This is a genomic window from Streptomyces sp. NPDC001480, assembly GCF_042894725.1.
Classification (GTDB): domain Bacteria; phylum Actinomycetota; class Actinomycetes; order Streptomycetales; family Streptomycetaceae; genus Streptomyces.
Map to the genome: position 1 here is coordinate 114,814 of NZ_JBIAVX010000012.1, position 57,671 is coordinate 172,484.

A 57,671-nucleotide genomic window follows, 5' to 3' on the forward strand; every position below is an offset into this window, starting at 1 on the left:
ACCGTGGCCCTGCGCGCCGCCGACCCTCCCGGCGACCTGGCCGCCTATGACGGGGACCGTCTGGTGACCCTGTGCGTCCACACGGCCCGACCGGTCGTGGTGCGGCATGTGGCCGAGCAGGACCTGCCGCGCATCGCACGCGACGCCGAGGCCGCCACGCTCCTGGCCCGGGCCGGCGTCCACTCCTATCTCGCCGTGCCACTGGTCGCCCACGGCGAGGTGCTCGGCGCCCTCGACCTCAAACGCACCCGCAACCCGCTCCCGTTCGACGACGACGACGTCGTCCTGGCCAGCGAACTCGCCAGTCGTGCCGCCATCGCCATCGACAACGCCCGCTGGTTCCAGAGCGTGCGCAACACCGCCCTGACCCTCCAGCGCAGTCTGCTGCCCGATCACCCACCGCACCACACCGGGCTGGAGGTCGCCTCCCGCTACCAGCCCGCCCAGGCCACCAGCGAGGTCGGCGGTGACTGGTACGACGTGATCCCGCTGGACGACGACAAGACCGCGCTGGTCGTGGGCGACGTGATGGGCAACGGCATCGACGCGGCCGCCACGATGGGCCGGCTGCGCACGGCCACCTGCGCCTACGCCGACCTCGACCTGCCCCCGGAGGCGGTGCTCCAGCACCTCGACAAGATCACCTGCGATCTGGAGCACTACATCGTCACGTGCCTCTACGCCGTGTACGACCCCCGCACGCGCGAGTGCCACCTCGCCAACGCCGGACACATGCCCGCCGCGCTGGCCAGCCCGGGCCGGGCGCCCAGGCTGCTCGACCTGCCCGCCGGGGCGCCGCTCGGCGTCGGCGGGATCGCCTTCGAGACCACGACGATCCGCCTCGACCCCGGCGACCTGCTCGTCCTCTACACCGACGGTCTCGTCGAGACCCGGCACCACCCCATCGACGACCGCCTGAACATGCTCCTCAGCTTCCTCCAGGAGCCCCACCGGCCCCTGGAGGAGACCTGTGACCTGCTGCTGTACGGCCTGCGCCACCCGGACGACCACGACGACGTCGCCCTCCTGGTGGCTCGGACGCGTTAGCCGGCCCGCACCTGTTCCTCCAGCCGTTCCAGGCTGCGGTCGAGGGCTTCGCAGGCCGCGCGCTCGCCCGGGTCGTGGCCTCCCTCGAAGAACGACAGATGGACGGTCACCTCACTGGCCCCGCTGCCGATACCGGCGACCTGGAGCCAGCCGGCGTAGCCGCCCTGCGCGCGGGTGCCCCACTCGATGCGCATCTGGTCGCGTTCGGCGCGCAACAGTGCCGAGGTGTCCTCGTCGGAGCGGTCCTCGTGCACGGTGACGGCCGGCGGTTCCTCGGGGCGTACGTGCAGGGCATCCGGCAGCCAGGCGTCGAGCCGGCCGACGTCGGCGGCCCGGTCGAAGACCTGGTCGGGCTGTGCGGGCATCGTGCGTGAACGTTCGTACTCGGCCATGGCGGCACCGTTCCTCCGCTCGGGTACGTGCCCCGGACGCGTGCCCCTTCTGCGGCGACCGAAAAGTCACTGTGGCGGCGCCGTCCGCAGGGCGCGCAGCACCGACCAGACGACCGAGATGAACGGGACGGCCACGACGGCGCCGATCACACCCGCGACGATGCCGCCCGCGATGACCGACACGGCGACGACGAGGGGGTGGAGACGGACCGCCCAGCTCAGCACCAGGGGGTGCAGCACATGTCCTTCGAGCTGACCGATGACGACGATGAGTGCCAGGACGGCGAGGGCGGTGAGGGGGCCGCGCCCGGCCAGGGCGACCACCGTGGCCACGCCGAGCGCGACCGGTGAGCCCACCAGCGGCACGAACGCGGCGAAGAACTCCAGCAGGGTCAGCGGCAGCGCGAGCGGTACCCGCAGGACGAGCAGGACGACACCGACGAGCACGGCGTTGGTGGCCGCCACGATGATGATGCCCCGGGTGTACCCGGCGAACGTCCGCCAGGCCGCGCGCCCCGCCCGGTCCCATCCCGGGCGGGCACCGCTGGGCAGCAGCTGGTCGCGCGCCCACGCCCACAGGTTCTCGCCGGAATGGATGAAGAAGAGCGAGGAGAACAGCGCGAGCACCCCTCCGGCGGCCAGTTCGACGACTTGGCCGAGACCGCTGACGGCACGGCTGAGCAGTCTCGAACGGTGTGCGTTGAGGTAGTCCACCAGCTGGCCCTGGAGGGCGGAGAGCCTGCCGGGGCTGATCCGGAACGGCGGACGCCGCAGCCACAGCTCGAGCCGGTGGATGCCGCCCTGCAACTCACCCGCCAGCTTCGCCGACTCGCCCGCCACCGCGTTGCCGACCAGGGCCAGCAGACCGAGCAGGAGCAGCAGACTGCCGACGAGGGCGACGGCGACGCTCAGGGGCCGGGGGAGCACGCGGCTCAGCAGATCGGCGACGGGGCGCAGGACCGAGGTGACGATGAGTGCGACGAACAGGGCCACGGCGATGAGCTGGAAGCGGCCGAGGACGGTGAAGACACCGTAGACGACGATGCCGACCACGATGAGGCGCCAGGCGTAGGCCGCGGCCACGCGCAGGGACGGCACGGTCCGCTCGGCCGCCCCGAGGGCCGCCGGGCCGCAGCGGCGCCGCGGCGGGAGCCGTACCAAGTGCGCCGGCCGGCTGCCCAGCACCACCCGGCCCGCCCGGCGCCCGCGGCCGTGCCCGGCCGCTCCACCGCCCGTATCGGCCACGGCCTCTCCTGCCTCCCCTGAGTTTCTGACCTTCCGTCACTTCTAGAGCACCGTAAGGGCCCGCCGGGCGGAGCGGGCGAAACAACGCGCGCGGACCGGCGGTCCGTCGGCCTGGGCTTCGCACGTGACCGCCAACGTGATCCTCGCCGAGATACTCGACCGTGACGCCGTCGGGACGGAGGGGGAGCAGCTGCTCGCCGGCACTCCCGCCCTGCCCGGCTACACCAGCGAGGCGTGTCGCGCCGAGCGGCTGCCGGAGGCCGCAGGGGCGATCCACTGCGACGCCCTGCGGCTGCTGGACATCGTCGAGCGGACCGGGGTCACGTCCCTGGTGCTCCATGCCGGGCGGGGCTGGGCCCGCGTACCGGCTCCGCTGCTGCACCGGACCCTCCAGCGGCGCGGCCGGCAGGCGGACGCGGCGGCGTTCCGGGACGCGCTGGCCCGCCGGGTGCGGGAGTTCCCCGCGGTCCGCACGGGGGCCCGGTGGGCCGGCACGGGCGCCGAACACCTGATGCTGCGCATCGCCGTCGACGAGCAGCTTCCGTCGGCCTCCGCGCAGCGGCTGATGGAGACACTGCTCGCCGATCGCGACAGCGCACTGAGCGCCGGCCGGTTCCACAGCTCACTTCCGGCCTCGCGGTGAACCGCTGTGAACCGGCCGGGCGCCACGTCGGGTGTGAGGAGGCGCGCGGGGTGGGAATCCGTGTGCGGGACGTCCGGGTCCCGGTACGGCGGAGGGAGTTGGGGAGATGGCCACCACGGCGGGTAGGGCCCGATCGGCTTCGAGCGCGCCGGACGGTCTGCGGCTGCCCGGGATCGTCCTCGGAGTGGGCCTCGGCGGCTTCCTCGACGGCATCGTGCTGCACCAGCTCCTCCAGTGGCACCACATGCTCACCAGCACCGACCACGATCACATCGGAGTGAGGTACTACGACCCCCACACGGTGTCGGGGCTGGAGATGAACACCGTGTGGGACGGCATCTTCCACACGGTGTGCTGGGTCGCGGTCATCGCCGGCCTGGGCATCCTGCACGCGAGGGTCACCCGCGACCGGCGGGCCGTGTGGGCGTCGCGGGCGCTGTGGGGCTGGATCCTGGCCGGCTGGGGACTGTTCAACCTCGTCGAGGGGCTCCTCGACCACCAGATCCTCGGCATCCACCATGTGCACGGCGGCCCGTACCAGGCCTGGTGGGACGCCGGATTCCTCCTCCTGGGCGGACTGCTGGTGGCCGGCGGTCTGCTGCTGCGGCGCGGCGGCCGTGCCTGATGGACGGCATGGAGCACATGCGTCACGGCGGCACCGGCGGCGGACTGCCGGGCACGGTGCCGGCCGTGCTGGTCCTGCTCGCCGCCGCCGTCGGTTACCTGCTCGCCGTGCGCCGTGTCCGTCGCCACAACCCGGCACGGGGCTGGCCCCACCCGCGCTCGGGATCGTTCCTCGCGGGACTGGTCCTGACGGCGGTCGCGTTGCTGCCGCCGCTGGGCCCGGCCGCGCACACCGACTTCCGCGCGCACATGGCCCAGCACATGCTCGTCGGGATGTACGCGCCGCCGATGCTGGTGCTGGGCGCACCGGTGACCCTGCTGCTGCGCGTGCTGCCGCCGGTGCGGGCCCGGCGCCTGACGGCGGTGCTGCACAGCCGTCCGGCGCGGGTGGCGGCGCACCCCGCCGTGGCCCTGCTGCTGAGCACCGGCACCCTGGGGCTGCTGTACTTCACCCCGCTGTACGACACCGCGATGGGCCGCCCGGCCTGGCACTGGCTGATGGTGGGGCACTTCCTGGCCGCCGGCTGCCTGTTCGCCCACGCCGTCGCCGGCCCCGACCCGGCGCCCGCCCGGCCCGGGGTACGGACCCGGCTGGTGTACCTGGGCGTCGCGGTGGCCGTGCACGCCCTGATCGCGCAGGCGATGTACGGTGGGTTCCTCATCGACATCCACGCTCCCGTCGACCAGGTCCGGCAGGCCGCCGAGATCATGTACTACGGCGGCGACATCGCCGAACTCCTGCTCGCGGCCGCGCTGGTGGCCACCTGGCGGCCCGAGCGCCGCACCGGGGCCCCGGCTTCGTGCGGCCGTCTCGTCGGTGAGTCTCCCTCAGGCTGACGGAAATTCTCCGTTCGGGTCGAAGAGCTGCCGCAATGGATAACGTGCCCCGTTCTGGGAACGCGAACATCTCCGTCCGGATATGCCGGTCAGGAACCCGTCCGGACTACGCCGGTCAGGAACACAGCACGCCCGTCCTTGGGGGAGCACATGCCAGTACGCCCATGGTCCGCGGGGCCGGAAACGACCCTCCGGGGCACGGTGCTGGCCGGCCGCTACCACTTGGGCGCCCTGCTCGGGCGGGGCGGTGCCGCCGATGTCCACGAGGCTCTCGATCTCCAGCTGAGGCGGCCGGTCGCGGTGAAGGTGTTCCGTGCGGGCACCGGCGCGCAGACGGAGGAACGATTCGCCGCGGAGGCCCTGCTGCTGGCCCGGCTGGAGCATCCCGGACTCGTCACCGTCCACGACTACGGTCGGGACGAGGGCCGGCCGTTCCTGGTCATGCAGCTCTTCAAGGGCTCGACGCTGCGCACCCGCATCGCCGCCGGCATGCTGCCCCGCGGCCATGTGTGCGCCCTCGGCGCCGCCCTGGCGGAGGCCCTCGCGCACGTGCACGCCGCCGGGGTGGTGCATCGCGACGTCAAGCCGTCCAACATCCTCCTGGACGAGACGGGCGCGCCCCACCTGACCGACTTCGGCATCTCGCGGCTGATCGACGCCACCTCGCACACCGCCGACGGGGCGCTGGTGGGCACTGCGGCGTACCTGGCTCCCGAGCAGGTCACGGGCCGCGAGGTGGGGCCCGCCGCGGACGTCTACGCCCTCGGCCTGACCCTGCTGGAGTGCCTCAAGGGACGACTGGAGTACGACGGTGCCCCGCTGGAAGCGGCGATCGCCCGACTGCACCGTGCCCCGGTGATTCCGGCCTTCCTCGACGGTGAGCTGTCCCGCCTGTTGCGGGCCATGACCGCCCAGGAGGCGTGCGACCGCCCCGATGCGGCCGGGTGCGCCGAGGCGCTGACCGCGCTGAGCGGGGCGAGGCCCGTCCTGCCGGCCGGGGCGTACGGCACCGGCGGGGCGGACGCCCCGGAGTATTCCGCCGATCCCGAACCGCTGCGGACCGTGGCGGCCCCGCGCCGGGTCCCGGCCGTCCGGCGGCACGGCAGGCGGAACCTGGCCACCGCCGGGGCCGCACTGACCACGCTGCTCGGCGTCACCCTGACGGGATCGATCGTGGGCCTGAACGGTTCCGGCGGCAGCACCGCTTCGGGCGCCGACAGACACGGACCGACGGCTCGGGCGACCGAACCGTCCGGCACCCCCTCGGCACCGGCGCACGGCACGGCACACACCGCCCCGCGCACACCCGCCGTGCGTTCCGCGCAGGATCCCGGCACCGCCTCGGGTCCCTCCTCCGCACGACAGGGGTCGGACGAGGCCTACGGCGGGGGGACGGCGACGGCGGCCGGGCCGCAGTCCCCGTCCAGGAAGTACAAGGCGCTGTCGGACCCCAAGAAGCCCAAGCCGCCCGGACAGCCGAAACCGCCCAAGCAGCCGGCCGCCCCCAAGCACGGGAAGAAGCACTGACGGGGCACTCGGCCGAGGGTGCTTTCGCCGGAGCGATTTCGGGAACCCGTCGCCTGTCCCGACCGCCCGAGAGACCGGAGGCCGCGGTGACGGATGAGCACAACGCCCAGCAGGACCCCACCACGCAGCACCCGCGCCCCGACTTCCCGGCGCAGGACCAGCCGCACCCGGGCTGGACCGGACCGATGGACCCGCCGCCCGACCACGGGGAGGAGTCCTACCGTGGCTCCGGGCGACTGGAGGGCCGCAGGACCGTCATCACGGGCGGGGACTCCGGTATCGGGCGGGCCGTGGCCCTGGCCTTCGCCCGCGAGGGTGCGGATGTGCTCTTCACCCACCTCGCGCAGGAGGAGGACGAGGCCCGCGAGACGTCACGGCTCGTGGAGGAGGCGGGACGCAAGGCGGTCGCCGTGTCCTGCGACATCCGCGAGGAGGACAACTGCCGGGCGCTGGTCGACCGGGCCGTCGCGGAGTTCGGGCGCATCGACGTCCTGGTGAACAACGCCGCGTACCAGATGTCCCAGCCGGACGGCTTGGAGGCGATTCCGACCGAGCAGTTCGACCGGGTCATGCGGACGAACCTCTACGGGATGTTCTGGCTGACGAAGTTCGCTCTGCCGCACGTTCCGGAGGGCGGCAGCGTCATCAACACCACGTCCGTGCAGGCCTACAAGCCCAGTCCGCACCTGCTGGACTACGCGATGACGAAGGGCGCGATCGTCACCTTCACCCAGGGGCTGGCCCAGACGCTCGCCGGCCGTGGCATCCGCGTCAACGCGGTCGCACCCGGCCCGGTGTGGACTCCGCTGATTCCCGCGACCCTGCCCGACACCACGGAGTTCGGCAAGCAGAGCCCGCTGGGCCGCCCGGCGCAGCCTGCCGAGATCGCCCCGGCGTACGTGTACCTCGCCTCGCAGCAGGCCAGTTTCATCACCGCGGAGGTCCTCAACGCGACGGGCGGCACGCCACTGCCGTGACTCGTGACGGGCAGCCCTGACACGGCGTCAGGGTCGTCTCGGGGTAGGGCCGGGGGTGTCACCGATGGTGGCCGGTCAGCGGTGGACGGCAGGATGATCGACATGCCGAACTCCACTGCTGACCGCCCCGTCCTCTCGTTCGCACGCCGTAGCGGTGTCTTAGCGGCAGGCGTCGCCGCACTCGTGGGCATCACGGCCGCGTCCACACCGGGTACCGCCCACGCCGAGCCGACCGCCACCACCGTTTCGGCCGCCGACTTCAGCGACTGCCCGCCCCTGCCCTCCGGAGTGGATCCGACCCGCTGGCGATGTGAAGTACACAACGCGTCACCGAAGTTGACGATGGGCAAGCTCACCGTGGACCTCGCGCCGATCACCATGACGCACGCCGAGGGCCCCCTGCCGGACGGCACCGACGGGCAGGTGTGGGGGGCGATGCACACCACCCCGACCGCCGTGTCCAAGGGGTTGGCGATACAGCCGGAATACGGCGGCCGGTCCGACTTCTACACCGGGCGGTTCAGTCTGCGCTTCCGGCTCCTGAGCCCCCTGTTGCGGCACGGCTGCACCATCGGGGCGGACGCCCCCGTCGACTTCCGGATGAAGCGGTCGGGTCCTTCGGAGTGGCTCTCCCAGGACCCTCCGGTGATCAGGTTCTCCGCGTACGACGACACCTTCACGGCCCCTGCCGCCGAACACTGCGGACCCCTGACCGCGTCCCTCAACCGGGGGTTCGGCCTGCCGGCGGCGAGCGGGAACCTCATGACCTACGACGCCGTCTACACGTTCAAGACCTACGACCAGCTTCCGGAGCGCTGAGACCGGTCAGGCCTGGATGCCGGTCGGCTGCAACCGCGGCCGTTCCCCGCTTTCGCAGCGGGGCGGCAGCAGGGATCCCAGTGACGGCGAGGGTTCGAGCCCCAATTCCTCGCGCAAGATACGACGGCATTGTTCATATTGGCGCATCGCCGCACCCCTATTTCCGGCGGCCAAATGCGCCTTCACCAGTACGCGATGCGCGCTTTCCCGCAAGGGTTCGGTACGTACCGCGGTGAGTCCGGCGGCGACCGCTTCACCATGTCGTCGCGCCGCCGTCAGTCGTTCGGTCATCGCTTCCAGGGCATAAAGCCGCAGCTGATGGTATTGCTCCTGTTCAATCAGCATCCAGTCGTGTTCCGGCCATTCCGGAAGCAGGTCAGCCGACAAGTCCGCCAACGTCTCCATCGTGAGGATGTCCTCGCAGGAGCGGGATTTGTCGAGCAGGCGGTGTGCGCGTGCAACCGCTTCGTGCAGGTCCACGGCGATGTGTTTGGCGATGGCCAGATCGCGTACCGATACCTCGATGATGGGGTGGCCCATGCGGGTCGCCCTCCAGAGGGACGATCGCAGGTTTGCATTGGCACGTGAGGCCGTGACGTCCGGCCAGAGAATTCCGGCCACGTAGGTGCGTGAGCGCGGCATGTCCTGCAAGGCCAGAAAAGCGAGGAGTCGCTGCGTACTGGAGCAAACCGGAACGCGTGTATGGTCAACCGATAGTGCGAAGCCCTTGAGCAGCCTCAAGGTGATGCGGTGTGTTTGTCCGTTCATCGACGCCCCCGGTACCGATGTCGGCTTTCATGATCTTCGATGCGTCTCTAGGGATTCTCGAAGTCCATGTTACGAGCAAAACATGATCGCAGGTCGTTTCTTAGCGTGACAGGCGTCGGAAAGGAATCACCACGGCGTCGCGGAAACGTCACCCGTCCTGCTCAAGCAGCTCTTCGAGCCAGAGACGCACCGCGTCGAGGACGGCGGTGGTCTTGCTCGCCGCGGCGGGGGGCTCCTGCTGCCCGCCGACCGCCTGGATGATGCGCGCGCGGAAGCCGTCGGAACCGCCGCCTTCCACCCACACCCGCAGTATCAGGACGCCGGACCGCGTCGAGGGGGTCTCCATGAGAGACCAAGTGTTCCCCACCGATGTCACCCCGGCGTCGCCGGTCCGTGTCCGCCGACGTCGTCGCCGGCCGCGAGGACACCTCGGTGACGCCGGTGCGACGGGTTCGTCGCGGCCGGATCACATCAGGCTCTGCATTGTTTCGGCGTACGTCTTCAGCGCGGGCCGGGACGAGGGGGCTTGGAGTGGGTGACTTCGGTGTGATCGCCGACGTCTCGTCGGGCATCGTCAGCGCTCTCACCCAGGCCCTGCGCGGGCTCAGCCAGGTGGAACCGCCGATCGCCGAACTGAACGACCTCTCGGAGACGGTGCAGACGCCGCCGCCCAAACTCACCGTGTTCCTCTACGAGATCGCCGAGGACCCCACCTCGCGCAACCGGCCCCCGGTGCGCTCCCAGCCGCCCGGCCCACCGACCGTGCGCAAGGCGCCGATGGCCCTGCTGCTGCGGTATCTGATCACTCCCTGGGGCGGCGACCAGGCCACCCAGCACCGCATGCTCGGACGCGCCCTCCAGACCTTCTACGACGACGCGATCCTCGACGGCGCACAGCTGACCGGCAGTCTCGCCGGCAGCACCGACTCGCTGCACCTGACGCTGACACCGCTGACCCTGGACCAGAAGTCCTGGGTCTGGTACGCGATCCAGAAGCCCTACCGGCTGTCACTGAACTACGAGATCCGCGTCGTCAACCTGGACTCGGCCGTCGAGACAGCGGTGCGGCCCGTGCAGAGCCGGACCATCGAGGGGACGGCGACGCCATGAACGCCTTCCTGCCGCCGGCCCGGTCGACCCTGCACAGCCCCGTCTGGCTGGTGCCGTTCGACGACCACGCCCGGCAAGTGCGCGCGGCGGGCGTGGCGGTCCGCCTCGAACGGTTCGACGCCGCGGACGGCTGGCTGGCCCTGGACGACAGGGCGGTACGCACACCCAGCGGTGCCCTCGCCTTCCCGGGGCTCGGCAGGCGGAGCGAGCCGTGGACCGTCCCGCCGGAGCGCCACCGCGCCCTGTTCGCGGCCCCCGGCTTCCTGCCGCTGTACCCGGACGACGACCAGCCGTTCACCGCCGACCTCGTCGGCGTCGAGTTCCTCGTGCACGCCTACGACGACACCCACCCGCCGGCCGTGGAGACGGCACCGAGGCTGGTCCGGATGCTGCCGGCGGTCTCCTATCCCTACGCGCCGGGAGTGCTCACCGTCCACGGCGTCGTGGTCGACGCGGCCAGCCGGGCGCCCGTCGTGAACGCGCTGGTCGAGGCCGCCGGGCACACCGGCGACGACCTGACGCCGTGGCGGGAGAGGACCCTGGCCGACGCCACGGGCGCCTTCCGGCTCGCCCTGCGGTGGGAGGGGGAGAAGGCCGCGGACAACCCCGCCGAGGAGACCTTCCGCCTGTCGGCCGCCGAACGGCCGGGCCGGGCGGGGGAGCTGACCGTGCGCCTGCCCCAGGACGCCTCGCGCCGACACGTCATCGAGATCCGTGAGCAGTGAAGGAGCCATCCATGGCCGAGTATCTGAGCCCCGGGGTCTACGTCGAGGAGATCGACGCGGGGCCACGGCCGATCGCGGGGGTGAGCACGAGCACGGCCGGCATGGTCGGGGTCACCGCTCGCGGCCCGTCCGCCGGCAAGCCCAAACTGGTCACGAACTTCCTGGAGTTCCAGACCGTCTTCGGTGGCTTCCTGCCCGAGCCCGAGGCGGGGGTCCGTGACGCCTGGGCCGAGAACCCCGCCGAAGGAGGCCGCTGGTGGCTGTTCCCGCTGGCCGTCAAGGGCTTCTTCGACAACGGCGGACAGCGGCTGTACGTGAAACGGGTCGTCGCCGCGGACGCCGAACCCGCCGTGGGCACCCTGGTGCGGGGCCTGGTGAGCCCCGTCGCCACCGACGCGGCGCACGGTGCCACCAGCCTCCAGCTCGGCCATCTCATCGGCTTCACCGGTGTCGGCCAGCAGATCGACATCTACCGGGGCGACGACCAGCAGCTCATCCACACCGCGGCGGTCTCCGGCTACGACATGACCAACCGCCGGCTCACCCTGGACACGGGGCTGACCGCCGAGGTCAGGACGGCCCGCGGGGACTACGTCCAGATCGGGCAGCGCGGAACCGACAAGACACTGCGGCTCTCCGCGGTCAGTCCCGGCGCGTGGGGCGCGGCCGTCCAGGTGCGGATCCAGCCGATGGTCGGCGCCGCGCTGCCGGTACTGCCCGATCCGCAGGAGGGCCCGCTGTTCATCACACGCCTCGTCGCGGACGCGCCCCAGGACAGCGGGACGGTCGAGGTGGCCGCGGTGAGCGGGCTCGACCCCGACGAACTGCCCGCCGAGGTCTGGGCGCAGATCGGCCCCAGCCGGTTCAAGGTCCAGGCGAGCCAGCCGGCCGACGGCAAGGTGACACTGACCCTCCCGGCGGGCACGACGCACGCGGCCTGGGACACCGGACTCACCGTGCGCCGCGTGCGCCGGGGCAACACCACGGCACTTCCGACCCTGCGTGTCGGCGGCGCGAGCCGGCTGTACGAGGGCGCGGTCACCCAGCTCGACGACGGCACCACCATGACCGTACTGACCGTGGTGTCGGTCGCCGAGGACACGGTGACCTTCGACCGGAACGTGCCGGGAACGTTCTTCGAGGGCGACCGGATCCATCTGGTCGAGGCCGAGGTCGCCACCCGGTTCACCGACCCGGGCGGCGCGTCGGTCACCGAGACGTTCCCCGGTCTCCGGCTCACCGGCGACAGCCCCGCGAACGTGACGACCGCTCTGGAGAGCCGGTCGCAGCTCGTCCGGGCCACGGCACTGGCCGGCCTGTCCACCGACCCCGCGCTGTTCCCGGTGCCCGCGACCGGTTCCTGGCTGACGCTGGCTGACGGCGAGGACAAGTACGACAGCCTGAGCGTCGCCGACTTCGTCGGCACGGACGGCGGCAGCGGCCGGCGCACCGGCATCGTCGCCCTGGAGGACATCGACGAGGTGGCCGTCTGCGCGGTGCCCGGCATGTGGTCCGGCACGGTCGAGTCGGCCCTGGTCGCCCACTGCGAGACGCTCAAGGACCGGTTCGCGATCCTGGACCCCCGCGACGGACTCGGCATGGAGGGCATCCAGGCGTTCCGCGAGCCGTTCGACACCAAGTACGCCGCGCTGTACCACCCCTGGCTGGTCACCCGGGACCCGTCCACCGACCGTGACGTCGAGGTACCGCCGTCCGGCCACATGGCCGGGATCTACGCCCGGGTCGACGTGGAACGAGGCGTGCACAAGGCACCCGCCAACGTCGTCATCAGGGGCATCAGGCAGAGCGACGGCATCGCGCAGGACATCACCAAGCGCCACCAGGACCTGCTGAACCCCAAGGGCATCAACGCGCTCCGGTTCTTCCCCGGGCTCGGCCACCGGGTGTGGGGGGCACGCACCCTGTCCTCGGACAGCTCCTGGAAGTACGTCAACGTCCGGCGGCTCTTCCTCTACCTGGAGGAGTCGATCGACGAGGGCACCCAGTGGGTGGTGTTCGAGCCCAACGACGAGGCGCTGTGGGCCGTGGTCCGCCAGACGGTCACCGACTTCCTCACCACGGTCTGGCGCAGCGGCGCGCTCGCCGGGACCACCGCCGCCGAGGCGTTCTTCGTCGCCTGCGACCGCACCACGATGACCGAGGACGACCTGGCGAACGGCAGGCTCGTCTGCGTCATCGGCGTCGCGCCGGTCTTCCCCGCCGAATTCGTGATCTTCCGGATCCAGCAGAAGACCAGCGAGACCCAACTCGCCTGATCCGCACGACCGATCCACCGGACCGAGCACCCGACCGAGCACCCGACCGAGGAGGCACCACCATGCCACCCTTGCCGACGAGGGACGATCCCTACGCGTCGTACAACTTCAGGATCACCGTGAACGACGTCAGCAACGACGGTCTCGCGGTGAGCGGCTCCTTCACCGAGGTGAGCGGCCTGGAGCTGGAGATCCCGCCGATCGAGTACCGCAACGGCAGCGAGGACATCACCGTCCGCAAGATCCCGGGGCTGAAGAAGTTCACCAACCTCACCTTCAAACGCGGCATCACCGGCCACGTCGACTTCTGGAACTGGGTGGTCCTGGCGCTCCAGGGCACGGTGAAGCGCACCTCCGGCCTGATCGTGCTCGAGGACGAGAACCACCACGACGCCATGCGCTGGAGCTTCAGCAGGGGCTGGCCGACCAAGTACACCGGCCCCACGCTCAGCGCGACCAAGAACGAGATCGCCATGGAGACGCTCGTCCTGGCGGTCGAGAAGCTGGAGATCCAGACCTGACATGGCCGGCGAAGCGCTTCCCGGCGTATCCCTGACGTTCGCCCCGCGCGGCTCGGACGCCGAGCCGCTGCGCACGGACGTGGCGGCGTTCCTCGGCCGGCTCCGTCGCGGCCCGGTCGGCTCCCCGGTACGGGCGGAGAACTGGAGCGACGTCGTGGGCGCGTTCGGACCGCCGGACGGCGCGTCGGCCACCCCGTACGCACTGCGCGGCTTCTTCGAGAACGGCGGCCGTACCGCCTGGGTGCTCCGGGTCTCCGGCCCGGCCGGCACCGCCGGGGCGCAGTGGACGGCCGGAGACCTCGGCGGACTCACGGCCACCCGCTACCAGGTGGTCGCCACCAGCCCGGGCGCCTGGGGCAACGGCGTACGCGTCGCCATCCGCTTCCAGGCCAGCACGGTGGCCGGGCCGCCCACGGTGAGCGTGCGGATCACGGTGCCGGGCGAGACCCCCGAGTCCTTCCCGGGCCTGCCGCTCGCCGAGGTGGCCGACCGGCTCACCGCGTCCCGCTACATCCGGCTGCTCCCCGACGGACCCGAGCCGGCCCCCGCGCGGAGCGGCCCGATCTCGATGTCCTGGGAACTGGCGCTCACGGGCGGCACCGACGCCCCGCCCACCCGGCAGGAGTACGCGGACGCCGTGACCGCGCAGGCCGAACTCCCGGAACCGGCCCTGGTGGCGCTGCCCGACCTCGGCACGGACCTGGCCGGGACCGCGCACACGGACGCCGTCCTGGAACTGCTGAGGACCGTGTCCCCGCTGCTCGACCGGCTCGTCGTCCTGGACGTACCGCCCGGGCTGTCCTCCGTGGACGACACGGTGGACTGGGTCCAGTCACTGACCGCGACCGGCGACAGCGAACTGCTGAGCTGCGCGGCCGTCTACCACCCCGGGCTGCGCACCCCCGACGGCCCCGGGCTGCGCACCGTCCCGGCGTCCGGTCACGTCCTGGGCGTGATCGCGCGGCTCGACGGCGAGCGCGGAGCACACCACACGCCCGCGGGCGCCGTGATCCTGGAGGCCGTCGACCTCGCGGCCGACCTGCCGGAGCCGCAGCAGGTCCGGCTGTTCGACGCGGGCGTCGACCTGATCCGGTGCACCCGGGGCCGGGGGCTGATGGTGTGGGGCGGACGCACCCTGTCCGCCGATCCCCGCACCCGGTACGTGGCCCACCGCCGGCTGCTGCATCTGCTGGTGCGCGCGATCCGGCGGGTGGCGAGCCCGCTGGTGTTCGACGTCAACTCGCCCGAGCTGCGGCTGACCCTCGTCCGCGCGGTCACCTCGGTGCTCCTCGCCGCCTTCCGCACCGGCGCCCTGGCCGGGGCGCGGCCCGAGCAGGCCTTCCAGGTGGTGTGCGACGACACCAACAACCCGCCGGAACAGGACCCGGGGCAACTGGTCTGCGAGATCGAGGTCGCCCCCGCCGTCCCCATGGAGTTCGTCCGGCTGCGCCTCGTGCTCGGCCAGGACCGCGGCCTGGAGGTGATCGAGGCATGATGCAGGACCCACTGCCCAAATACCGCTTCCTGGTGACGCTCGACCCCGCAGACGCCTATCTGCCGCCCACCCAGGCGCTGTTGCTGCCCCTGGTCGCCTCCGGTGCGTTCCAGGAGGTCACCGGCCTCGGCGCGCAGCTGGAGGTGACGAGCTACCCGGAGGGCGGCCGCAACGACTCCGTCCACCAGCTGCCGCTGCGGCACTCGTGGAACCGGATCACCCTCAAGCGCGGGGTGGTCCGCGACACCGGTCTGTGGGCCTGGTACCAGGCCGGGCTCGCCGACTCGCTGGGCGCCCGCCGCGACGGCGCGGTGATCGTACTCGCCCCGGACGGCACACCCGGCGCGGCCTGGGCGTTCCACGGCGGGCTCGCCGCCAAGTGGAGCGGCCCCGACCTGCACGCCGAACAGAACGCGATCGCGATCGAGTCGCTGGAGATCGCGCACGAGGGACTGACCAGAGTCGTCCAGGACACCGCCGCGGACGCCCCGTCGCGGCCGAGCCAAGGGAGGTGACCGGCGTGCCGAAGGTGACCATTCACCACCTCGAAGTCCGGTTCCAGGTGGAGGGCGACGACGGCGCCGTGTTCACCCGGCTGTTCAACAAGCACATCCAGGCCTGGGCGAAGCTGTACGAGGACCAGTGCGCCCGCACGCAGCACACCCGGGCCGAACGCAGCTTCGGCGACGGGGAGGAGCAGCCGTGAGCGTGACGCCCGTCTCCTTCGCCCGCCAGGGCGCCGCCCTGGCCCGCCTCGAGATCGTCCGGCCGGTCATCGCCGACGAACGGAAACGCCGCATCCCGCTGCGGTTCAACCCCACCGACTACAAGCTGAGCAAGTCCAACACCTACGCCGAGATCACCATCCCCGGCCTGGAGACACCGCCCCTGCAGTTCGTACGCGGCGGCACGGAGACGCTCACCGTGCAGGCGCTGGTCGACACCTCCGACACCCTGGAGAACGTACGCACCGCGTACGTCGCCGCCCTGCGGGGCCTGCTCAGGCCCGACAGCCGGGAACACGCGCCGCCCGTCGTCCGGTTCGTGTGGGACGAGGAGGTCTTCACCGGCGTCGTGGAGAAACTCGACGTCAACTACCAGCTGTTCCGGCCGGACGGTGTACCGCTGCGGGCCCTGCTGGACCTCTCCCTGAAGGAGTTCCGCCCGGCCGCCGTCCAGGTCGCCGAGACGCCGCGCTCCTCGCCCACGGTGGAGAAGAGCTACGTGGTGCGCCGCGGCGACACCCTCAGCTCCATCTCCGCCGCGGTGTACCGGCGGCCCGACGCCTGGCGGGAACTGGCGCGGGCCAACGGGATCAGCGATCCACGCGACCTCAGGCCGGGCCGGGTGCTGACCGTGCCCCGGCTGCCGTGAGGAGCGCGCGATGAGCTCTCCCACACCGGAGGTCGCCTCCCCCGACCGGTACGCGCCCGAGTTCGAAGTACGCATCGAGGGACTGGAGATGGACCCCTCCACCAAGAACGACATCCTCGACATCAAGGTGAACCGGGACCTCGACGAGATGTCCGGCTTCGACCTCACCCTGAACAACTGGGACGACGCCAACCTCAGGTTCAAGCACAGCGACTCGCCGAAGTTCCGGCTCGGCGGCCGGGTCGCCGTCCGGCTCGGCTACGCCGACAAACTGCTCACCGTCGCCACCGGCACCATCTCCACGCTCAGCCCCAGGTTCACCGACGGGGCGTCACCCACCGTCCAGGTCAGCGGCGTCGACGGGCTGCTCAGACTCAAGGACCGCAAACCCACCGAGAACGAGACCAAGGTCTACCGCGACCTGCCCGACTGGCGGATCGCCGAGCAGATCGCCCAGCGCAACCACCTGCGGATCGAGGTCACCAGGGAGGGCCCGACCCACGACCTCGTGGTGCAGAAGAACCAGGACGACGCGAGCTTCCTGCTGGAACGCGCCAAGCGGCTCGACTTCGACTGCTACATCCTGCCGGACCCCACCACCGGCGAGGACACGCTCCACTTCATCAAACCCACCGACGGCCGCGACGGCCGCCCGATCCGGGTGTACCGGCTGGCGTACGCGCCGGGCCTGTCCACCGGCCCCACCGCCCAGCCGGCGGGACTGATCCCCAACCTGCTGGAGTTCACCCCGACTTTGACGGTCTCCCAGCAGGTCAGCAAGCTCACCGTGCGCGGCTGGGACCCCCGCACCAAACAGGCCATCGCCTTCACCGCGACCGCCGAGAACCTCCCCGCCGGACAGAACTCGGCCGACGGGCAGAGCGGGCCGCAGGTCGCCGAGTCCACGCTCCAGGGCCGCCAGGAGGTCATGGTCGACGCGCCGGTCACCAGCGACCAGGAGGCCCGCGACCTGGCGATCAGCCTGCTGCGGGAGCGCGCCTACGAGTTCATCACCGCGACCGGCAAGGTGGCGGGCCTGCCCGAACTACGGCCCGGCGACAACCTGGAGATCTACGGCCTCGGCCGCCGCTTCTCCGGCACGTACTTCGTCAAACGCGTCGAGCACACGCTCAACACCAGCGGATTCTTCACCCAGTTCACCGGACGGCGGATCCACCAGGGGGACCAGTGACCACCAGGACCACGCCACGGGCCCGCAGCACCGACAAGCGGTACTACGGCGTCGTCGAAGCGCTCGTCGTGGAGAACGAGGGCGACGACGAGGGCCGGGTCAAGCTCCGGTTCCCGTGGTTCGACGGCACCACGGTCACCGAATGGTGCCGGGTCGGCCAGCTCTACGCGGGAAACGGCTACGGCGCCGTGTTCGTCCCCGAGAAGGGCGACGAGGTGCTCGTCGCCTTCGTCCACGGCGACATGCGGTTCCCCATCGTCCTGGGCGGCCTCTACAACGGCCAGGACAAGCCGCCGGCCGCCCGCGCCGACGGCCGCGACCAGAAACTCATCCGGACCAGACACGGCCACCAGGTACTCCTGGACGACACCGCATCCCAGGCCGCCGTACGGATCACCTCGGCGGCCGGCCATGTGGTGGAGCTGGACGACCAGGGCAAGGCGGTCCGGATCACCGCCGCCGAGGGCGGCAGCGTCACCGTGTCCGCGCAGGGCGAGATCACCATCAAAGCGCCGAAGGTGACCGTCGACTCCGCCTCCGTCGAACTCGGCTCCGGAGCCACCGAACCCCTGGTCCTCGGCAACGCGCTGCTCCAGGCGTTCAACACGCACACGCATCCGTCGGCCGCCGGGCCCACTGGCCCGCCCACCCCGCCGCTCACCCCGGCCGTGCTGGCCAAGAAGGCGAGGACGGCATGAGCGAGGACTTCCTCGGCACCGGCTGGCGGTTCCCCGTCCTGCCCGACGAGAGCGGCCGGCTCGGCTACGCCGTGGGCGAGGAGAGCATCGAGCACTGTCTGCGGGCGCTGCTCCTCACCGGCCGCGGCGAACGCGTCATGCAGCCCGACCTCGGCACCCGGGCACCGGATCTGGTGTTCGCGCCCGGCAGCGTGCAGAACCTGCGCGACCTGGAGAACTCGATCGCCGAAGCCGTCCGCGCCTACGAGCCCCGGGTGGAACTCGACGAGGTCCGGGCGGAGGCGGACCCCGCCGACGCCTCACGGGTCACCGTCTCGGTCGTCTACCGCGTCCGGCGCAGCAACACCAAGGCGAACCTGGTGTTCCCGTTCTACGCGGGCCTCGCCGGCCCGGCGGGGAGCACCTCATGACCGTGCCCGCCCCCCGGCTGGACGACCTCACCTGGGCCGACATGATGGCGGCCGTCCGCCGCCGGATCCCCGCCGAGTCGGACGGCACCTGGACCCTGCACGCGCCCGTCGACCCGGGCGTCACCCTCCTGGAACTCCTCGCCTACCTGTTGGAACAACGGCTGTACTGGCTCGACCAGGTGCCCGACGCGCTGGTCGTCGCCGTACTGCGCCTGCTCGGCCTCGATCCGCCGCGCCCCGCCCGGCCCGCGGCCACCGTGCTGCGGCTGTCCGCGCGGCAGCAGGACACGGCGGTCCCGGTCGTTCCCGCCGGGACGGCACTGACCCGGGACCCGACGGGGAACGTCGTGTTCACCCTCGACGACGACGTCACCGTCCTCCCGCTCGCCGCGGACCAGGACGTCACCGTGTGGACCGACCGGGACCGCACGGCGGACCTGAGGGCGCGCCGGGGCGTCCCGCTGCTGGCCGCCGACGGCGGGCCCGCCCAGGCCCGGTTCACCCTGCCCCTCACCGGGGACGGGCCCGTGCCCGGCCCGGTCTGTCTCCTCGTCGAACTGGACACACCGGCCGCGTCCGTGGCGTCCTGGCTGCCCGGCGCGGTCGCCGACGTACCGCCCCCGGCGGAGCTGACCTGGTCCTGGTTCCGGCCCGGCTCCGACACCACCGGCGCGTTCGAGAAGGTGGAAGACGGCACGGCCGGGCTGCGGCGGTCCGGGATCGTCCGGCTGCACCCGCCCGCCGGCTGGTCCACCCGCGACACCGGCGTGCTGGTGTCGACCCCCGCCGCGACCTACGCGGCACCGCCCCGCCTGCTCCAGCTCGCCGTCAACGTCGGTGCCGCCCGCCACCGCAGGGCGTACACGGTGCGCGGCGCCGACCTGGCGGACCAGCTCGACGCCTGGCTCAAACTCCCCGGCCAGCACCTCGACCTGCCGGGCGCCGCCGGGCGCCTGCTGGAGGCGGCCGTGCGGCTGGCCGGCCAGGAGTGGCAGCCGGTGCCGGACTTCACCTTCGGCGCGCCGGCCGACCGCGTCTACGTCCTCGACCGGACCGAGGGCGCGGTCGTCTTCGGCGACGGGCTCACCGGGCGCATCCCCCGGCCGGACCCGGACGTCACGGTCGACTACGTGGTCGGCGGCGGCCGCGACGGCAACGGCGGACCGACCGCGAACTGGTTCACCGCCCCGGACTCCCCGGCGGGGCCGGTCGCGTTCACCGCCGCCAACCTCGTGCGCGCCGAGGGCGGCGAGGACCCCGAGACCGTCACCGCGGCGCGGCAGCGCGCGGCCGCGGCCCTGGGAGAGGTGACCCGGGCGGTCACCGCCGACGACTTCGTCACCCTCGCCCGGACGACACCCGGCGTCGCCGTGGCGCGCGCCTACGCGTCCCTCGGCGAGCACCCCGGATTCGCGTGCGCGCCGGTGCCCGGCGCGGTCTGCGTCCACATCGTCCCCGCGGCGCCGCGCACCGACCTCGCCCGGGAGGACTTCGTCCCCGCTCCCCGGCCCGATCCGGGCATGCTCGGCGCGGTCGCCGCCCGCCTCGACCAGGCGCGGCTGCTCACCGCCGAGGTCTTCGTGCGAGGGCCCCGCTACCGCGATGTCGCCCTCCGGGTCGACCTGTCGGGCGGCCCCGCCGACCGCGCCCGGGTGTCCGCCGTGGTCACCGCCGCGCTGCGCCGCTTCCTCGACCCGCTCGTCGGCGGCGACACGGGCGAAGGCCGGCCGTTCGGGGAGGCACTGCGCCCCTCGGCCCTGCTGCGGGCGGCCCAGACGGCGCTCGGTGACCTCGCGGACGTCGCCGACGTCGCGATCGGCCTGGACGGGGCCGACCCGGACGAGGACTGCCACGACGTGCCACTGCGCGCGGGTGAACTGGCCGTGCTGCGCTCGGTGCGCACCCGGATCGTGACGGCCGTGGAACCGGGGGAGGGGCTGGCATGACCGGCGAAGTGTGGTGGGAGAAGGACGCGGGGGAGGACGCGCGGGACGCGGGCGAACTCCTGCCGGGGCCCGGGCCGACCGGTGTCCAGCCGGAGCTGGTCGAGGCGACCGCGGAGGCCGTCCGCTCCGACGTACGCGGCAGGATCACCGGATACACCCCGGACTGGACCGACCCCGACCGCCAGGACGCCGGCGTCGCCCTCGTACGCCTCTTCGGCACACAGGCCGAACCCGTGCTCACCCGGGTCAACCGGCTCCCGGAGAAGCTGCTGGCCGAGCACCTGGCGACGGCGGGTGTGGCCCGCCGGCCCGCCGGCGCGGCCGCCGCGCTGCTGGAGTTCACCGTGAACCCGCCGGACGGCGCGTCCGTGCTGGTCCCGGCCGGCTTCCAGAGCGCGGCGTCCACCCCGGGCGGCCAGGTGGTCTACGAGACGGACGACGACCTGTACGCCACCCCTGCGACCCTCGCCGCGCTCGCCGTGCAACAGGGCGGAACCCTTCAGGACCTGCCGCTCGGGCCGGCCGGACCGGGCCGCCCGTTCGCCCCGTTCGGCCGGGACCCGCAGCCCGGCGACGGCCTGTGGATCGGTCTCGCCGGAACCGCCGCACCCTACCCGCGGCTCACCCTGGGCCTCGTGGTCGCCGCCGCGACCCCCGCGCCCGCGGCCTCCGGCGGCCTCACCCCGCTGCCGCTGCCCGCCGCGCCACTGCTGCGCTGGGACGTCCTCGACGGCACCCGGCTCGTGCCCGCCGAGCTGATGCGCGACTCCACGGCCGGGCTGAGCGCCGGCGGGACCACAGAGCTCAGGGTCCCGCGCTCCTGGGAGCGCGGCAGCCCGCCCGGCTCCCGGCCGAGGCCCCTGCTGCGCTGGCTGCGCCTGCGGATCGCACAAGGCGCCTTCGCCGGGGCGGCCCCGGTGCTGTCGGGGCTGCGGCTCAACACGGTCGCCGCGACGGCCGCCCGGACGGTCCGGGACGAGCCGCTGCAACCGGTGCAGACCCCGGGCACCGACGGACGACGGCACATGACGCTGAGTCAGGTGCCCATCCTCGCCGGATCCCTCGTCATCGAGGTCGACGACGACACGGGCGGCGACGTGTTCGGCACCACCGCCCGGTCCTCCTCGCGCTGGCGGGAGGTGGAGAGCCTGGCCGGGTACGGCGCCGACGACCGGGTGTTCACCGTGGACCACGCCACCGGTGAGGTCACCTTCGGCGACGGTGTGAACGGCGCGGCCGTACCGCCCGGCTTCCGCAACGTCCGGGCCGTGCGCTACCGGGTCGGCGGTGGCAGCGCCGGAGCCGTGGAGGCCGACGCCGTCCGCGGGGTGGTGACCGCGCTGCCGTTCGTCACCGGCGTCAACAACCCCTTCCCGGCCACCGGAGGAACGGACGCCGAGCCGGACGCCGACGCGATGCGCCGGGGCGTGGGGCAGCTGCGGGCCCGGGGCCGGGCCGTGGCACCCGCCGACTACGGCCTCCTCGCCACCGAAGCGCCGGGCGCCTCGGTGGCCCGCGCCCAGGGCGTGGCGGGCCTGCACCCGGAGTTCCCCGGCGTGCCCGTCCCCGGTGTGGTGGGGGTGCTCGTCGTACCGCCGGGCGACGACAGCGGAGAGCCGCCGGTCCCCACCGACGCGACGCTGCGGGCCGTCACCGGCTTCCTGACCCGCGAGGTCGCGCCCGCCGGGGTCACGGTGGTGGCCGCCCCGGCCACGTACCGCAGGGTCGCCGTGGAGGCGTGGGTGACCCTCGACGAGGGCCAGGACAGGGCCACCGTTCTGACGCGGGCGGGCGACGCGGTCCGCGCCTACCTGGATCCGGTGCACGGCGGGGAGGACGGCGCGGGCTGGCCGTTCGGCGGTGCGCTCAGGCACACGGCGCTGGTCCGGCGGCTCCTCGCGGCCGACGGTGTCCTCGCCGTCTCACGGCTCTCCCTCGTCGTGGACGGAGTGCGCCGGCCGCCGTGCACCGACCACGCGATCCCGCCGCACACCCTCGTCTGGCCGGAGCGCCCGCTGCTGATCCCGGTAGGAGACCGGTCATGACGTGCACCCCGCACCCCGCCACCTTCCGCCTCCTCGACGCCTACGTCGGCTGGGAGGAGCCCGCCGGAGCCGAGCCCGGGGCTGACGGTGTCGTCGGGTTCGACGACCCGGCCGGTATCCGGCTGGCCCACAGTGGCCCCGCGCCGCAGGGACCCACCAGGCGGCAGCTGCTGCCGTGGTTCCCCGATGCCCGCCTCGCCCCGGGGTGCGGTCCGTGCGCCTGGTACCTGCTCGTCCCGGACGCCCCCGAGCTGCTGCGCCGCGACGCCTGCGCCGGGGCCTGGACGTCCGTGTGGCCGTCCCGGTGCGGCCCCGGCGAGCCGTACGAGCCCCTCTCCGTGGCCGCGCGGGGACACCGGCTGGCCGTGGTGGACCACGACCGGGTCCTGGTGTGGCGCCGCGAGGGCGCACAGCTCGCCGGGGTGATCAGGGCCGAGCGGCCCCGGTGGGCCGCGCTCGCACCCGGCGACGAGGTGCTCGTGGCCTGCCAGGGGACCACGGACCTGCGCCGGTTCGACTCCACGGGCGCCCCCCGCGGGGTGCTGCGCACCGGAGTGCGGGGCGAGATCGTCGGGCTGCGCACCGGCGGGGACCGGACGGTCTGGCTGCTCACCGACGACGACGGCCGGCTGAGCATCCACCGGGGCGCCGCCCGGAGCGGCAGGCCCGCCCGCTTCCACGAAGTCACCCCGGACGAACTCGCCGCGGCGCTGCCGCCGTCCGCGCTCGTCTCGGCCGACGAGGACGGGTTCTGCCTGCGCGAGGACGGCCCGGACGGCGCCGTGACCACCTGTCACACCTGGCGGGGCGAGCCGCGGCAGACCCCGCCCGCCGCGACCGCCCCGTACGTCACCGGCGGGACCCTGCTCACCGGGCTGATCGACAGCGGCATCTCCCGCTGCCGCTGGCACCGCGTACGCGTGGACGCCGACGTGCCCGCAGGCACGGCGGTCGCGGTGGACATCGTGGTGACCGAGGACGGCCGGTACGAAGAGAGCGACTGGCAGACGGCACCCCCCGGGGTCACGGACTTCCTCGTCGACCAGCCCCCCGGCCGCCGGCTGCGGCTGCGGCTGCGGCTCTCCGGCGACGGCGGCGCGACACCCGTCGTACGCCGGATCCGCCTCGACTTCCCCCGGGTCACCAGCGCCGAACTCCTGCCGCCCGCCTACCGCACGGACCCCGCGGCCGACGACTTCACCGAGCGCTTCCTGTCGCTGTTCGACGCCTCGCTCGACGACCTCGACCGGGTCATCGAGCGCTATCCGGCGCTGCTCGACCCGGCCGGTGTCCCGGACCGGGTGCTGCCGTGGCTGGCCGGACTGCTCGGCCTGTCCTTCGAGGCCGGCTGGGACGTCGCGACCCGGCGCGCGCTGCTGGCGGCCGCCCCGGCGCTGTACCGGCACAGGGGCACACCGTGGGCCCTGCGGGAGGCGGTACGCATCGTGTTCGGGGTGAGCCCGGTCATCGAGGAGTCGGCGTCGGACCGGCGCTGGGCGTGGCTGCGCGAGTCCGCCGGCCGCGGGAGCGGTCAGGGCCTGGGCGCGGTACGGCTGTTCAGCCGGTCGGCGAGCCGGTTCCGCCTCGGCGGCTCGGCGCTGGGCTCCGCCCCGCTGCGGGCGTTCGGGGCACCGGACGGTGACCCGCTCACCGCGCACGCGCACCGGTTCCGGGTGCTGCTGCCCGCGGGAGCCGCGGACGAGACGGCACTGCGACGGCTGGTGGAACGGCAGGCACCGGCCCACACGGTGGGGTCGGTGCGGACCGGGGGCGCGGGCTTCGTGGTCGGTACGCGGTCCACGGTCGGCGTGGACACCGCGTTCGTACCACTGCCGCCGCCCGTGCTGGGCGGCGAACGTCCCCTGCGGCTGGGCCGCGACGGGGTGCTCAGGGCAGGACCGAGAGGGTCGCGCCGAGGGGTGGGCGTGGGAGTCGTCTGCGCCGTCGGTGTGCATACGCGAGCTGTGTGAGAGGACAGGCGATGACGGAGACAGAGACGGAGAGGTGCGCGGAGTTCGACGCGCCGCCCCTGCGCAGGTTGCGGTACTTCCACGGCCAGATGCTGGGCGCCCGGGACTTCCAGCGCGAACAGGAGTACCACCGCGAGAAGCTGAGGCTGCGCATGCGCTGCCTGCTCGGCTACGGCGTGGTGTGCGGCCTGTTCGTGGAACCGGGGCCGCGAGAGGACGACGACTGCCCGCCGGCCGGAGAGGAGGCCACGGACGGGGAGACCGAGCGCGCCCGGCACCGGGCCAGGGTGCGGATCACGCCCGGGCTCGCGGTGGACGCCGACGGCAACGAGGTCGTGGTCCGCGGCGGCGGTGTCGTCGACCTGTGGAAGGCGCTTGCCCCGGACGAACGCGACACCGGCACGGTCTGGGTCGGCGTCCAGTACGCCGAGCGGGCCGTGGAGGCCACCCGCGCCGTGTACGACGACGCCTGCGCCGACACCTCCGACTGCGAGTACGGCTGGACGGAGGAGTGCTGGTCGGTCCGCGTCACCGGGTGCGAACCGCCGGCGGACGAGCGCTGCGACACCTGCTGCTCCCCGTGCGGGCACAAGGTGCTGTGGCTGGCCCGGATCGACTGCGTCGACTTCCGCGAACCGGTGCGTGAGGACCGGATCCACATGAACGTCCGCCGCCCGTTCGGCCGGCACCTGCCCACGGTCATCACCGGCGTCAACTGGATCCACGGCCACACCTACACCGTCGACGAGGCCAAGGCCCTGCTCGGCACCCAGCACGAGGACGGCGGGCTGGTGGTGCGGTTCTCCGCCGGTGTGCGGACCGACTCGCTCCAGCCCGGCGTGGTCGAGATCCAGGTGATCGAGGGAGGCAGCGGCCGCAACGCCTCCACCTGGTACATGGGCGGCGCCTTCGCCCGGCCCGACGACGACCCGTGCGAGTTCACCGAGGAGTTCCGCTACCGGCAGACGACCCGGGAGACGCTTCAGGACGGCGACCGGGTACTGATCACCGTCCGTACGGCGTTCGTCCTGGACCGCTGCTGCCGCCCGGTCGACGGTACCCACGTCGGCGGACGCGTACCGCTGATCCCCTCCCACACCGACGCGGCCGACACGGCCGAGACGGCCCCCACGCGTGGCGGCTGCGACCTCCCGCCGTCCGGCATCGGCCCGTGGACGTCCGGCAGCGGCGGGGGCGGGGACGTCTTCGAGAGCTGGTTCTTCGTGAAGGAGCGCTGATCATGCGAACAGACTGCGGATGCGGCTGCGGTGGCGACGCCACCCGCACCTCCGCCTTCGTGCGTCCTCGCTTCTTCGCAGGCCAACTGCTGACCGAGGACGACCTCAGCCTGCTGGTCGAATACCTGACGGCCAAGAACAGACTCCACAACCGTTCCCTGTCCGGGCCGGGAGTGGTCTGCGGACTCGGCGTCAGCTGCGACCCCTGCGGCGGCGGCACCGTGGTGGTGCACCCCGGGCACGCGTTCGACTGCGCGGGCAACGACATCGTGGTGTCCTGCACCGAACGGGTCGACGTACGGGCCCTGGTGCGGGAGCGACGCGTCGCCGCCCTCGGCGTCGACTGCCAGGAGCCCTGCGACGACGACGGCACACGCCGCTACGGCCTCTTCGTCAGCTACCGCGAACTCCCCGTCGAGCCGGTCGCGCCGTACGCCACGGAGGAACCCTGCCCCGCCACGGGCTGCGTCCCCTCCCGGGTGCAGGAGGGCTACCGGTTCCTCGTCAAGTGCGGCGACTTCGAGGACCACCGTCACAACCCCGGCACCCAACTGCTCGCCGTCCTGGGCGACCTGAGCCGGGCCGACCAGGCCCGCGGCCGCGACCAGCGGCTCGGCCACTACCGCGACGCCCTGTTCGCCGCGTCCCTCGGCACCGGCCGCACCTTCCGCTTCGACGCCGCCGACGCCGAGCGGTACGCGGGCCAACTCGCCTGGCTGGAACAGAACTCCGGCGGCGAAGGGCCGCCGCCCCCGCCCACGGCCCGCGAGATGACCGAGCAGGTCCGCGCGCTGGCGAGCGCCGTCGCCCGGTTCGACACCTACGACCCGGCCGGGCAGGAGCAGCTCGCGAGGGAGTACCCGGACCTCGCGTCCGTGCAGGTGGCCCGCCGCGTACTGGGCTCGGCCTGCGACCGGCTGAACGACACCGACATGGAAGCGGCCTGGCCGGACCCGCTGCACCGCACCATCGCCCGCGCGGTGGTCACCGAGACCGCGGCACGGGTCGTACCCGAAGGAGGCGACCCGGACGCGCCGCTGGAAGTACGCCTGATCGCCCAGGGCACACCGCTCAGCCACGCCCTTCAGGCCGAGTTCCGCGCGGACCTCACCCTGATCCGGGAGTGGCTCCTCGGCCGCCTGGAGCAGAGCACCGGCCTCGCCGACTGCGCGCTGCGCACGGAGGTCGCCGCCGTCGACGTACCGCCGCTGCTGCCGCCCCCGCCCGCCGAGAGCACGGACCGGACGACCATCGCCGAGCTCCAGCAGCTCGCGGAGGCGGCCGCGGCCCTGGCCACGGCGGTGCGCGGGTTCGTCACCGACGCGGCGTGCGCCACGCTGAACCCGCCGTGCGCGGACTGCGCCGACACCGACGTCCTGCTCGCGTACGTGGAGCTGGACGGCTGTGACGTCGTGCGCATCTGCTCCGCCACCAGGGAACAGGTGCTGCCGGGCGGATCGGCCTACGGCGAGTGGCTGCCCAAGCTCTACCGGCTGCGGGAACTGGCCGAGCGGATCTGCTGCCGGCCCCTGCCGCGGTACCGGAGGCCGGAGATTCCGTCCGAGGGACCCGTCGCGCGCCCGTACGCCGACGGGCTGCTCGACGACTGGCCGCGCACCGGCGACCTGGAGGAGATGCTGTCCCTGCTGCTCACCCCGGCACCGGGGGAGACACCGCCCAAGGCCCTGCACGAGCAGGTCTACACGACCCCCAGCGAAGTGACCGACAGCATGCAGGAGCTGGCCATGCTCAGGAACCGGGTGGCGGACCTGACGGCCGCGTTGGAGGGGCTGCGCGCACAACTGGGCGGTGCGCAGGAACAGGTGAGCCGGATGGCCGACCAGCTGCCGGAGCGGCTCGGACCGCGCCTCGAACAGCTGGAGGGGGGACCGCGGGCCGAAGGCCCCGAGCCCACCGAGCCCGCTGACCCGGCCGCCCCCGCGAAGCCCCCGGCGAAGCGGACCCGCCCCTCCCGTTCCCGGAAGCCCGGTGAGACGCCATGACGGGCCCGATGCGTCCCGCCTTCCACGAGGGCCAGGTACTGGCCGCCGCGGACCTGTCGGCCACGGTGGAGTACGCGCGCGGTGTCTCCGCGCGGCACGCGCGGCACCTGCACGACTGGGGCGTCGCCGAAGGGCTCGGCCTCGTCACCGAGGCCCGTACCGACCCGCTGACCAACGCCCGTTACGTCGAGGTGAGCGTGTCGGCGGGGTACGCCGTCGACGGGACCGGCCGCGAGGTGGTCCTCACCGAACCCGTCGTGCTGCGCGAGAGCGACTTCGAGGAGGTCAACGGCGCGGACCAGGCGACGCCCGAGCCCTATCCGGTGTTCCTCGCCGCGGCCGACCGCGAACCGGCCGCCTCCCCGCGGCCGGACTCCTGCGCGGGCAGCGCCGCCAGGACCCGGGTGGAGGAGTCGTACCAGATCGTCTTCGGGCGGCTCGGCGACGAACGCGTGTACGCGGACCTCCGACCGCCCGCGATCGGCGCGGCACCGGCCGACCCGCCCGTCCTCCGGCCCGTCCTGCTGGGATACGTCCGATGGACCGACGGGCACTTCACCGGTGTCGAGACCACGGCACGCGGGGTCCCGGTACGGTTCTCCGGAGTGCGCGCGGACACCGTGTCCGCCCAGTCCGGCTCGCTGACCCTGCGCACGGCCCCGGCGACCCAGGAGGGCAAGCCGGCGATCGTGCTGTCCGGCGGCGACAAGCCCAGCCTGGTCTTCGGCCTCTACCGGGTCGGCGGTGCCATCGACCCGCTGATGACCGTGGAAGCCAACGGAAACCTGCGGATCACGGGCAGCTTCAACGGCCTCCTGCCCGTCGGCAGCACCCTCGTGACCTCCGGGACGGCCACCGACGGCATGCTGCTGCCGCTGCCGTCCGGCATCACCGCGGAACAGGTCGCGGACGGCCGGGTGGTGGCACACGTCCACCTGACCCCGCGCACACCACCCGTGGTGGGGGAGACGGCCCTGTACAGCCCGGTGGAGGCGACGGTGGACGAGGACCTGCGGGTGAGGTGCCGGGCCCGGCTGTACGACCCCGTGGCGGCACCGGGCGAGGTCGTCGAACGGCCCGGAGCGGTGGACTTCCTCGTCGTGGCGACGGTCGCGGCAACGAACGGCGGTGGCTGACCATGGCTCTTTCCGTGGTGTACGCGCCGGCCACCGGCCATGTCCTGGGCGCGCTGGCCCTGACCGGCGGGACCGCACCGGCCGATCCGGCGGCGCTCGTCGGACGCGCCCTGCCGTTCCGGGTCTCCCTCGGCGCGCACGGCACGGCGACCCTTCCGTTCGACGCCCGGAACCTCGCCGTGGCCGCCGTGGACGACGAACCCGGCGTGCTGGCCGAGCCGTTGGCCTACGGCGTCGACCGCGGATCCGACGGCAAACCCAAGCCGACGCTGCTGCGCCTGCCGCCGTTGGCCGACACCTGCCTGGTCCTGGCGAAGGACGGCCTCACGGTCACCGTCCGCCACGCCCCCACCGCCACGGTCACAGTGGTCGCGCTGGTCGCCGACGACCAGGACACCCATGTGCTCGCCGGTGAGATCCCCGCCCAGCAGATCCAGGCGACGCTGCCGGTCACCCTCGCCGCGACGGCCTCTTACGGCGTGCTGGTGCTGGTGGCCGGCTGGGCGGGCCGCCTGGAGAGGAAGGACCTGCCGTGACCGCGCCCGCCGCCGGATCCACCGGGGAGATCACGGTGCACCGGTGCACCGTGACGGTGGTCCGGCGCGGCGGCTGGAGCTGGGGGCCCGATCCCCGCGGCCTGGTCCGCCGGGCCGTCGACGCCGTCCCGCGGGCACTGGAGGACCACTTCGCCGAGCAACTGGCGGGCGAGGGCCCGGACATGGAGATCACCGAGCCGGTGATCGTCGTCGTCCGGCCGGGCGGTCCCGGCCGGACCGGCGGGTCCGCGCCCGACCCGGTGTCCTTCGACGTCCATGTCGTACCGGCGTCCGTGGTGGAGGTCCCGGCCGACGCGCCGGACGCCGGGTCCGCGTCGTTCGAGGAGTCCTTCGCGACGGCACCGACGCCGTGGTCCGCGCCCGGCACCGGCGCGCTCTTGCGCGAACTGGCCGAGCGGGGCGAACTGGACGCCCTCCTCGGACTGCTCCCGGACGACTCGCTCCGCGTCTTCCTGCGCGCGCTGCTCGACACCGACGACCCGTCGGCAGGGCAGCTGCTCGCCGAACTCACCCGGCGCACGGCCCTGGAGGCCGGACCGGACGAAGCGCCGCCCGGGCCGCCGCGCGGTGACCCGCCGCACGGGGACCCGCCCCGGCTCCTGCCGGAGTACGCCGCGCCCGCGGCCCGCGAGGACGCCGTACCGCCTCCGGCGACGGACGGCTCAGCGGAACCCCGTACGAACAGGCGCGAGGCACAGGTGTGCTCGGCGCTGCCCTTCCTGCTCGCCGGGCCGCTGGCCCGGATCGGCTACCTGGACGCGATCGGGCCCGCCCTGGCAGGCGTCGAACTCGCCGACGAAGCACCGCTGTTCGCGGCGGCGCTGGCGTACAAGGTGCTGGGCCCGACCGTACGCGGCTGGCGTCGCGGCAGACAGGACGGCGAGGCCGCGGCGGCCTTCGCCGGTCTCGAACCGCCCTTTCCCGAGGACCGGCTCACCGCCTTCGCCGACCGCGTGCGCCCCGCGCTCCCGCTCCTCGACGGCGTCCTGGCGCTCGCGGTGTGCCGGGGCCACGACCCCGCCGAACCGCTTCTGCTCACCGGTGCGGACGACGGGCTGCTCCTCGTCGACGCCCAGGGCATGTTTCCCGTCGCCTGGGCCGGGGACACCGCCCGGCTGCTGCCGCACTGGCGGGCCTGCGGAAGACCGCCCGTACTGATCTGCGACGGGCCGCTCCCACCCGGCACCCTGGGCGAACTCACCGCCGCGGACGTTCCGTTCATGACCGCCGTACGACCCCTGCGCGACGACCCCGTGACCCGGCTGCCCTGGCGCACCCCGCTGTGGACGGCGGGGGAGGGCTGCCCCGGCCCACGGCTCGCCGCCGCCCTGCCCGGCCACGCGGCACGCCTCGCGGACCTGGTCACCGCCCTGGCCGAAGAACGCCGGGCGGTGCCGCTCGCCTCCCACGGCGACCTGGAGCGCACCGTGACCCTCGCCGCGACCCTGGGCCTGTCCACGATCGCCTGGACGCTCTGGCGCGAGCGCGAGACACCGGACCCGCTGCTCGCCCTGAGCCGGTTCGCCGACCTGGAGGCCACGGTCCGCTTCGAGCCCGACGCCGTACGGGTGCGCGTCCCGCTGGGGCGCCGCCACAGCGACCTGCTGCGCGGCGGACTGCTCACCGACGTCCACGACGTGGTCTGGCTGCGGGGCCGGACCCTGACCTTCTCCGGCGGGTGAGTGGCATGGGCGAACCTGCCCTGGAGCACCTGCGGTTGCGGCTGGCCGGCCTGCACGCCGCGCTGCGCGCCGCCGTCGAACGGCAGGCGCGGATCGCCGCCCGGCTGACCCGGCCGGACCTCACACCGTACTGCGTGACCGACGAACAGGTCGGCGTCCTCCTCGACGAGGTGCACGGCTTCACCGAGGCCATGACACAGCCGTGCGCCCCCGCATGCCCCGAGCCCGAAGCCGAACGGCTCCTCCGGCGCCGTGCCTACGCCGACGGGGGCACCCTGCCGCTGGACGCGCTCGCCGCCCGGTTCACCCTGACCCGCGCCGAACAGGACGCCCTGCTCCTCGTCGCCGCGCCCGAACTGGACCGCGGATACGAGCGGATCTACGCCTACATCGTCGACAACCTGAACCGACGGCTGCCGAGCGTGGAACTACTGGTCACGGTATGCGCGGGCACGGAAGAAGCCGCGCCGGCCGCCGCGAGCCGGCTCGCCCTGCGCCGCGCCCTCGCACCGGCCGGCCCGCTGCGCCGGTACGGTCTGCTGCGCCCGCACGGCGAGGCCCCGGTCGACCTCGCCCAGGAACTCGTCCTGGGCCCGGGCGTCCTGGAGTTCCTGCTCGGCTGGGGCCAAGACGTCGGCCTGCTCGGCCATGACCCCGGCGAGGTCGCCGACCCGGAACCACGAGTGCCCGCCCCGCACCTGTCCTCCGACCGCCTCACCCGGCTCGGCGGCGCACTGGGCACCGGCGACATCGACCTCGCCGGACTGTGGGGCTGCCCGCCGGACGCCCAGCTCGACGCCGTACAGGCCCTGGCCCGCGCCGCCGGGGCACCGCTACGGCGGCTGACCACCGACCCCGCCGCCGACCTGCGGACGGCCGCCGCACTGGGCGCGGTGCTGTGGATCCCCACCGACGACCTGCGCGGCCAGCCGCACGGCCGGCAAGCCGAGGCGGTGTCCGCGGCCCTGCTGCGCTCCCGTGCACCGGTGTGCCTGACCGGCCTCAAGCCCTGGCGCCCGGCGGGCCTGCTTGCCGCCCGCGTGTACGCCGAACTCACCGTCCCTGTACCGGGGTTGGGGGATCGCCGGGCGATGTGGTCCGCCGCGCTCCCCGGTCTCGACGGCCCCCTGCTGGAGGACCTGGCCGTCCGGTACCGGATGAGCGGCGGCGAACTGCGCGCCGTGGCGTCCGTCGCCGGCGCCGGGGCCCGCCTGGCCGGCAACGGCCGCCCGGAACCGGTCTCCGACCACATCGAACCCGCCATCGCCACGGTCACCAGAGGCCGCAGCGGCAGCTCCGTCAGCTCCATCCTGCCCCGGCGCACCGTCGAGGACCTGGTCCTGCCCGAGGTGCAGCTGGGCCAGATCCTGGAGATCGCCTCCGCCTTCCGCGCGTGGCCGCGGATCGCCGAGACCTGGGGCTTCACCAGGCGCTCCGCACACGGCGGCGTCAAGGCCCTCTTCACCGGCGAGCCCGGCACCGGCAAGACGCTGTCCGCGGAGATCGTCACCGGCATGCTGGGCCTGGAACTGTTGAGGGTGGACCTCGCCCAGGTCGTCTCCAAGTGGGTCGGGGAAACCGAGAAGAACATGGAGGCGGTGTTCCGGCAGGCGGAGGAGAGCCACGCGGTACTCCTCTTCGACGAGGCCGACTCCCTCTTCGGCAAGCGCGGCGAGGTCAAACACGGCACCGACCGCTACGCCAACCTGGAGGTCGGCTACCTCCTGCAGCGCCTGGAGGCCAGCGACGGCCTGGTGATCCTGACGAGCAACCTGAAGGACAACATCGACCCGGCCTTCACCCGCCGCTTCCACTTCGTCGTCCACTTCCCCCGCCCGGCTGCCCCGGAGCGCCGCCGCCTGTGGCGCCTCGCCTTCCCCCCGGAAGCCCCGCTCGCCCCCGACGTCGACCTGGACGTCCTGGCCCGCCTGGACATGACGGGCGCGGGCATCGCCGCCGCGGCCCGCACGGCCGCCCTGGCGGCGGCGGACGCCGACAGCGCCACGATCGGCATGCGCCATGTCGTCCGTGGTGTAGCGCGCCAGTATCAACGCGAGGCACGCTTGCTCCGTCCGGCCGAACTCGGCCCCCACGCCCATCTGCTCGACGACGGATCCCCGGGGTGACACGATGCTGCCTGCTGAACCGGCGCTTTCACCGCACCGACTGATGGCGCCCGAACCACCGGCAACCGCTCGCGCGAACCAGACCGTCGGGACTGCCCCGCACCCCCGGACAACCGTGGTCGTGGTCCCGACGGCGACGAGCAACGCGGTGGTGGCCCACCGCGCCCAGGCAGAGCAACTGGCCTACGGGACACCGATGACCGGGGCCGCCCAGGACCAGACAGGCAATGCAGCGGTAGCCAAAGCGGTCATGCACACGCCCCTGGCCGCACTGCCGCCGGCCGGGATGACCCACGGATCATGTTCGTGTCACGGAGGCCGGAGAGTCGCACCGGTGGGGGAGACCTGAGGTCATTGAAGACGGAACCGTCCTCCGGGGACGCGCCTAACCGGTGGGCATCCAATCCGCGGGCCTCTGCCAGGCTGAGCGCTGGAACGCGTCGAACCAATGGGTGGTCATGAAGCGCACCTTCGCCTGGTGCAGGAGCCCGTGAACCACTTCCACCGACTCCGAGAGGTTCACGACTCCAAGACTGAGTCTGCCCTGGAGCACGGTGGCGTGGGGGAATCGCATCTCGATGACCTCCAGATCTCCGCCCATCGGAGACTCCGTGAGGAAGGCGAACTCGCGCGTGGGACCTTCCGAGGCGATGACCAGACAGTCCTCCTCCTCTGCCACGTCGAAACCCTGCCCGTCGATCCAGGTCGGGTCCAGTCCATGTCCCGGGTAAGGGCCGACCCTTCCACACGCGCGATAACGAGTGGCATCGGCGATCGAGAGATCAACTCGCCATGCCACATCGAACATGAGTTGCCAATTCTCCTCCGTCGGGTCGTGTGCGTAGAACGGAGTGGCGAACCGGCGGACCGACCAGCTCTTGATATTTCCGGAACACACGCCCAGATCCTCCAGGAAACCCGAAAACAACTCGACGCTGCCTTCGTTGATTCCGCGACCTTCCGGTGACGTCACATCGAAACTGCAGTGCACCAGGGAGCCCGACTGCCGGCATACGGGTTGCCAGAGCTCGTAGTTCGGGCTGCCGATGTCTTGCTGTGTCACGTTCCTCCGCTCCATCTTGCCGTCACTCCCCCCTTCCGCGGAATCGAGGAGTCACTGAGTAGTCGGTGATCTTGTCGCCGCCCTTGCTGGAATTGCAGCTCTTGCACATCGGTTCGAGGTTGGAGATGTCATTGTAGAACTGGGTGCGTTCCGGATGCTTGCAGTCCCTGCCCTTCGTCATCCAGTGAACCGACACGGAGGGAGATACGTGGTCCAGGCTGAGCAGCCCTTTGTCTTCACGGGGGTCCGCCAGGTGTGCGGGCTTCCCTCCGTAGGAGGGGCACACGTAGGTGTCGGGTACCGCAGACAGTGGTGAATTTCTCCACCGGGGGTTGCTGGTCTTTTCCGCCTTCATACGCGCGCGTTGCGCTTCGCGCCAGGTCAGGGTGGGCTTTTCCCATCCGCCGTACACAAGGCGCCGGAAAGCCTCGCCCCTGTATTCGCTCTTCAGTTCGCCGTCCACCACCCAGGTCGATGCGTGCCCGAGTGACTTGAGACTGGTGAAGCCGTATTCCCTTCCCACCCTTTCCAGCAATTCCGCCAAGTCGTTCACCCTGGCGTTCAGGGCGTCCTCCGTCGCCTTCCGCTCCTTCGCGTACACGCTTTCCCGGTCCAGTTCGGCGAGCTCGGAGAGGATGACGTTGAATTGCCGGACAATAGCAGGCTTGTCCGGCGAGTTGGGAACCTCGTTGATCGCCAGGACGGTGAGTTTCTGGAGTCGCTCGATCTTGCCCGAGGCCATGCTGACAGAGACTTTGCCCCGCTTCGTCTCGGCGTAGAGAGTGTGCGGATGCCCGTGCATCGTCAATCTCTTCGTGATGGAGATGTTCGGGCCCTGTGTCTCTCCCTTGTCCTCCCCTCCGGGCTTCTGAGGCCGTTTCCCGGGCTTGCGCGGGGCATCCGTACGCTTGCTGGAACGCGAGGGCCTGCGAGGCCTGCGCGGGGTGTCGCGGTCCGCCGGACGCTTGGGCTTCGGCTTCTTCTTGCCGAACCCCGCCTTGAGCCTGGCCCACAGCTTCTTCACCAGCCCCACGATCTTGTCGATCACCCAGTCCACCGCCCGGTTCACCGGCTTGGTCAGGGCCTGGACGATCTGTTTGACCTTGGAGGCGATGCCGCCGAGGCCCAGCAGTGAGGCGAGGAAGCCGAGGAGGACCGGGATGGAGCGGGCCAGGGCGCGTTCGATGAGGGACGGGACCCCTCCGCTGCCGCCGCGGGCGATGGCGATGACCGCGTCGAGGACGGCGTTGACGAAGTCGATGATCTGGCGGGCCTGGGTGACGACGAAGCGGACGATGTCGATGATCAGCTTTACCGCGCGTACGAACGCGGACGCCGGGTTGAGCAGCGAGAGCACCCACATGATCCCGGCCTCGACGACCGCGGGCGTCACATAGGCGATGACCTTGTCCAGCAGGTCCTTCTTCAGGTCCCCGACACGCGCCTTGAGGTCCTCCCACATCCCGGCGACGCCTCGCTTGCGCACCTCCGCGACCAGCGGCACCGCGGTCTCCGCCGCAGCGATCGCCGGTTCCATCTTCGGGACCTTGCGGACGATCCGGGAGCGGATGTTCTGCCAGGTCAGCCCGAGCAGAGAGGCGAGCATCTGCACGATTCCCTGGGTGTCGAACTTCGCCGGCAGTGCGATTCCCGCCTCGGCGGTCTTGCCCAACAGCCAGGACATGATGCCCTGTTGCAGATGCCTGCCGATGTTCCGCAGGAACTGCCTGAGCCCCGCGCCGACGGCCGTCACCAGGTTCTTCAGGAAGCCGATCGGGTCCTTGAGAATCAGCATCACCGCCTGCGCTGCCTTGGCCAGCACCGACAGCAGCAGGTTCTTGAGCTCCATGATCGTGTCGATCACGCCCTTGACCGCGTCCACGGCCTTGGCCACGAGCCCCTTGTTCTTCTCCTTCTCCGCGGCGATCTCGTCGTCGACCGACTTCAGCGCGTCGGTGTACTTCGTGGCCAGCGTGTCGACGAGCTGGGTGCCCTTGTCGTCCACGGACTGGGTGAGTTCGTCGAACTTGTCGTTGAACTCGGCCGCGGCCTGCTGCCCGATGGACCGCAGGTCGGCCGGGAGTCTGCGCACCGCGGTCTGCATCTCGGTCCGGCCCTGGGCGATGCGCCGCTTCGCCCGGTTCAGCTCGTTGCCGATGGTGTCGGCGACATCGGAGATGACCTGCCGCATCCGGCGGACGTAGTTGTCGCGGGCCTCTTCGAAGATCTTGTCGGCTTCGGCGGGCAGCCCGGCGAACAGGTCCCGGAGCCAGCGTGCCTTGCCGGACCAGCCCGAGTACCGCCGGTCCTTGTACTCCTCCATCTTCCGCTTGTGTTCGGCGGTGAACGCGTCCCGCGCCGCCTTCTCTTCTCTGCCGAACTGGTCGTCGACGAGTTTGTCGAGTCCGTTGAGGATCGCCTCGACGTCCTTCTTCATGGTGTCGAAGACACCCTGAAGGAGCGCCGTGACCTGGGCCCGCTTCTCCTCGTCGCGGCCCTTGGCGCCCGCCTTGCCCGCGCCGACCTGCTGCCCGGTCCGCAACCGCTGGGCGCCCATCGCGCCCATGGCTGCGGCGCCGAGCCGCTGGGCCTGTGCGGTGGCGGCGCGCAGTTCCCTCTTCTCGTGCCCGCGCATCCGGTCGGGGGCCACCTCGGAGTGCCGCTCGGCGGCCTTCTTCTCGCCCAGGGCGTTCTTGAACGTCGGCTCGTTGGACTTCTGCAACTGCGTCTCGGTGACCTGCGCGTCCGCCATCTGGCGGTTGACCTGGGCGGGGCCGGCGGACAAGTCGGTGGTCGACGGCGGCAGTTTGTCCGGTACGGCGTTCGTCGGATTCGGGGTGCCCGGGGTGCCGGGCGGCCGGTCCGGGGTCATGGGGACGACCTTCTTGGGCACGGCCGCCGAGGTGTCCGGCGGCGCCGCGGTCGTCGTGGCGATCTGCTCGGCCGAAGCGGCCTTGCCCTCGCCGACCTTGCCGTGCACCTCCGCCCGCACCTCGTCGGCCTTGCCGGAGTCGGCGAACTTGTCCGCCTCGTCGAGGTTCTTGGGCGCCTTCTCGGCGATCGCCTTCTCGACCGCCCTGATGAACGCGTCCTTGTCGAAGTCCTTCGGCTTGGCCTCGTTCATCTTCTCGGCGTTGGCCGTCTTGCCCTGCGCCTCCGTGTCGTCCTTGGGGGGAAGCGCCGCGTCCTGCGCGGCGGCCGCCTCGGTCCGCGGCGGCGGGTGCGAGGCGGCCAGCGTCCGCTTCTTGTGCCCCACGTCCTTTTTCAGCTGCGCGAACTTCGGGTCCGAGTGCGGTCCGGTCCGGGTCGGCGCGCCCCCGGCGGCGGGGCCCGGTTCCGTGGTCGCCGTCGCGGCCGGTGGGGCTGCCGCCGTCGTCGGTGCTGCGGCCATCGGCCCCGCGGGGCCGCCCTGACCCTGGCCGGCCGCCGCCACGGCGCCGTTGCCGAACATGTCCTGTGCGGCGGCCGGACGCCCCGGAACGGGCGGGCTCGCCGCGGGTACGCGTCCGTCGGCCAGGAGGGCCGTCACCGCCGCGTTGGACGACTGCGGCTGGGCGCCCGTACGGCCGGGTGCCTCCTCCCGGTGCGTCGCCGCCGTGCCGGCCGCAGCTGTCGACACCGTCGGCCGCGGTGCGAGCGCCTTCGGTGCTGGCATCGGACGCGATCCCTCCCACGGCACGCCGGTGACGACGGGACCCCGGTGCCCGGGAACACCCGGACGCAGGGTGCCAGCACCGCCGTGACGAGACCGTCACCCCCGTGTCACTGTTCCCTCTCCCTCTCATACGCGGAGCGACAGACCACGGACTTCACCGTCGAGATCGCCACCGCCACCGCCGCGGTCGCCGAGAGCTTCCGGGGAACCGAGGACCCGCGGCTACGGGCGGTACTGGAGAGCCTGACCCGTCATCTGCACGCCTTCGTCCGCGAGATCGAGCCCACCACCCGGGAGTGGGAGGCCGCGATCGGCTTCCACACCACGGTGGGCCACACACCGTGACTCCCGCGCGGCGGCGGTGGACCGGTCAGTGGAACGGTCAGGAGTAGGGCAGGGCGCCGTTGATGACGCCGGTGTCGTAGCCGAAGAGGAGTCCGCCGAAGGTGGCGATGACGGTGTCCAAATGTCATGTCAATAGATGGTTGCCGGGAGACTTCGTGACCGTCCGCCACGGCGGGCGCCCCGGATCAGTCGACCGGCCAGGTGTGTGCCGGGGCGTTGAGGTGCATGAAGTCGATGTACTGCTGCGTCATCCGCCGCAGGGCCTCGTGGCGGCCGGTACGGGCGGCGTCGTCGATCCGGTGGAACATCTCCTTCTGCCAGACCGCTCCGTTGCGGCCGGTGACGCAGCGCTGCTCGATGACGCCCAGCAGCGGCTCCCGCCAGGCCTCGTCCATGCCGGAGTGCATCAGTCCACGGTGCGCCAGCGGCAGCAGACGCCGCAGGACGAGTTCGGACGCCGGCACCTCGCCCATGCCGGGCCAGTACAGGCGCGCCTCGATGCCGTGCCGGGCCGCCGCGTGCAGGTTGTCCTCGGCGGCCGAGAAGGACATCCGCGACCACACCGGCCGCTCCTCCTCCACCAGGGCGCGGGTGAGCCCGTAGTAGAAGGCGCCGTTGGCGAGGGTGTCGGCGACGGTCGGGCCGGCCGGCAGTACCCGGTTCTCCACCCTCAGGTGCGGCTTGTCGTGCGCGACGGCGTAGACCGGGCGGTTCCAGCGGTAGATGGTGCCGTTGTGCAGGGTGAGCTCCGCCAGTTGGGGGATGTCGCCGCGATCCAGTGTCTCGGCGGGGTCCTGCTCGTCGCACAGGGGCAGCAGCGCCGGGAAGTAGCGGAGATTCTCCTCGAAGAGGTCGAAGACGCTGTTGATCCACCCTTCGCCGAACCACACCCGGGGCCGTACTCCCTGCACCTTGATCTCCTGCGGGCGCGTGTCGGTGGCCTGCTCGAACAGCGGGATACGGGTTTCGTGCCACAGCTCCTTGCCGAACAGGAACGGCGCGTTGGCCGCCAGCGCGACCTGGACGCCGGCGATCGCCTGTGCCGCGTTCCAGTAGCCGGCGAACTCCTCCGGGGAGACCTGGAGGTGGAACTGGGTGCTGGTGCACGCGGCCTCGGGGGTGATCGTGTCCGCGTAGGTCCGCAGCCGGTCGGCGCCGTCCACCTCGATCAGCAGGTCCTCGCCCCGGGCCGCGAAGATCTGGTCGTTGAGGAGCCGGTAGCGCGGGTTCTCCGAGAGGGCTCCCTCGCCCACGTCCGCGTGCCTGAGGGTGGGCAGGATGCCGATCATGATCAGATGGGCGCCGACCGACCTGGCGCGTTCCTCCGCGTGGTTCAGCGCGGCGCGGATCTCGGACTCCCAGGAGTCGGGGCCGCCCGCCGTCAGCCGGCGGGGCGGAACGTTGATCTCGAGGTTGAACCGGCCCAGCTCGGTGGACCAGGCGGGATCCGCGATCGCCTCGAGGACGTCGATGTTCCGCATCGCCGGTTCCGCCCGGTCGTCGACCAGGTTCAACTCGATCTCCAGCCCCACCTGGGGCCGCTCGGACTCGAACCGTGACTCCCGCAGCATCTGCGCGAACGCGTCGAGGCACTCCTGCATCTTGCCCCGGTACCGGCGGCGGTCCTCACGCGTGAAGACCAGCGCCGGGACGTCCCGTCCCATCGGTCCTCCTCGAACACCTCTCCCCCCAGCGTCGCACCACCTGGCGCCCCCTACCAGGCGGGATTCGCCAGCGGGAGGTTCGCTCACCGCCTCTGGGGGCTGCCGCCCCCAGACCCCCGCGTCGGCCCTGAAGGGGCCTCGTCCTCAAACGCCGGACGGGCTGGGTGATGCGAACCGGGGCTGGAGAGGCCCACGGGGTGGAGGGTGTCCCTTCCTGGGGTGGAGGGTGAGTCCCCTCCCGGGATGGAGGGCGAGTCCCCTCAGGGGTGGAGGGGCGAACCCCCCTCTGAGGGTGCAGGGGCGGGCTCCACCTCCAGGGTGCAGGGGGCGGAGCCCCGCGAGGGGTGCAGGGGACGCAGTCCCCGCCGGGGTCTGGGGCGGAGCCCCAGGGGTGGGGCACCCTCCCAGTTGGGCGTCATGGGTGGGTGAGTGGGATACCCCTGGGGTCTGGGGCGGAGCCCCAGGGTGGGGCAACCTCCCAGCCAGCCGTCACGGGCGGGCGGGTGGGAAACACCCCCCGATCAAGCACCCCGCAGGCTACGGCGTCACCGGAGCCCCGCCGAAGGTCACGACGAGCCGGCCGTCACTGCCGTAGGACCAGCCCAGCGCGCCGCTGTAGGACGAGCACCGGGAGCCGTTCGAGCCGTTCCAGAACTGGTTCGAGCTGTCCACGTCGCCGACGGTCCTGTCGTTCGAGCCGCTCACCGCGAACCGGCACGAGGTGTCGTTCCGGAACACCGAAGTACCTTTGTCGAACGAGAAGTTGCGCTCGGCGTTGTCGATGCCGACGTTGTTCGAGACGGTCATCGTGCCGGGGTTGCTGTTGTAGGTGAACCCGTGATGGCCGTTGTGGTAGGCGATGTTGTGCTGGACGACGTGGTTGACCGCGATGTCGTCGCCGCCGAGCTTGTAACCGTTGCGGTCGCCGTTGGCGTTCACGGTGCCGTCGGAGAGGGTGCCGTTGTTGTAGGAGAGGGAGTACTCGATGGTCACCGGGCCGATGGCGCCGGTGTCGGTCTTGGTGTAGAGGTCCCAGCCGTCGTCGATGTTGTTGTGGGAGACGTCGTAACGGAAGACGTTGCCGGTGCCGGTGGTGAGCTTCGCCGCGAAGCCGTCGGCGTCCTCGCCGTCGGAGTCGGCGTTGTCGTGCGACTCGGCGCTCGCGATCAGGTTGTTGGACGGCCACTGGCTGCTGGGGGTGCTGGAGGAGATCCGGCCGAGTTGCAGCCCGGTGTCGCGGTTGTACGCCGTCACCGTGCGCTCGATGACGTTGTTGCTGCCGCCGACGTAGATCCCGTTGTCACCGGCGTGCTCGACGGTGAGGCCTTGGAGGTGCCAGTAGTTGGCGTTCAGCTGGATGCCCCGGTTGGACGAACTCTCGCTCTGCGCTGAGAAGTCGAGCACCGGCGTCTCACCCGGGTAGGCGGACAGGGTGGTGCGGGCGCCGGCGGTGCCGTCGCTGCCGGCCGGGATGGTGACCGTCGAGGAGTAGTTGTACGTACCGCCCCGCATGTAGATCGTGCCGCCGGCGGCGATGCGGCCGATCGCCGAGGTGAGCGTGGTGGGCGCGGACTGGGTGCCGGCCGCGCCGTCGGTGCCGTTCGGTGCCACGTACAGCGCGCCGCTGGTCGGCGGGGTCGTGCTGCCGCTGGTCTCGACGTCGAGGTAGTCGATGTTGGGCAGGCCGCCCGAGGCCGTGGGGTTCAGGCGGACGGTGTTGCTGCCCGCGTTCAGCGGGACGGTCAGGGTCTTGGTGGCCCAGGTCGACCAGGCGCCCGTGGCCTCGAAGGACGGGCTCTGCACGGTGGAGCCGTTGACGACGAGGGAGGTCGGGCGGGCGGTGGTGGTCCCGTTGGCGAAGCGGATGTTCAGTGTCGCCGTGCCGGCGCTCGCGGCGTTCACGGTGAACTGCGCGTAGGCGCCGCTCGCGTTGGTGCCGTTGCAGAATCCGCTGCCGGAGTAGCCGGTCCAGTCGGAGTCGATGGTGCCGGTGCAGACCGCCGGGGAGCTCTCGGCCTCGTATCGTGTGGTCGCGGCCTGCGCGGTGGTGTCGGACAGCGCGACGAGTGTGCCGGCCAGCAGGCCGACGGACGCGATGACTGGTCTGAGGTGCATCGTTCGTCTCCAGGTTGTGTGCGGCAACATGGGTCTGTTCGAGTGCGTGAACGCGCGCTGTGCCGGGGTTTCCGGTCACTGGCACAGAAAGCGCTTTCCCCAGAAGCTATGCTTGCGCCATGTATGCGTCAATAGACCTGCACATGATCAGAGTTCATCACCATGAACTCACTGGAGTCCGCCCGGACTTCACCGCCTTCCCCACGCCGGCGCGGCCAACTCCTGCTCCGGCAGGCTGAACCGACGTCATGCGATCGCCACGACCGGCTCGGCGACCGCGCCCGCGGCCGCCGTCGGCGACGTGTGCACCCTCACCGCCGAGGTCACCGAGGGCCGTACGCGCTCGAGGGCGCGCTGATCCGTGAGGACCTCACCGAGGGCAAGACGGGCGTCCCGATTCAGTGCACGTCTCCCGCGCCGTCCGCTCCACCGGCGCGTGCACACCGACGTGACGCTCACCGACGACTCGTACGCCCGCGGCACGCTGACCCTCACGGCGCTCGGCCCCAGCGTGTGGGACGGCTACGCGGCAACCCTCACGATCGGTGTCAGCAACAGCTGACCCGCCCTCCCGCCGGCCGGCTCACCCGGATTCCCGGGCACCCGGGTGAGCCCGCCCGCGTCCTCCTCCGCCGTCGGCCGGCCGCCGGTTAGGCTCGCGCCGTGCTCCGTCGCGAACGCGTGATCAGAACCCTGACGTTCTGGCTGCGCCCCGCGTTCGCGCTGCGGGTGGTCTACCGGTTCCAGCGGATCGTGGGGTTCGACCGTTCGATGGCCCTGGCCTCCAGTGCCCTGACCGCCCTGATCCCGCTCGGAATACTGGCCGGCGCCGTCTTCGGCAACGTCCTGGGCCATGACATCGCCGGCGGGATCATCAGCCGGTTCGACCTCACGGGCGCGGGCGCCGAAGCGGTCAAGGACCTCTTCTCCGCCCCGAGCGGCGAGACCGAGAGCATCGGTGCCGTCGGGGGAGTGTTCCTGGTGATCTCCGCCCTCAGTTTCGCGCGCGCGGCACAGCGGCTGTTCGAGCAGACCTGGGAGCTCAAGCCGCTCAGCGTGCGCAACACCCGCAACGGCCTCGAGTGGCTGCTGTCCGTCATCGGCTACACGACGGTCCTCGGATGGGTCTACGCGGTCCTGCCCCCAGGACGGCTGGGCCTGCCGGCCGCGACGTGCGAGGCGCCGGTGACCGTCCTCTTCCTCGTCTGGAGCGGCTGGATCCTCTCGGCGAAGCGGATCGGCCGGCGGGACCTGCTGCCCTTCGCCGTCGTGGCGGCGGTGCTGATCGCCGTCTATTCGGTGGGGGCGACCGTCTACCTGCCGCGGCTCTTCAACACCTACGCCGCACGCTACGGAACCGTCGGCGCCGTCTTCGCGATGATCTCGGCGCTCTTCGCCGTCATGCTCGTCGTCGTGGCGTCCGCCGCGGTGGGACGGGAGGTACGCGACGAACTCGTGCGCATCCAGCGGGGACTCAGGCCGTCGGAGCACGAGGTCCGCCGCGAGTGGGACAACGTGGTCGAACAGGCGAGGTCGAGCTGGCGCAGCGCGCGCGCGCAACTCCCGCACCCCCGCGCCAAGCACCAGTGAGCCGGCGTCCGCGCACGAAACAGCAGTGAGCTGGCGTCCCTGGACGAAGCGCGAGTGATGCGGCGTCCCCGGGCCGAAGCGCCAGTGATCCGGCGCCCTCGCGCCATAGCGCCAGTGACCCGGCGTCCCCGCGCCTATCGCAGTGTCTTGCGCAGCCGCGGGTCCGAGGCCCGCTGCCAGACCGCCGGCAACTGCTGCTCCCGCGTGCGGCCCGCGGCCCGTTCCTGACCGTGCAGCAGCCCCCAGGTGAACCCGGCCTCGCCCGCCGCGTGCGCCGCGACGGCCAGCCGGCGGAGCGTGTCCCGGGCCACGACGCCGTCGTGGTGATCGCCGCACACCTTCTGCACCGCCTTGACGCGCTTGCCGAGCCGCCGGGCCGGCTTGCCCAGGGCGGGGCGGGCCGTCTCCGCGGCGTAACGCAGCCGCTTGGCCGCCTTGCGGGCCTCGTGGACGGCGATGTCGCGTTCCGGACCCGGGGGCGTCTCCAGGGCGCGGTCCATCCGTCGCCGCAGCCGCTCGAACTCCTTGGTGAGCGCCTTCGCCATCACCTTCTCCGGCTTGCGGGCCGCCTTGGCGCGCAGCGGCGGACGAGTGGTCAGCTCGCTGAGCCGGTCCAGCAGGGCCAGATAGCGGGGTGAATCCAGTGCGGCGAGGGAGCGCCGACGGGTCGCGTCCCGCCGCGCCACGTCCCACGCCCGCAGCCGAGCGGCGACGGGGCCGAGGACCAGCTCGTCGGGCAGCTCGCGCACGCCCGTGCCCAGGCGGTCGGCCAGCACCTCGTGGTCGCGCTCGGCGCCCAGTTCGCCGGCCAGCCACTTGAGCTCCCCGCGGAGGGGATCGACCGCCTCACGGCTCAGAACGGGGCGGTGCGACCGCAGGGCGCCGCGCAGGCGACGGCAGGCGACGCGCATCCGGTGCACCGAGTCCGGCGCGCCGCGGCGCACGTCCGGGTCGAGATCCACCAGCGCCCGGGCCTGGGCGCGCAGGTACGTGTACACATGCTCGCCGGCCGAACCGGGCACGACCTCCGGGTCCGGCTCCGGGGCGGCCTGCTTCGCCGGTGCCGTCTCGGCCAGGGCGCGGGCGAGCTTGGACGGGGTCGGCGCGCGGTCCACGCCGTTCTTGCGCAGCACCTTCTCCACGCCGTCCAGGAGCGCCGGGTCGCCGCCCTCGGCCAGCTCCACCTCCATCTCCGTCCACACGGCGTGCCTGTCCTCGTCGAGGAGGGAGTCGGCTCGGACCGTGTCCAGGCACAGTTCGGCGAGCACCCCGCCCCCGGTGTCGGCGAGCTCACGCACGGAGCGCGTGGTGCGGATGCGTACCACCGGCCGGAGCGGTGCGCCGCGGGTCCGGCCCAGCACCAGCTCGCGCAGTTCCTCCGGTACCTCGTCGGCCGGCGGACTGTGGATCTCCTCGCGGCTGTCGCCGGCCTGGGGCAGCTTGAGGTGCCAGCCGGCGTCCGTGCCTCCCGTCCTGAGTCGCAGCGTCGCCGAGCTGCGTGCCAGCCGCAGATCGGCGGTGTCGTAGTAGACGGCGTCCAGGTCCCGCACCCCGCGGTCGACGAGCGACGCGACGGTGTCCACACCGGCCAGCTCGGACAGCCACGACATGTCGTCCGCCGCCGGTGCCGCGTACTTGCGTTCGATCTCTCGTGTCGACTGGCCCATACAGTCCACGTTGACGCGATCGACCACGTCAAACCCATACGGAGCCCGCACCGCGAACTCTTCAGGACGACGCGTGGGCAGGGGCCGGCCGGCCCCCGGGGTGGCGGCGCCGCCAGATCCAGAAGACCGCGATGGAGACGGCTGCCCAGCCCGCCAGGACCAGGAACGGGAAGGCGTGCTGGTGACCGGCGAAGTACACGGCGGTGTGCTGGGCGTTCACCGAGGCCCCGGGCGGCAGCCAGCGGCCGATCGTGCCGAGCGGGGAGGGCAGCAGCGGCCAGGAGACGGCACCGCCCGAGGAGGGATTGCCCAGCAGGACCATCAGCCCCCAGGTGGGCAGCATGGCCCAGCGTCCCATCAAGGTGTTGAACATGGTGAAGACCATGCCGGTGGTGAACATGGTCAGCGCCAGGATCAGCCAGGACTCGACGAACGGCAGGTCCACCGACCCCAGCAGCCAGTCCACCACCGCGGCGATCGCGAAGCCACCGAGCAGGGCGTACACGACGGTGACGGCGATGCGTTCCGGCGGATCGAGCGCCCGCGCGTGCACGCTCAGCTGGATGGCGCCGACGAAACCGATGATCACGGCCGCCAGCGAGATGTAGAAGATGGCCAGGCCTCGCGGATCGCCCCGCTGCAACGGCTTGAGGTCGTGCACGACGACGGGGACGTCGGTGGCCGTGCCGACCTTCACCGCCGCCTCCGCCATCACCTGGGCGACCGTCGCCCCGGACGCGCCGGAGACGTCCACGGTGACCGGGGAACCGGAGGCGGGAACATAGAACACCGCGAACACCTTCTGTTCGTCCACCGCCTCCTTCGCGGCGTTCCGGGTGGCATAGGGGTGCAGCCTCAGGGAGGTGTCCAGCGCCTTCTCCATCCCGGTGACGAAACGGCGGCCCCGCTCACCGTCGTAGGCGCCGACGACCGCGGTGGGAATGGTGTGCGGGGTCGGATTGGCCATGGCGTACGTGTAGGAGCCGGCGAAGAGTCCGGCCGCCGCGGCGATGAGCAGCACCAACACCGTCGCGGGCAGGAAAGGACTCTCCCGGAAAGCGGCCCAGCGCTCCGCGCGGGTGGGTGGCCGGCCGTGAACACCATGCGGCAATTCGGACATAGCGTCCACGCTAGATGATGTGCCGGGCGGTGGTCGCGGCGCCGCATCAGATGCCGTGCGGCTGCCCGCGATCCTCGGCTCCGCGGAGGCCTCCCACTCGCAGGCCCGACCCTTCGGGCCGGTCAGGCACCAGCCGGTTCGGGCCGGCTGTCGCTGTCGGAAGCCTTCGTCTCCGGGGCCGCTTCCGTGGCGGTGTAGTAGACGGACGTGCCCTGCTTGCTGCGCTGGGCGTGGTTCCTGGCGACGAGGTTCTCGAGGGTGGAGCGTACGACCGTCACCTTGATGTCCCGTCCGGGGTGGGCGTCGCCGAGGGAGGTGGCGACCTCCGCCGCGGAACGTGGTTCCTTCTGCCCGGCGAGCTGGGCGCGGACGAGCTCGATCAGCTTTGGCTGCGACGACTTGGCGTCCGGGGCGGTGGTCGCCGACTTCTTGGCGGCCGGGGATTTCGTGGCCGTCTTCTTGGCGGCGGGTGCGGCGGCGGTCTTCTTCGCGGTCTTCGTGGCGGCCGGCTTCGTGGCCTTGCGCGGCGCCCGGCCGGCGGTGGCGTCCTTGCCGCGCGACCGCTTGGCCGCGCCCTTGGCGGCCGGCTCCGCCGTACGGGCCTCGGTCTCCGCAGCCGCACCGGACCCGGCCGCCGGCTGAACGGGCACCGCGACCGTGCCGAGGGCCTGCCGCATGTTCACGAGCACCGTGTGGTCGTGCTGGAGAACGGCCAACTGCTCCTGGAGCGCGGTGATCTCCTCGCTGACGCGCTCCTGCTCCTTGACGTTCTGCTCAAGGTCCGAGGCTACCTGGGTGATGTACTGCGATGTCAGTTCGGTGGCGGGGGTGGTGTTCTCGGGCATGGGGCGGCACTCTCCTCGGGTCACGACCGGTGAACGCGTCTCTTCGGACGACACACCAAGTCTTCTCGGGCGACAGATGATACGGGCGAGTACACCCATTTGGCTGTGAGTCGTACCCGGTAATCGACAAACGGGGCAGCGCGCGCCGCATTTCCGAACACACACGCTGCATAGGGGAAGCGGACCCGGGTAGCCGCCGCTCATCGGCACTACGAACACACGTCGGGGACTCCGGCGGGGGAAGGGGCATGATGACGGTCGCGACGGTCAGCACCACCGGTCAGCAGGCAACGGTCGAACTGCCGGAGATCGCCGAGCCGACCGCTGTGGAACCGAAGGACGCACGAGAGCTGTCCCGGCTCTTCTTCGACCGGCTGGCGGTCCTCGAGGAGGGCACGCAGGAATACCAGTACGCGCGCAACACGCTCATCGAGATGAACATGTCCCTCGTCCGCTTCGCTGCCGGCCGCTTCCGCAGCCGGGGTCCGGAGGAGATGGAGGACATCGTCCAGGTCGGGATGATCGGTCTCATCAAGGCGATCGACCGCTTCGAGATCTCGCGCGAGGTCGAGTTCACCTCCTTCGCCGTGCCCTACATCGTCGGCGAGATCAAGCGGTTCTTCCGTGACACCTCCTGGGCCGTGCATGTGCCCCGACGCCTCCAGGAGGCCCGAGTCCAACTGGCCCGCGCCACCGAGGAACTGCGCAGCCGCATGGGCCGGACACCGACGGCCAAGGAACTGTCGGAGCTGATGAGCCTCAGCGAGGACGAGGTCATCGAGGCCCGGCTGGCGTCCAACGGCTACAACGCCTCCTCCCTCGACGCCGCGATCAACAACAGCGAGGACGGCGAGAGCGTCCTGGCCGACTTCATCGGCTCCGAGGACGCGGCGCTGGGACTCGTGGAGGACTTCCACTCCCTGGCACCCCTCATCGCCGCCCTCGACGAGCGCGACCGGCAGATCCTGCACTGGCGGTTCGTCGAGGAACTGACCCAGGCGCAGATCGGTGACCGCCTCGGCTGCTCCCAGATGCACGTGTCCCGCCTGCTCTCGCGCACCCTGGCCAAGCTGCGCGAGGGGCTGCTGGCGACCGGCTAGACCCCACCCGCCCACCGGGCCACGGGCCGGCCTCCGGAGTGCACTTCCGGAGGCCGGCCCGTTCGTCATGGGCACATTGCGTGCGGGATTGAAGAAGTGCGGTCAACAACGTTGACGCGGTGTCCAAGTGGCCGCACATTACCTATCAGTAGGTACGTGCGGTCACCCCGCGCTCCTCGGCACTTTCGCTGCTCGAGCCGCTGAACTCCCGCCCTGAGTACGCCTGCGGGCACTGCCATGCCCGCAGGCGCCGCGTCCACTTTGCGAGAAGAGAGCATACGCCGATGCATGCCCTTCGTCATGTCATGACTGCGTCAATGACGGTCGTGGGTGCCGTAGCCCTCAGCCTCACGGCCCCCGCCGCACACGCCACCACACCCCCGCGGTACGCCGCCCTCGGCGACAGCTACAGCGCCGCCTCCGGAGTGCTGCCCGTCGACCTCACCAACCTGCTGTGCCTGCGCTCCACGGCGAACTACCCCCACGTCATCGCCGCCCGGACCGGCGCCGACCTCGCCGACGTCAGCTGCGGTGCCGCGCAGACCAAGGACTTCACCGAGTCCCAGTACCCGGGAGTGCCGCCGCAGATCGACGCCCTCGGGCCGGACACCGACCTGGTGACGCTCACGATCGGCGGCAACGACAACGGAACCTTCATCAACGCCGTGCTGGCCTGCGGCACGGCGGGCGTCCTCAGCGGCGGACACGGCAGCCCCTGCAAGGACCAGAACGGCAGTTCGTTCGACGACCAGATCGACACGAAGACCTACCCCGCGCTGAAGGCCGCCCTGCGCAGCGTCCGCGCCGCGGCACCCGGCGCCGAAGTGGCGGTGCTCGGTTACCCGTGGATCGTGCCCGCCACCGCCGACCCGTCCTGCTACGCGAAGCTGCCGGTCGCCTCGGGCGACGTGCCCTATCTGCGCGGCATGGAGGCGCATCTCAACGCCGTCGTCGAGCGGGCCGCCGAGGAGAACGGCGCCACCTTCGTGGACTTCTCCCAGGCGTCCGAAGGCCACGACGCCTGCGCTGCCGCCGGAACCCGCTGGATCGAACCGCTCCTCTTCGGCACCAACATCGTCCCCGTCCACCCCAACGCCCTCGGAGAGTCGCACATGGCCCAGCAGACCCTCGACACCCTGGGAATCGGCTGACCCCGCGCAAGGTGAAGGACCTACGACCGGTGCCCGCGGAAGCGGTGAGGAAACCAGGTGAATCGACTGTGTGTTCCCCCGTTCGCGGGGCACCAGAAGCGTCGGAGGTTGATAACTATGGTTCCCCTGCTTCTCGTTCTGCTGCTGGCTCTGATCCTCTTCGGCGCGGGTTTCGCGCTCAAGGCGTTGTGGTGGATCGCCGTGATCGTGCTGGTCGTCTGGCTGCTGGGCTTCGTGGTCCGCACGGCGGATACCGGCGGCCGCAAGGGCCGCTGGTACCGCTGGTGACCCTCCGGGCTCAGCGCACGGGAAAGCCGAAGGAATAACCCTGCTGCTTCAGCCAGGGCAGGACCTCGCGCAGGGCGGCGACCGTCTGGGAACGGTCGCCGCCCGCGTCGTGGAAGAGGAGGGTCGGGCCGTTGGGGACCTCGCTCTTCACGGTGCTGACGATGGCGGCCGTACCGGGACGTTCGAAGTCCTTGGAGTCGACGTTCCAGCCCAGCGGACGCATGCCGTGCGAAGCGGCGAGCTTGCGGCTGTAGGGGGTGAACGCGCCGCCCGGAGCCCGGTAGTACAGCGGCCGGACACCCCCGGAAGCCTTGGTGATCATGCTCTCGGCGTCCAGGATCTGCTGCGACTGATAGGCCTCGGACTTGCGGTCCATGGCGGTGTCGTGGGAGACCGTGTGGTCACACAGCCGGTGCCCGGCCGCCACCACCGCCTTGACCAGGTCGGGGTGCGCCTGGGCCTGCGTGCCCACCATGCAGAACGTGGCCTTCACGCCGTTGTCCTTCAGCACCTGGAGCACCTGGGGCGTCCACGTCGGGTCCGGGCCGTCGTCGATGGTGATGTTCACGCCCCGGGCGCCGTGGTCGGAGGCGTGGGCGATCTCCACCGACACCGGCTTCCCCGCACGGTCCTTCGACCCGGCGTCCGCCGAGCCGTGGTGTGACGCACCCGAGCGTCCGTCCTGCGCCCCGGTCGAACCGGCCTGCGCGGTCCACGCGGAGGTGGCGGCGGCCAGCGCCGTCACACCGAGCGCCGCCGCGAGCACCCGACCGTGCCATCCCCGTCCGCCATGCCGTGCCATGTCCGCCCCGCCCTCACCGTCTCTGTCGTTCTCGTGCATTGATCAGGACGGAAGAAGAGCACCAAGGGATCCGCCTGTTACGAACCACGGACAATTCCGCAGACGTACGGTCACGGGAACTCCCGGGAGCGCCCGATGGTTCCCGGGAACTCCCGGCATGAGCCTGGTAGTTGATGTGGGAAACTGTCGTGTCCCGTTCGCGGGCGAGGGGGCCGTGGCAGCGGTCCGTCGAGAGGAGCGCAGGGTGACGCAGGACGGCTTCCACACGCAGGAGATCGACACCAGCAGGCCCCACCCTGCGCGGATCTACGACTACCTGCTGGGCGGCAAGGACAACTACGACGTGGACCGCGAGGCCGGCGACGCACTGGCCGTCGCCGCACCCGAGGTGCGCATCGGCGTGCGGGCCAACCGCGCCTTCCTGCGGCGGGCCGTCCGGTACGTGGTCGGCAGCGGCGTCCGCCAGATCCTCGACATCGGCACCGGGCTGCCCACCTCGCCGAACGTGCACGAGATCGCCCAGGAGACGGCGCCCGACGTGCGCGTGGCGTACGTCGACAACGACCCGATCGTGAGCGCGCACGGCAACGCGCTGCTCAGCCGCTCCGGCACGACCAGCATCGTGCTCGGCGACCTGCGTGACCCACGGGCCGTCGTGGAGCACCCCGACGTCCGCCAGGTCATCGACTTCGACCGCCCCGTCGCCCTGCTCCTCGTCGCCGTCCTGCACTTCCTCACCGACGCCGAGAAGCCCGAGCAGATCGTCGCCACCCTGCGCGACGCGCTGCCGGCCGGCAGCTTCCTGGTGCTGTCGCACGCCACGGGCGACTTCGCCGACCGCAGCGGGGCCCAGGCCGTCTACAACAACGCCACCGCCACCCTCAACCTGCGCTCCCGCGCCGAGGTCGAGCGCTTCTTCGACGGCTTCGAACTGCTCGAACCCGGCCTGGCCCAGGTCCCGTTCTGGCGCCCGGACACCCCGCCGCCGCCCCGTTCCGGCGAGATCGGCTTCTACGGGGGCGTGGCCCGCAAGGCCGCGAGGTGACGACCAGGTCCGCGCCCTCGGCGCGCAGCAGCGTGGCCCGCCGTTCGTTGCGCGCGTAGCCGACGAAGGGGACACCCGTCACCCGACTCGCGGCGACGTCAGCGGGAGTCGTACCCGGGAGGGGCGAACACCGCCGTCAGGTCCCGGCTGTCCAAGTACGCCCGTACCGCTCGCGCCGAGCAGCCGGTCGTCACCGCCGGGCGTGCCCTGGTCGCCCGCCACGTCAGGATCAGCCAATCCGTGTACGGGGTCGGCATGGCGTGGTTCACCGCCCGCGACTCTTCTGGGTTCACCGGCGACGCGCTCCGCGGTGTGTCCGGCTCACATGTGGCCCCGAAGGCAGCATGGTCGAACAGGACGTCGCCCTCTTCGCCTTCGAAGACGGCATTCGTGAACACCGCGCGCCCGAAGCGCGCGGTGCCCGACTCCGGATCGCGCAGCGCTGCGAGCTCGCGCGACAGGCCCGGGGAGAACCTCGTACCGGAGAAGTCGGTTCAGGCCGCCGAGGGCTGCTGCTCCTCGGTGATGCCGGCCTTGGTCTGTTCCTCGCCGCCCTTGCCGCGCAGAGCGACCAGGCTCAGGAGGCAGCAGGCGAGGGCGGCGATGCCGCAGACGACGTAGCCGATGGTGTAACCGTTGCCGAGGGCTTCCAGGGCGAGGGGAGCGGCGCCTCCCGGAGGGGACGTGGGAGGGACCGAGTTGACGGCGAGCGGGCCGCCTTCGGCCGCGACCTGGCCGGCCGCCGCCTTGACCTGGGCGCCGAGGCCGGAGGCGGCCAGCTTCCGGTTGAACTCGTCGGCCGCGTGGCTGAGCGCGATCGCCCCGATGACGGCGGGGCCGAGAGTGAAACCGAAGTCGCGCAGCAGGCTCGTCGACGCGCTGGCCATGCCCGCGTAGTGGACCTCCACCGTGTTGACGGCCGTCGCGGTGATGGAGGAGACGGTGAGCGCGAAACCTATGCCGACCAGGCCGATGGGGAGGATGAGGGAGGTGAGGGCACGGTCGTCGACGGACAGGGTGGCGGCGGCGAAGTCTCCCGCGGCCATCAGCGCCAGCCCGGAGCCGAGCACCCAGCGTGCGCTCACCCGCTCCAGCAGCCGCGAGATCAGCGGCATCAGCAGCAGCGTCCAGCAGTTGAGCAGGATGAAGGCGAAGGAGCCGCGCAGCGGGCTCTGGTGCTGGATCGGACCTAGCCGGATGCTGGTGGCGTAGGCGGTGCCCAGGTAGCTGAACATGCCGACCACGGCCACGAACGAAGCGACCGCGAAGGCCCGGTTGGTGAACAGGTCCAGGCGCAGCAGCGGGGAGGCGGCGCGCCGTTCGGCGACGAGGAACAGCCCGATGAAGACCGCTGCCACGACGTACGCGATCACCACCGGTGTCGCGGTCCAGCCGTCCGTCGGGCCCTGGATCACCGCGTACAGCAGGGCGAACATGCCGACGCCGATGGTGATCTGCCCGGCCAGGTCGAGTGAACGCCCCTCGGGCGCGCTGGAGTTCTGTGCCAGCAGCTGGCTGAGCACCGTGCTGATCAGCGCCAGCGCGGTGACGACGACGAACGCCCAGCGCCAGGAACCGTAGTTGCCGGTGATGCCCCCGAGCACGGGAGCGACGAATCCGCCGCTGGACAGGGCGGCGGCCCACATGGTGATCGCCCGGGCGCGGTCACGGGCCGTGTGCGTTCCGGCGGCGATCACGGCGAGCGAGGTCGGGAACAGGGCCGCGGCGCCCAGACCGGCGATGATCTGCCCGGCCCAGAGCATGTGGATGCCGCCGCTCGCGGCGGCGACGGCCTCACCCACGACGAGCAGGGCGCCACCGCCGACCAGCAGCCGCTTGCGTCCGAAGAGGTCGCCGAGGACGCCGAAGGTCAGCTCCAGGACGGTGACGGGCAGCAGGAACGCGTCCGAGATCCACGTCAGTTGTGAGCCTATGGGATGCAGGTCCTGCTGGAAGAGGCCGTTGAGGGTGGCCGGCATCGCCAGGGCGATCTGGGCCAGGCAGACGGCGAAACAGCCGGCGACGAGGGTGCCGACGGGCAGCCCCTGGGACGGTCCGCGGACGGTGGCATCGGAGTGCGTGGTCGTTGTAGTGGACACGTGTGGCTCCCCTTTGAGCGGCGGGTGTGCGGGGGTGAGCGGCGGGTGTGCCGTGAATGTAGGGCAGATTTTCGACCACGGTCAATAGAGTGCCCAATGTCGATCGACGTGTGATCCGGTCGGCGTCGGTTCGCGGGCATGCCGACGCGGGCCCGCGCCTGAAGTCGGCTGCGGGCCCGGTTGCCGTGCGCGGGGACCTACTCCTGAGGTGCGCCCAGGGTGATCATGTCCAAGGTGTCGGCCGCCTGCCGCCGGGCCGGCCCGTCGTAGCGTCGCGCCAACGTCTGGAACAACTGCTCCGCCCGGCCCGCCGGCCAGTCCTCGGGCAGATGCTCGGCGGGCAGGTGCGGGTCCTGGCGCACCTGCCCCAGCCAGTCGGTGTGCAGCAACAACTGCCGTACGAGCGCGCCCGTTTCGTCATCGTGGTCGGGAGCGTCGGCATCCGCGCCCCAGCGGGCGAGGAACTCCTCGTAACCCTTGGCGATGGCCTCGACGTCGAAGGCCGTCCGCAGCACGGTCCGCGCCTCGGTCGGGGCGCCGGCCATGGCCCCCTGGAACACCCGCAGGTAGGAGTCGAGGCCGAGCTCCGCCACCACCTCGGGCACGTTCACCGTGCCGGGTGCCACCCAGAGACCGTTCTGGAGCGGGCCGAACCCGTTCCACACCAGCCGGGACCGCAGATCGTGCCGCTCGCTGCGCCAGGCCTCCGGCAGCGAGAAGCCCACCAGGGTCCAGGTGCCGTCCCAGGTCCGGTTGACCGCCCCGGTGTGCCAGATCCGGTCGTGCCCCTCCTGGAGGACACCCACGGCACGCGGGGTCAGGCCGAAGTACGTCTTGCGGCCCCGCCGGTGCCGCTCGAGCAGACCGCGCTTGACCATCCGGGTGAGCGTGGACCGTACGGCCTCCTCGGTGATCCCGGCCCGCGCGAACACGTCGATCAGGCTGCTGGACGACAGGGCGGTGTCCCGGCCGAGGACGTGGATGCCGAAGAAACTCAGCATCAGCGACTGCGGTCTGGGAGCGCTGCCGGCCTGATCGAAGCTGGTCACGGGCCAAGCCTAGAGGCATGCCGCCCCGCGCCGCCGAGGCGGCCCCCGCCGTCACTCCGGACCACCGCCCCCGGCCGGTCCGGTGGCCGGGGTGTCGGGAGGGAGCCAGACGGTGAGGGCGGCGGTGTCGTCCTCCAGGCGGTTGTGGCTGTAGGCGAGCAGGTCCTGGTGGAGGCGGTCGAGGAGGTCCGCGGGTGGCAAGGGGCCCCAGGAGCGCAGGCGCTGGAGCAGGGGGTAGAAGGAGCCGGCCGGGTCGCGGGTCTCGGTGATGCCGTCCGTGTAGAGCAGGAGCTGGTCGCCCGGGCGGACGGGGTAGGTGTCGACGTGGAACGGGGCGCCCACGAGCACACCGAGGTTCAGCGGCGGAGCCGACCGGCCCCGGTCGAGTTCGAGCACCTCGTCGGAGCGGATGAGCAACGGGGGCGGATGGCCGCAGTTGACGACGCGGACGAGGCGGCCGTCGGCGGGCAGCTCGGCGAAGACGGCGGTGACGAACCGTTCGCTCATCTCGCTCCCGGCGATCTGCGTCGCCCTGCGGGACATGCTCGTCTCCAGACGCTCGGCCAGCGCGGGAAGGCCGGGTTCGTCGTGGGCCGCCTCGCGGAACGCGCCCAGCAGCGCGGCCGCGGTCTCGACCGCGAGGAGACCCTTGCCGCGGACGTCCCCGATGAGCAGCCGGACTCCGTACGCGGTGGGGACGGCCTCGTACAGGTCCCCGCCGATGCGTGCCTCCGCGGCGGCGGAGAGGTAGAAGCTCTCCAGCCGGAGGTCGCCGATCCGGTGCGGAACGGGTCTGAGCAGGACGCGCTGGGCGATGTCGGCCACGAAGCGCACATCGGCGAGCGTGCGCTCCCGGCAGATGCGGTGGGAGGCCAGGACGGTGCCGAGGGCGCCCACCAGGGCGGTGCACACGTAGGCGGCCACGTAGTGGCGGTCCCACAGGTAGCCGACGGAGCGGCCGGCACAGCAGGGGGTGCCGGCCAGCACACCTTGGAAGAGGACGGCGAACACCGTGGTGCAGCCGACGACGACGGCTCCGTGGGCGAAGGCGGCCACCAGAGGCAGGGCGATCAGCGCGAAGCTCACCGGCCACTCCACCGGCGTGGCGGGTTCGATCAGCAGAACGGCCGCCAGGTACAGCACCGGAAGCCGGCGCAGCCACGCCGGGGGAGAGGGCAGCCGGGTCCGCGCCGTGCTGCCCGCAGGCCATTCGTGACGGGCCGCGCGGAAGGTATGCCCGTGCCTCACCCGGCGCTCCCGGACGCGGCTGCCCTCGGGTCGGCGGGCGGACGACATGCCTGACGGCTCGGCTCATGCGGCCTGCGCACACGGGACTCCTGGCACACGATCTCCACAAGAGGTCCAGCCTGCGGTGCCGCGTCCCGGCACGCCGGTCATTGCTCCACTCAACGGCATGTTCGACGGCCCGCCCCCCACCGTCACGGGAGTCTGCGCTGCGGTCCGGCGAGGATCAGGGGTTCGACGGCCTCGTACCGGGCGCGTGCGTCCTGTCGCGCGCGCCGCCCCGGCAGCATGGTGCCGAGCCAGCCGAAGGCGAAGCCGAGCGGAATGGACACCAGGCCCGTGGTGGTGAACGGGAACCAGTTGAAGTGGGCGTCCGGGAAGGCCGCCATGGGTGAGCCGGAGACCAGGTTGGTGCCCGGCATCAGGACCAGTACCGCCGCGGTGCCGCCGACGAGGGTGCACAGCAGGCCGGTGCGCGTGAAGCGGCGCCAGAACAGGCTGTAGACGAGTGCGGGCGCGATGGCGGAGGCCGCCAGACAGAAGGACAGCGTCGCGAGCGGTTGCAGGCTGCGCTGCTGGACGAGTGCCGCGAGCACGATCACCGGAGCGCCGACCACGACCGCCGAGAGCCGCGCGACGGCCGCCTCCCGCGGCGGGGCCGTCCCGGAGCGGCGGGAGGCGATGACGTCGTGCGCCAGGGAGTTGGCGCAGGACAGAGTCATGCTGGCGACCGAGGCGAGCAGGGTGAGGAAGATCGCGGTGGTGACCGCGGTGAAGAGCAGGGTCTCGGGGCGGGACACGTGCTCGCCGAACACCGCCCGCGACGCGAGGAGATAGGCGGTGTTGCCGCGAGGGTCCCCGGCCGCGATGCCGGTGCGGCCGACCAGAGCCGTCGCTCCGACCCCGATCACCGTGATGACGAGGACGAACAGGGCCACGGACGACACCGCCCAGGACATCGACCGTCGCACCTGGCGCGCGCTGTCGGCGGTGTACATGCGCATGGTCACGTGCGGCAGGCAGGCGCCGCCGAGCACGATGGCGAACTGGGTGCTCACCATGTCCAGGCGCGGATGGGGGCCGCCGGCGAACTGGAGGCCGCTGCGCAGGAACGCCCCGCCCGCCCCGCTCCGGTGGGCGGCGGCACCGAACAGGGCCGCGGGGCTGAAGTCGAAGGTACGCAGTACGAGTACGGCGATGGCGACACCGGACCCCAGCAGTGCCACGATCTTCAGGATGTGCAGCAGCGCGGTGCCCCGCATTCCGCCGATGGCCGCGTAGACGATCATCAGGGTACCGGCCCCGACGATGCAGCCGGTCTTCATGGCGGTGCCGGAGAAGCCGAGGATGAACGCCAGCAGCTGCCCCGTGCTGGCCAGTTGGACCAGCATCATCGGCACCAGCGACGCGATGGTGACGGCGCAGGAGGCGATCCGTACCGACCG

51 protein-coding genes (2 of these 51 only partly in view) are annotated in these 57,671 nt (G+C 71.9%); 34 read left to right on the forward strand and 17 right to left on the reverse strand.

The features are described from left to right. Positions 1-1,047: the 3' portion of a SpoIIE family protein phosphatase gene (locus ACFY01_RS28900; RefSeq protein WP_390738676.1), read on the forward strand. The gene continues 1,020 nt to the left of window position 1, outside the view; the window shows 1,047 of its 2,067 coding nt (coding positions 1,021-2,067); its start codon lies off the left edge, out of view; the stop codon is at positions 1,045-1,047. On the opposite strand, the gene ACFY01_RS28905 is transcribed toward ACFY01_RS28900, so the two are convergent. Then, positions 1,044-1,439 (reverse strand): SRPBCC family protein, encoded by a 396-nt coding sequence (locus ACFY01_RS28905; protein ID WP_390738677.1) that lies wholly within the window; start codon positions 1,437-1,439, stop codon positions 1,044-1,046. The two genes, ACFY01_RS28900 and ACFY01_RS28905, sit on opposite strands and share 4 nt — an antisense overlap. A 66-nt stretch (positions 1,440-1,505) precedes the next feature. Further along, on the reverse strand, positions 1,506-2,684 hold the full coding sequence (locus ACFY01_RS28910; protein WP_390738678.1) for an AI-2E family transporter: 1,179 nt from the start codon (positions 2,682-2,684) through the stop codon (positions 1,506-1,508). A 124-nt stretch (positions 2,685-2,808) separates the two neighbouring features. Here ACFY01_RS28910 and ACFY01_RS28915 point away from each other — a divergent pair, with 124 nt between their 5' ends. The 6 genes from ACFY01_RS28915 (at position 2,809) to ACFY01_RS28940 (ending at position 8,111) form a co-directional block, all read left to right on the forward strand. Further along, on the forward strand, positions 2,809-3,327 hold the full coding sequence (locus ACFY01_RS28915) for a hypothetical protein (protein WP_390738679.1): 519 nt from the start codon (positions 2,809-2,811) through the stop codon (positions 3,325-3,327). Between the two features lie 106 nt (positions 3,328-3,433). Then, entirely contained in the window at positions 3,434-3,952 is a 519-nt protein-coding gene (locus ACFY01_RS28920) for a DUF2243 domain-containing protein (protein ID WP_390738680.1), read from the forward strand. After that, on the forward strand, positions 3,952-4,788 hold the full coding sequence (locus tag ACFY01_RS28925; protein WP_390738681.1) for a cytochrome c oxidase assembly protein: 837 nt from the start codon (positions 3,952-3,954) through the stop codon (positions 4,786-4,788). Before ACFY01_RS28920 ends, ACFY01_RS28925 begins: the two co-directional genes overlap by 1 nt. 150 nt (positions 4,789-4,938) lie before the next feature. Then, positions 4,939-6,315, forward strand: coding sequence for a serine/threonine-protein kinase (locus ACFY01_RS28930; protein WP_390738682.1), 1,377 nt, complete (start codon positions 4,939-4,941; stop codon positions 6,313-6,315). A gap of 86 nt (positions 6,316-6,401) precedes the next feature. Then, positions 6,402-7,292, forward strand: a complete 891-nt coding sequence (locus ACFY01_RS28935) for an SDR family oxidoreductase (RefSeq protein WP_390738683.1) — start codon at positions 6,402-6,404, stop codon at positions 7,290-7,292. A gap of 102 nt (positions 7,293-7,394) precedes the next feature. After that, positions 7,395-8,111 carry a hypothetical protein gene (locus ACFY01_RS28940; protein ID WP_390738684.1) on the forward strand — a complete coding sequence of 239 codons (717 nt, stop codon included), beginning with the start codon at positions 7,395-7,397 and terminating at the stop codon, positions 8,109-8,111. Between the two features lie 6 nt (positions 8,112-8,117). Here the strand turns inward: ACFY01_RS28940 and ACFY01_RS28945 are convergent, their stop codons facing one another. Both ACFY01_RS28945 and ACFY01_RS28950 read right to left on the reverse strand, forming a co-directional pair. After that, positions 8,118-8,879, reverse strand: a complete 762-nt coding sequence (locus ACFY01_RS28945; protein WP_390738685.1) for a BTAD domain-containing putative transcriptional regulator — start codon at positions 8,877-8,879, stop codon at positions 8,118-8,120. Positions 8,880-9,027: 148 nt separating this feature from the next. Then, positions 9,028-9,225, reverse strand: a complete 198-nt coding sequence (locus ACFY01_RS28950; RefSeq protein ID WP_390738686.1) for a hypothetical protein — start codon at positions 9,223-9,225, stop codon at positions 9,028-9,030. Positions 9,226-9,410: 185 nt separating this feature from the next. Between ACFY01_RS28950 and ACFY01_RS28955 the strand changes: the two genes are divergently transcribed. The 20 genes from ACFY01_RS28955 to ACFY01_RS29050 all read left to right on the forward strand — a co-directional run bounded on the left by ACFY01_RS28955 (position 9,411) and on the right by ACFY01_RS29050 (position 33,383). Next, complete coding sequence (locus ACFY01_RS28955) at positions 9,411-9,989, forward strand: DUF4255 domain-containing protein (RefSeq protein WP_390738687.1); 579 nt, start codon at positions 9,411-9,413, stop codon at positions 9,987-9,989. Then, positions 9,986-10,714: a carboxypeptidase regulatory-like domain-containing protein gene (locus tag ACFY01_RS28960; RefSeq protein ID WP_390738688.1), complete on the forward strand. Its 729-nt coding sequence runs from the start codon at positions 9,986-9,988 to the stop codon at positions 10,712-10,714. Before ACFY01_RS28955 ends, ACFY01_RS28960 begins: the two co-directional genes overlap by 4 nt. 11 nt (positions 10,715-10,725) lie before the next feature. After that, a complete protein-coding gene (locus ACFY01_RS28965) occupies positions 10,726-12,990 on the forward strand; it encodes a phage tail sheath family protein (protein ID WP_390738689.1) in 2,265 nt (754 codons plus the stop codon). A 62-nt stretch (positions 12,991-13,052) separates the two neighbouring features. Then, positions 13,053-13,511, forward strand: coding sequence for a phage tail protein (locus ACFY01_RS28970; RefSeq protein WP_390738690.1), 459 nt, complete (start codon positions 13,053-13,055; stop codon positions 13,509-13,511). Between the two features lies 1 nt (position 13,512). Beyond that, positions 13,513-15,006, forward strand: a complete 1,494-nt coding sequence (locus tag ACFY01_RS28975; RefSeq protein ID WP_390738691.1) for a phage tail sheath family protein — start codon at positions 13,513-13,515, stop codon at positions 15,004-15,006. Next, positions 15,003-15,521, forward strand: coding sequence for a phage tail protein (locus tag ACFY01_RS28980; RefSeq protein WP_390738692.1), 519 nt, complete (start codon positions 15,003-15,005; stop codon positions 15,519-15,521). Before ACFY01_RS28975 ends, ACFY01_RS28980 begins: the two co-directional genes overlap by 4 nt. A 5-nt stretch (positions 15,522-15,526) precedes the next feature. Further along, positions 15,527-15,712: a putative phage tail protein gene (locus ACFY01_RS28985; protein WP_390738693.1), complete on the forward strand. Its 186-nt coding sequence runs from the start codon at positions 15,527-15,529 to the stop codon at positions 15,710-15,712. Then, positions 15,709-16,380: a LysM peptidoglycan-binding domain-containing protein gene (locus ACFY01_RS28990; RefSeq protein WP_390738694.1), complete on the forward strand. Its 672-nt coding sequence runs from the start codon at positions 15,709-15,711 to the stop codon at positions 16,378-16,380. The genes ACFY01_RS28985 and ACFY01_RS28990 overlap by 4 nt, the downstream gene beginning before the upstream one ends. Before the next feature lie 10 nt (positions 16,381-16,390). After that, positions 16,391-17,572: a phage late control D family protein gene (locus ACFY01_RS28995; RefSeq protein ID WP_390738695.1), complete on the forward strand. Its 1,182-nt coding sequence runs from the start codon at positions 16,391-16,393 to the stop codon at positions 17,570-17,572. Then, positions 17,569-18,270, forward strand: coding sequence for a phage baseplate assembly protein V (locus tag ACFY01_RS29000; RefSeq protein WP_390738696.1), 702 nt, complete (start codon positions 17,569-17,571; stop codon positions 18,268-18,270). The genes ACFY01_RS28995 and ACFY01_RS29000 overlap by 4 nt, the downstream gene beginning before the upstream one ends. Continuing rightward, positions 18,267-18,680 (forward strand): GPW/gp25 family protein, encoded by a 414-nt coding sequence (locus tag ACFY01_RS29005; protein ID WP_390738697.1) that lies wholly within the window; start codon positions 18,267-18,269, stop codon positions 18,678-18,680. The genes ACFY01_RS29000 and ACFY01_RS29005 overlap by 4 nt, the downstream gene beginning before the upstream one ends. After that, positions 18,677-20,626, forward strand: coding sequence for a baseplate J/gp47 family protein (locus ACFY01_RS29010; RefSeq protein WP_390738698.1), 1,950 nt, complete (start codon positions 18,677-18,679; stop codon positions 20,624-20,626). Before ACFY01_RS29005 ends, ACFY01_RS29010 begins: the two co-directional genes overlap by 4 nt. Continuing rightward, the gene (locus ACFY01_RS29015; RefSeq protein ID WP_390738699.1) at positions 20,623-22,671 is read left to right on the forward strand and encodes a putative baseplate assembly protein; all 2,049 of its coding nucleotides are present in this window, start codon (positions 20,623-20,625) and stop codon (positions 22,669-22,671) included. The genes ACFY01_RS29010 and ACFY01_RS29015 overlap by 4 nt, the downstream gene beginning before the upstream one ends. Continuing rightward, a complete protein-coding gene (locus ACFY01_RS29020; RefSeq protein WP_390738700.1) occupies positions 22,668-24,641 on the forward strand; it encodes a phage tail protein in 1,974 nt (657 codons plus the stop codon). The genes ACFY01_RS29015 and ACFY01_RS29020 overlap by 4 nt, the downstream gene beginning before the upstream one ends. 11 nt (positions 24,642-24,652) lie before the next feature. Beyond that, a complete protein-coding gene (locus tag ACFY01_RS29025; RefSeq protein ID WP_390738701.1) occupies positions 24,653-25,879 on the forward strand; it encodes a hypothetical protein in 1,227 nt (408 codons plus the stop codon). Between the two features lie 2 nt (positions 25,880-25,881). Beyond that, the gene (locus ACFY01_RS29030) at positions 25,882-27,882 is read left to right on the forward strand and encodes a hypothetical protein (RefSeq protein WP_390738702.1); all 2,001 of its coding nucleotides are present in this window, start codon (positions 25,882-25,884) and stop codon (positions 27,880-27,882) included. Further along, positions 27,879-29,018, forward strand: coding sequence for a hypothetical protein (locus ACFY01_RS29035; protein ID WP_390738703.1), 1,140 nt, complete (start codon positions 27,879-27,881; stop codon positions 29,016-29,018). Before ACFY01_RS29030 ends, ACFY01_RS29035 begins: the two co-directional genes overlap by 4 nt. Positions 29,019-29,020: 2 nt before the next feature. Next, positions 29,021-29,554, forward strand: coding sequence for a hypothetical protein (locus ACFY01_RS29040; protein ID WP_390738704.1), 534 nt, complete (start codon positions 29,021-29,023; stop codon positions 29,552-29,554). Continuing rightward, positions 29,551-31,257 (forward strand): hypothetical protein, encoded by a 1,707-nt coding sequence (locus ACFY01_RS29045; RefSeq protein WP_390738705.1) that lies wholly within the window; start codon positions 29,551-29,553, stop codon positions 31,255-31,257. Before ACFY01_RS29040 ends, ACFY01_RS29045 begins: the two co-directional genes overlap by 4 nt. A gap of 5 nt (positions 31,258-31,262) precedes the next feature. Next, positions 31,263-33,383 (forward strand): ATP-binding protein, encoded by a 2,121-nt coding sequence (locus ACFY01_RS29050; protein WP_390738706.1) that lies wholly within the window; start codon positions 31,263-31,265, stop codon positions 33,381-33,383. A gap of 385 nt (positions 33,384-33,768) precedes the next feature. On the opposite strand, the gene ACFY01_RS29055 is transcribed toward ACFY01_RS29050, so the two are convergent. Continuing rightward, the gene (locus tag ACFY01_RS29055; RefSeq protein WP_390738707.1) at positions 33,769-34,446 is read right to left on the reverse strand and encodes a hypothetical protein; all 678 of its coding nucleotides are present in this window, start codon (positions 34,444-34,446) and stop codon (positions 33,769-33,771) included. Positions 34,447-34,468: 22 nt separating this feature from the next. After that, positions 34,469-38,101 carry a hypothetical protein gene (locus ACFY01_RS29060; protein ID WP_390738708.1) on the reverse strand — a complete coding sequence of 1,211 codons (3,633 nt, stop codon included), beginning with the start codon at positions 38,099-38,101 and terminating at the stop codon, positions 34,469-34,471. Between the two features lie 84 nt (positions 38,102-38,185). Here ACFY01_RS29060 and ACFY01_RS29065 point away from each other — a divergent pair, with 84 nt between their 5' ends. After that, positions 38,186-38,446 (forward strand): dioxygenase, encoded by a 261-nt coding sequence (locus ACFY01_RS29065; protein WP_390738709.1) that lies wholly within the window; start codon positions 38,186-38,188, stop codon positions 38,444-38,446. Between the two features lie 185 nt (positions 38,447-38,631). Here the strand turns inward: ACFY01_RS29065 and ACFY01_RS29070 are convergent, their stop codons facing one another. Both ACFY01_RS29070 and ACFY01_RS29075 read right to left on the reverse strand, forming a co-directional pair. Continuing rightward, entirely contained in the window at positions 38,632-40,110 is a 1,479-nt protein-coding gene (locus ACFY01_RS29070; RefSeq protein ID WP_390738710.1) for a glutamate--cysteine ligase, read from the reverse strand. 537 nt (positions 40,111-40,647) lie between these two features. Beyond that, positions 40,648-42,225, reverse strand: coding sequence for a carbohydrate-binding protein (locus ACFY01_RS29075; protein WP_390738711.1), 1,578 nt, complete (start codon positions 42,223-42,225; stop codon positions 40,648-40,650). 436 nt (positions 42,226-42,661) lie between these two features. Between ACFY01_RS29075 and ACFY01_RS29080 the strand changes: the two genes are divergently transcribed. Beyond that, positions 42,662-42,787 (forward strand): hypothetical protein, encoded by a 126-nt coding sequence (locus ACFY01_RS29080; protein ID WP_390738712.1) that lies wholly within the window; start codon positions 42,662-42,664, stop codon positions 42,785-42,787. A gap of 101 nt (positions 42,788-42,888) precedes the next feature. Further along, entirely contained in the window at positions 42,889-43,815 is a 927-nt protein-coding gene (locus ACFY01_RS29085) for a hypothetical protein (RefSeq protein WP_390738713.1), read from the forward strand. A 134-nt stretch (positions 43,816-43,949) separates the two neighbouring features. Here the strand turns inward: ACFY01_RS29085 and ACFY01_RS29090 are convergent, their stop codons facing one another. The 3 genes from ACFY01_RS29090 to ACFY01_RS29100 all read right to left on the reverse strand — a co-directional run bounded on the left by ACFY01_RS29090 (position 43,950) and on the right by ACFY01_RS29100 (position 47,447). Then, the gene (locus tag ACFY01_RS29090; RefSeq protein ID WP_390738714.1) at positions 43,950-45,482 is read right to left on the reverse strand and encodes a CHAD domain-containing protein; all 1,533 of its coding nucleotides are present in this window, start codon (positions 45,480-45,482) and stop codon (positions 43,950-43,952) included. A 61-nt stretch (positions 45,483-45,543) separates the two neighbouring features. Then, on the reverse strand, positions 45,544-46,602 hold the full coding sequence (locus ACFY01_RS29095; RefSeq protein WP_390738715.1) for an ABC transporter permease: 1,059 nt from the start codon (positions 46,600-46,602) through the stop codon (positions 45,544-45,546). A gap of 122 nt (positions 46,603-46,724) precedes the next feature. Next, positions 46,725-47,447 (reverse strand): hypothetical protein, encoded by a 723-nt coding sequence (locus ACFY01_RS29100; RefSeq protein WP_390738716.1) that lies wholly within the window; start codon positions 47,445-47,447, stop codon positions 46,725-46,727. A gap of 251 nt (positions 47,448-47,698) precedes the next feature. Between ACFY01_RS29100 and ACFY01_RS29105 the strand changes: the two genes are divergently transcribed. The 3 genes from ACFY01_RS29105 to ACFY01_RS29115 all read left to right on the forward strand — a co-directional run bounded on the left by ACFY01_RS29105 (position 47,699) and on the right by ACFY01_RS29115 (position 49,986). Next, complete coding sequence (locus ACFY01_RS29105; RefSeq protein WP_390738905.1) at positions 47,699-48,547, forward strand: RNA polymerase sigma factor SigF; 849 nt, start codon at positions 47,699-47,701, stop codon at positions 48,545-48,547. A gap of 317 nt (positions 48,548-48,864) precedes the next feature. Beyond that, the gene (locus tag ACFY01_RS29110; protein ID WP_390738717.1) at positions 48,865-49,698 is read left to right on the forward strand and encodes an SGNH/GDSL hydrolase family protein; all 834 of its coding nucleotides are present in this window, start codon (positions 48,865-48,867) and stop codon (positions 49,696-49,698) included. Positions 49,699-49,815: 117 nt separating this feature from the next. Continuing rightward, positions 49,816-49,986, forward strand: coding sequence for a hydrophobic protein (locus tag ACFY01_RS29115; protein ID WP_132851822.1), 171 nt, complete (start codon positions 49,816-49,818; stop codon positions 49,984-49,986). Between the two features lie 10 nt (positions 49,987-49,996). Here ACFY01_RS29115 and ACFY01_RS29120 read toward each other — a convergent pair whose 3' ends face one another. Continuing rightward, positions 49,997-50,788, reverse strand: a complete 792-nt coding sequence (locus tag ACFY01_RS29120) for a polysaccharide deacetylase family protein (protein WP_390738718.1) — start codon at positions 50,786-50,788, stop codon at positions 49,997-49,999. Positions 50,789-51,032: 244 nt separating this feature from the next. On the opposite strand from ACFY01_RS29120, the gene ACFY01_RS29125 reads away from it, so the two are divergent. After that, on the forward strand, positions 51,033-51,833 hold the full coding sequence (locus ACFY01_RS29125) for an SAM-dependent methyltransferase (protein ID WP_390738719.1): 801 nt from the start codon (positions 51,033-51,035) through the stop codon (positions 51,831-51,833). A gap of 98 nt (positions 51,834-51,931) precedes the next feature. On the opposite strand, the gene ACFY01_RS29130 is transcribed toward ACFY01_RS29125, so the two are convergent. The 5 genes from ACFY01_RS29130 to ACFY01_RS29150 all read right to left on the reverse strand — a co-directional run. Then, complete coding sequence (locus tag ACFY01_RS29130; protein WP_390738720.1) at positions 51,932-52,126, reverse strand: hypothetical protein; 195 nt, start codon at positions 52,124-52,126, stop codon at positions 51,932-51,934. 201 nt (positions 52,127-52,327) lie between these two features. Then, positions 52,328-53,932 (reverse strand): MFS transporter, encoded by a 1,605-nt coding sequence (locus tag ACFY01_RS29135; RefSeq protein WP_390738721.1) that lies wholly within the window; start codon positions 53,930-53,932, stop codon positions 52,328-52,330. Between the two features lie 197 nt (positions 53,933-54,129). Beyond that, on the reverse strand, positions 54,130-54,981 hold the full coding sequence (locus tag ACFY01_RS29140) for a PaaX family transcriptional regulator C-terminal domain-containing protein (protein ID WP_390738722.1): 852 nt from the start codon (positions 54,979-54,981) through the stop codon (positions 54,130-54,132). A 51-nt stretch (positions 54,982-55,032) separates the two neighbouring features. Beyond that, positions 55,033-56,229 (reverse strand): PP2C family protein-serine/threonine phosphatase, encoded by a 1,197-nt coding sequence (locus ACFY01_RS29145; RefSeq protein ID WP_390738723.1) that lies wholly within the window; start codon positions 56,227-56,229, stop codon positions 55,033-55,035. A gap of 191 nt (positions 56,230-56,420) precedes the next feature. Further along, positions 56,421-57,671 carry the 3' portion of a cation acetate symporter gene (locus ACFY01_RS29150; RefSeq protein WP_390738724.1) on the reverse strand. 360 nt of this gene lie beyond the right edge of the window, so only the last 1,251 of its 1,611 coding nucleotides appear in the window; its start codon lies beyond the right edge, outside the window — the gene reads right to left on this strand; its stop codon occupies positions 56,421-56,423.

Bases quoted from the DNA above. Each gene is read 5' to 3' on its own strand.
- ACFY01_RS28905 (WP_390738677.1), bottom strand. From the start codon at position 1,439: ATGGCCGAGTACGAACGTTCACGCACGATGCCCGCACAGCCCGACCAG.
- ACFY01_RS28920 (WP_390738680.1), top strand. From the start codon at position 3,434: ATGGCCACCACGGCGGGTAGGGCCCGATCGGCTTCGAGCGCGCCGGAC.
- ACFY01_RS28925 (WP_390738681.1), top strand. From the start codon at position 3,952: ATGGACGGCATGGAGCACATGCGTCACGGCGGCACCGGCGGCGGACTG.
- ACFY01_RS28930 (WP_390738682.1), top strand. From the start codon at position 4,939: ATGCCAGTACGCCCATGGTCCGCGGGGCCGGAAACGACCCTCCGGGGC.
- ACFY01_RS28940 (WP_390738684.1), top strand. From the start codon at position 7,395: ATGCCGAACTCCACTGCTGACCGCCCCGTCCTCTCGTTCGCACGCCGT.
- ACFY01_RS28945 (WP_390738685.1), bottom strand. From the start codon at position 8,879: ATGAACGGACAAACACACCGCATCACCTTGAGGCTGCTCAAGGGCTTC.
- ACFY01_RS28950 (WP_390738686.1), bottom strand. From the start codon at position 9,225: ATGGAGACCCCCTCGACGCGGTCCGGCGTCCTGATACTGCGGGTGTGG.
- ACFY01_RS28960 (WP_390738688.1), top strand. From the start codon at position 9,986: ATGAACGCCTTCCTGCCGCCGGCCCGGTCGACCCTGCACAGCCCCGTC.
- ACFY01_RS28965 (WP_390738689.1), top strand. From the start codon at position 10,726: ATGGCCGAGTATCTGAGCCCCGGGGTCTACGTCGAGGAGATCGACGCG.
- ACFY01_RS28970 (WP_390738690.1), top strand. From the start codon at position 13,053: ATGCCACCCTTGCCGACGAGGGACGATCCCTACGCGTCGTACAACTTC.
- ACFY01_RS28975 (WP_390738691.1), top strand. From the start codon at position 13,513: ATGGCCGGCGAAGCGCTTCCCGGCGTATCCCTGACGTTCGCCCCGCGC.
- ACFY01_RS28980 (WP_390738692.1), top strand. From the start codon at position 15,003: ATGATGCAGGACCCACTGCCCAAATACCGCTTCCTGGTGACGCTCGAC.
- ACFY01_RS28995 (WP_390738695.1), top strand. From the start codon at position 16,391: ATGAGCTCTCCCACACCGGAGGTCGCCTCCCCCGACCGGTACGCGCCC.
- ACFY01_RS29005 (WP_390738697.1), top strand. From the start codon at position 18,267: ATGAGCGAGGACTTCCTCGGCACCGGCTGGCGGTTCCCCGTCCTGCCC.
- ACFY01_RS29010 (WP_390738698.1), top strand. From the start codon at position 18,677: ATGACCGTGCCCGCCCCCCGGCTGGACGACCTCACCTGGGCCGACATG.
- ACFY01_RS29015 (WP_390738699.1), top strand. From the start codon at position 20,623: ATGACCGGCGAAGTGTGGTGGGAGAAGGACGCGGGGGAGGACGCGCGG.
- ACFY01_RS29020 (WP_390738700.1), top strand. From the start codon at position 22,668: ATGACGTGCACCCCGCACCCCGCCACCTTCCGCCTCCTCGACGCCTAC.
- ACFY01_RS29025 (WP_390738701.1), top strand. From the start codon at position 24,653: ATGACGGAGACAGAGACGGAGAGGTGCGCGGAGTTCGACGCGCCGCCC.
- ACFY01_RS29030 (WP_390738702.1), top strand. From the start codon at position 25,882: ATGCGAACAGACTGCGGATGCGGCTGCGGTGGCGACGCCACCCGCACC.
- ACFY01_RS29035 (WP_390738703.1), top strand. From the start codon at position 27,879: ATGACGGGCCCGATGCGTCCCGCCTTCCACGAGGGCCAGGTACTGGCC.
- ACFY01_RS29040 (WP_390738704.1), top strand. From the start codon at position 29,021: ATGGCTCTTTCCGTGGTGTACGCGCCGGCCACCGGCCATGTCCTGGGC.
- ACFY01_RS29050 (WP_390738706.1), top strand. From the start codon at position 31,263: ATGGGCGAACCTGCCCTGGAGCACCTGCGGTTGCGGCTGGCCGGCCTG.
- ACFY01_RS29060 (WP_390738708.1), bottom strand. From the start codon at position 38,101: ATGCCAGCACCGAAGGCGCTCGCACCGCGGCCGACGGTGTCGACAGCT.
- ACFY01_RS29070 (WP_390738710.1), bottom strand. From the start codon at position 40,110: ATGGGACGGGACGTCCCGGCGCTGGTCTTCACGCGTGAGGACCGCCGC.
- ACFY01_RS29075 (WP_390738711.1), bottom strand. From the start codon at position 42,225: ATGCACCTCAGACCAGTCATCGCGTCCGTCGGCCTGCTGGCCGGCACA.
- ACFY01_RS29090 (WP_390738714.1), bottom strand. From the start codon at position 45,482: ATGGGCCAGTCGACACGAGAGATCGAACGCAAGTACGCGGCACCGGCG.
- ACFY01_RS29095 (WP_390738715.1), bottom strand. From the start codon at position 46,602: ATGTCCGAATTGCCGCATGGTGTTCACGGCCGGCCACCCACCCGCGCG.
- ACFY01_RS29100 (WP_390738716.1), bottom strand. From the start codon at position 47,447: ATGCCCGAGAACACCACCCCCGCCACCGAACTGACATCGCAGTACATC.
- ACFY01_RS29105 (WP_390738905.1), top strand. From the start codon at position 47,699: ATGACGGTCGCGACGGTCAGCACCACCGGTCAGCAGGCAACGGTCGAA.
- ACFY01_RS29110 (WP_390738717.1), top strand. From the start codon at position 48,865: ATGACGGTCGTGGGTGCCGTAGCCCTCAGCCTCACGGCCCCCGCCGCA.
- ACFY01_RS29115 (WP_132851822.1), top strand. From the start codon at position 49,816: ATGGTTCCCCTGCTTCTCGTTCTGCTGCTGGCTCTGATCCTCTTCGGC.
- ACFY01_RS29120 (WP_390738718.1), bottom strand. From the start codon at position 50,788: ATGGCACGGCATGGCGGACGGGGATGGCACGGTCGGGTGCTCGCGGCG.